At 66.0% G+C, this 57671-nt stretch carries 40 protein-coding genes and 2 pseudogenes (2 of these 42 cut by a window edge); 26 read left to right on the plus strand and 16 right to left on the minus strand.

The genetic code is table 11. The features are described from left to right. The 8 genes from MKCMC460_RS21370 to MKCMC460_RS21405 all read left to right on the plus strand — a co-directional run. On the plus strand, positions 1-383 hold the 3' portion of the coding sequence (locus MKCMC460_RS21370; RefSeq protein WP_236976893.1) for a hypothetical protein. 61 nt of this gene lie to the left of the window's left edge; only the last 383 of its 444 coding nucleotides appear in the window; its start codon lies off the left edge, out of view; the stop codon is at positions 381-383. 108 nt (positions 384-491) lie between these two features. Then, the gene (locus tag MKCMC460_RS21375) at positions 492-1487 is read left to right on the plus strand and encodes an alpha/beta fold hydrolase (protein ID WP_236976894.1); all 996 of its coding nucleotides are present in this window, start codon (positions 492-494) and stop codon (positions 1485-1487) included. A gap of 44 nt (positions 1488-1531) precedes the next feature. Continuing rightward, positions 1532-1837: an SdpI family protein gene (locus tag MKCMC460_RS21380; RefSeq protein ID WP_255731318.1), complete on the plus strand. Its 306-nt coding sequence runs from the start codon at positions 1532-1534 to the stop codon at positions 1835-1837. 205 nt (positions 1838-2042) lie between these two features. Continuing rightward, complete coding sequence (locus tag MKCMC460_RS21385) at positions 2043-3218, plus strand: SPFH domain-containing protein (RefSeq protein WP_236976896.1); 1176 nt, start codon at positions 2043-2045, stop codon at positions 3216-3218. Between the two features lie 200 nt (positions 3219-3418). Continuing rightward, positions 3419-4576: a hypothetical protein gene (locus tag MKCMC460_RS21390; protein WP_238304774.1), complete on the plus strand. Its 1158-nt coding sequence runs from the start codon at positions 3419-3421 to the stop codon at positions 4574-4576. A 3-nt stretch (positions 4577-4579) separates the two neighbouring features. Beyond that, positions 4580-5110, plus strand: a complete 531-nt coding sequence (locus MKCMC460_RS21395) for a hypothetical protein (RefSeq protein ID WP_236976899.1) — start codon at positions 4580-4582, stop codon at positions 5108-5110. A 137-nt stretch (positions 5111-5247) separates the two neighbouring features. Continuing rightward, positions 5248-5928, plus strand: coding sequence for a thioesterase II family protein (locus MKCMC460_RS21400; RefSeq protein ID WP_236976901.1), 681 nt, complete (start codon positions 5248-5250; stop codon positions 5926-5928). 111 nt (positions 5929-6039) lie between these two features. Beyond that, complete coding sequence (locus tag MKCMC460_RS21405; RefSeq protein WP_236984302.1) at positions 6040-6504, plus strand: M15 family metallopeptidase; 465 nt, start codon at positions 6040-6042, stop codon at positions 6502-6504. A gap of 91 nt (positions 6505-6595) precedes the next feature. On the opposite strand, the gene MKCMC460_RS21410 is transcribed toward MKCMC460_RS21405, so the two are convergent. Continuing rightward, entirely contained in the window at positions 6596-6988 is a 393-nt protein-coding gene (locus MKCMC460_RS21410; protein ID WP_238304775.1) for an alpha/beta fold hydrolase, read from the minus strand. Between the two features lie 208 nt (positions 6989-7196). Here MKCMC460_RS21410 and MKCMC460_RS21415 point away from each other — a divergent pair, with 208 nt between their 5' ends. Further along, complete coding sequence (locus tag MKCMC460_RS21415) at positions 7197-7538, plus strand: DUF732 domain-containing protein (protein WP_236976903.1); 342 nt, start codon at positions 7197-7199, stop codon at positions 7536-7538. A gap of 71 nt (positions 7539-7609) precedes the next feature. On the opposite strand, the gene MKCMC460_RS21420 is transcribed toward MKCMC460_RS21415, so the two are convergent. Continuing rightward, complete coding sequence (locus tag MKCMC460_RS21420; protein ID WP_236976905.1) at positions 7610-8095, minus strand: hypothetical protein; 486 nt, start codon at positions 8093-8095, stop codon at positions 7610-7612. A 52-nt stretch (positions 8096-8147) separates the two neighbouring features. Next, on the minus strand, positions 8148-8639 hold the full coding sequence (locus MKCMC460_RS21425; protein WP_236984304.1) for an NUDIX hydrolase: 492 nt from the start codon (positions 8637-8639) through the stop codon (positions 8148-8150). A gap of 301 nt (positions 8640-8940) precedes the next feature. On the opposite strand from MKCMC460_RS21425, the gene MKCMC460_RS21430 reads away from it, so the two are divergent. Then, positions 8941-10680, plus strand: a complete 1740-nt coding sequence (locus MKCMC460_RS21430) for an NAD-binding protein (RefSeq protein WP_236976907.1) — start codon at positions 8941-8943, stop codon at positions 10678-10680. A gap of 1 nt (position 10681) precedes the next feature. Here the strand turns inward: MKCMC460_RS21430 and MKCMC460_RS21435 are convergent, their stop codons facing one another. Further along, complete coding sequence (locus MKCMC460_RS21435) at positions 10682-11569, minus strand: LLM class flavin-dependent oxidoreductase (RefSeq protein ID WP_236984306.1); 888 nt, start codon at positions 11567-11569, stop codon at positions 10682-10684. 38 nt (positions 11570-11607) lie between these two features. On the opposite strand from MKCMC460_RS21435, the gene MKCMC460_RS21440 reads away from it, so the two are divergent. Next, the gene (locus MKCMC460_RS21440) at positions 11608-12021 is read left to right on the plus strand and encodes a VOC family protein (protein ID WP_236976909.1); all 414 of its coding nucleotides are present in this window, start codon (positions 11608-11610) and stop codon (positions 12019-12021) included. Between the two features lie 48 nt (positions 12022-12069). Here the strand turns inward: MKCMC460_RS21440 and MKCMC460_RS21445 are convergent, their stop codons facing one another. From MKCMC460_RS21445 to cysD, 3 genes and pseudogenes are all read right to left on the minus strand, one after another. After that, positions 12070-12537, minus strand: a complete 468-nt coding sequence (locus MKCMC460_RS21445; protein ID WP_236976911.1) for an RrF2 family transcriptional regulator — start codon at positions 12535-12537, stop codon at positions 12070-12072. Between the two features lie 99 nt (positions 12538-12636). After that, positions 12637-14478 (minus strand): adenylyl-sulfate kinase, encoded by a 1842-nt coding sequence (gene cysC, locus MKCMC460_RS21450; protein ID WP_236976912.1) that lies wholly within the window; start codon positions 14476-14478, stop codon positions 12637-12639. Continuing rightward, a pseudogene (gene cysD, locus MKCMC460_RS21455) lies at positions 14478-15471 on the minus strand (sulfate adenylyltransferase subunit CysD). Before cysD ends, cysC begins: the two are co-directional and overlap by 1 nt. A gap of 122 nt (positions 15472-15593) precedes the next feature. Between cysD and MKCMC460_RS21460 the strand changes: the two are divergent. From MKCMC460_RS21460 to MKCMC460_RS21500, 9 genes and pseudogenes are all read left to right on the plus strand, one after another. Then, complete coding sequence (locus MKCMC460_RS21460) at positions 15594-18215, plus strand: LuxR C-terminal-related transcriptional regulator (protein WP_370652936.1); 2622 nt, start codon at positions 15594-15596, stop codon at positions 18213-18215. 165 nt (positions 18216-18380) lie between these two features. Beyond that, complete coding sequence (locus tag MKCMC460_RS21465; protein ID WP_236976916.1) at positions 18381-19307, plus strand: class I SAM-dependent methyltransferase; 927 nt, start codon at positions 18381-18383, stop codon at positions 19305-19307. Between the two features lie 3 nt (positions 19308-19310). Then, positions 19311-21851: pseudogene (locus MKCMC460_RS31875) on the plus strand (type I polyketide synthase); the annotation flags it as partial. 24 nt (positions 21852-21875) lie between these two features. Further along, positions 21876-26819 carry an SDR family NAD(P)-dependent oxidoreductase gene (locus tag MKCMC460_RS21475; protein WP_238304778.1) on the plus strand — a complete coding sequence of 1648 codons (4944 nt, stop codon included), beginning with the start codon at positions 21876-21878 and terminating at the stop codon, positions 26817-26819. Positions 26820-26838: 19 nt separating this feature from the next. Then, the gene (locus tag MKCMC460_RS31880; protein ID WP_370652938.1) at positions 26839-27864 is read left to right on the plus strand and encodes an AMP-binding protein; all 1026 of its coding nucleotides are present in this window, start codon (positions 26839-26841) and stop codon (positions 27862-27864) included. Beyond that, the gene (locus MKCMC460_RS31885) at positions 27861-34151 is read left to right on the plus strand and encodes an amino acid adenylation domain-containing protein (protein WP_370652939.1); all 6291 of its coding nucleotides are present in this window, start codon (positions 27861-27863) and stop codon (positions 34149-34151) included. Before MKCMC460_RS31880 ends, MKCMC460_RS31885 begins: the two co-directional genes overlap by 4 nt. Beyond that, positions 34148-35308 (plus strand): NAD(P)/FAD-dependent oxidoreductase, encoded by a 1161-nt coding sequence (locus MKCMC460_RS21490; RefSeq protein WP_238304779.1) that lies wholly within the window; start codon positions 34148-34150, stop codon positions 35306-35308. Before MKCMC460_RS31885 ends, MKCMC460_RS21490 begins: the two co-directional genes overlap by 4 nt. Before the next feature lie 11 nt (positions 35309-35319). Beyond that, positions 35320-37683 (plus strand): cytochrome P450, encoded by a 2364-nt coding sequence (locus MKCMC460_RS21495; RefSeq protein ID WP_236976922.1) that lies wholly within the window; start codon positions 35320-35322, stop codon positions 37681-37683. 28 nt (positions 37684-37711) lie between these two features. Beyond that, positions 37712-38515: a phthiotriol/phenolphthiotriol dimycocerosates methyltransferase gene (locus MKCMC460_RS21500; protein ID WP_236976923.1), complete on the plus strand. Its 804-nt coding sequence runs from the start codon at positions 37712-37714 to the stop codon at positions 38513-38515. Positions 38516-38521: 6 nt separating this feature from the next. On the opposite strand, the gene MKCMC460_RS21505 is transcribed toward MKCMC460_RS21500, so the two are convergent. The 4 genes from MKCMC460_RS21505 to MKCMC460_RS21520 form a co-directional block, all read right to left on the minus strand. Next, positions 38522-39004 carry a pyridoxamine 5'-phosphate oxidase family protein gene (locus MKCMC460_RS21505; RefSeq protein ID WP_238304780.1) on the minus strand — a complete coding sequence of 161 codons (483 nt, stop codon included), beginning with the start codon at positions 39002-39004 and terminating at the stop codon, positions 38522-38524. Next, the gene (locus MKCMC460_RS21510; RefSeq protein ID WP_238304781.1) at positions 38994-39371 is read right to left on the minus strand and encodes a hypothetical protein; all 378 of its coding nucleotides are present in this window, start codon (positions 39369-39371) and stop codon (positions 38994-38996) included. Before MKCMC460_RS21510 ends, MKCMC460_RS21505 begins: the two co-directional genes overlap by 11 nt. 164 nt (positions 39372-39535) lie before the next feature. Further along, positions 39536-42697, minus strand: coding sequence for an adenylate/guanylate cyclase domain-containing protein (locus MKCMC460_RS21515; protein ID WP_236976925.1), 3162 nt, complete (start codon positions 42695-42697; stop codon positions 39536-39538). Between the two features lie 116 nt (positions 42698-42813). Continuing rightward, the gene (locus MKCMC460_RS21520) at positions 42814-43305 is read right to left on the minus strand and encodes a carbonic anhydrase (protein ID WP_236976926.1); all 492 of its coding nucleotides are present in this window, start codon (positions 43303-43305) and stop codon (positions 42814-42816) included. A 170-nt stretch (positions 43306-43475) separates the two neighbouring features. Between MKCMC460_RS21520 and MKCMC460_RS21525 the strand changes: the two genes are divergently transcribed. Genes MKCMC460_RS21525 through MKCMC460_RS21540 form a run of 4 tightly spaced genes read left to right on the plus strand, consistent with a single transcriptional unit; the run spans position 43476 to position 48862 of the window. Beyond that, positions 43476-44450, plus strand: coding sequence for an ABC transporter permease (locus tag MKCMC460_RS21525; RefSeq protein WP_238304782.1), 975 nt, complete (start codon positions 43476-43478; stop codon positions 44448-44450). After that, a complete protein-coding gene (locus MKCMC460_RS21530; protein ID WP_238304783.1) occupies positions 44450-45334 on the plus strand; it encodes an ABC transporter permease in 885 nt (294 codons plus the stop codon). Before MKCMC460_RS21525 ends, MKCMC460_RS21530 begins: the two co-directional genes overlap by 1 nt. Then, positions 45331-47160 carry an ABC transporter ATP-binding protein gene (locus tag MKCMC460_RS21535; RefSeq protein ID WP_236976928.1) on the plus strand — a complete coding sequence of 610 codons (1830 nt, stop codon included), beginning with the start codon at positions 45331-45333 and terminating at the stop codon, positions 47158-47160. The genes MKCMC460_RS21530 and MKCMC460_RS21535 overlap by 4 nt, the downstream gene beginning before the upstream one ends. A gap of 55 nt (positions 47161-47215) precedes the next feature. Then, positions 47216-48862, plus strand: coding sequence for an ABC transporter family substrate-binding protein (locus tag MKCMC460_RS21540; RefSeq protein WP_236976929.1), 1647 nt, complete (start codon positions 47216-47218; stop codon positions 48860-48862). Between the two features lie 14 nt (positions 48863-48876). Here the strand turns inward: MKCMC460_RS21540 and MKCMC460_RS21545 are convergent, their stop codons facing one another. The 3 genes from MKCMC460_RS21545 to MKCMC460_RS21555 are packed head-to-tail and all read right to left on the minus strand — an operon-like array spanning position 48877 to position 54275. Beyond that, on the minus strand, positions 48877-50463 hold the full coding sequence (locus MKCMC460_RS21545) for a GMC family oxidoreductase (RefSeq protein WP_236976931.1): 1587 nt from the start codon (positions 50461-50463) through the stop codon (positions 48877-48879). Between the two features lie 36 nt (positions 50464-50499). After that, positions 50500-53127: an AAA family ATPase gene (locus MKCMC460_RS21550; protein WP_236976933.1), complete on the minus strand. Its 2628-nt coding sequence runs from the start codon at positions 53125-53127 to the stop codon at positions 50500-50502. Beyond that, positions 53124-54275 carry an exonuclease SbcCD subunit D gene (locus MKCMC460_RS21555; protein WP_236976935.1) on the minus strand — a complete coding sequence of 384 codons (1152 nt, stop codon included), beginning with the start codon at positions 54273-54275 and terminating at the stop codon, positions 53124-53126. The genes MKCMC460_RS21550 and MKCMC460_RS21555 overlap by 4 nt, the downstream gene beginning before the upstream one ends. Before the next feature lie 366 nt (positions 54276-54641). On the opposite strand from MKCMC460_RS21555, the gene MKCMC460_RS21560 reads away from it, so the two are divergent. Further along, positions 54642-55157, plus strand: a complete 516-nt coding sequence (locus MKCMC460_RS21560) for a histidine phosphatase family protein (RefSeq protein WP_236976936.1) — start codon at positions 54642-54644, stop codon at positions 55155-55157. On the opposite strand, the gene MKCMC460_RS21565 is transcribed toward MKCMC460_RS21560, so the two are convergent. Together MKCMC460_RS21565 and MKCMC460_RS21570 are read right to left on the minus strand one after the other, a co-directional pair. Continuing rightward, positions 55154-55696 carry a DUF3558 domain-containing protein gene (locus tag MKCMC460_RS21565; protein WP_236976937.1) on the minus strand — a complete coding sequence of 181 codons (543 nt, stop codon included), beginning with the start codon at positions 55694-55696 and terminating at the stop codon, positions 55154-55156. The two genes, MKCMC460_RS21560 and MKCMC460_RS21565, sit on opposite strands and share 4 nt — an antisense overlap. An 8-nt stretch (positions 55697-55704) precedes the next feature. Then, entirely contained in the window at positions 55705-56214 is a 510-nt protein-coding gene (locus tag MKCMC460_RS21570; protein ID WP_236984314.1) for a DUF3558 domain-containing protein, read from the minus strand. 192 nt (positions 56215-56406) lie between these two features. Between MKCMC460_RS21570 and MKCMC460_RS21575 the strand changes: the two genes are divergently transcribed. After that, on the plus strand, positions 56407-57671 hold the 5' portion of the coding sequence (locus MKCMC460_RS21575; protein ID WP_236976938.1) for an ABC transporter ATP-binding protein. 463 nt of this gene lie beyond the right edge of the window; only the first 1265 of its 1728 coding nucleotides appear in the window; its start codon is at positions 56407-56409; its stop codon lies off the right edge, out of view.

The following is a 57671-nucleotide window of genomic DNA, read 5'->3' on the forward strand; positions in this document are numbered from 1 at the left end:
AAGCGCCCCCGGCCAGGGCAGATGGCCCCACCACCGAAGGTGTCTACGCCTACCAGGAACAGGACGGCGCCGCCGCGACGTGGACCATCAACACCACCTGCGCCCCGAACTGCATCGCGAATGTCACGACGTCACCCGGGCATGGTTTTGCCGCGCCGCTGGTCAACGGCCGTCCTACCGTCACCCGACTCGTGCCGGACGGGGTGAGCTGCCCCACCTACCAACTCGGGGTAGACATCATGGGTGGCGGCAACTGGCCGGTCACCGTGCGTCAGTCGTGGGACCCGCGTCGCCTCGTCGGCCAAGTGGACTTCCTCGACACCCCGGCACCGTGCGGCATTGCCGACCCCCACCAGAGCTTCACGCTCACGAAGATCGGCTGACGACCGCCCCCGGGCGGGCTGCGCCAAGAATTCTCCAAGCCCTCCCCCGCAAGCTTCTTCCCAATACCCCGCTTCGGCGGTGGAAGCGCACCAGGGAGGAACAGCACCATGTCGAACCGATCGCACCGCCACCTGCGGCCCGTCCGGGACGTGACCGCGCCGTCGCTGCAATTCCGCACCATCCACGGCCATCGGCGCGCCTTCCGGATCGCCGGCTCCGGCCCCGTCGTCGTGCTGCTGCACGGTGTCGGTGACAGCTCCACGACCTGGGAGCCGGTGCACGCCAAACTCGCCCAACGATTCACCGTGATCGCCCCCGACCTGTTGGGCCACGGCGAGTCGGACAAGCCACGCGCCGACTACTCGCTGGCGTCGTTCGCCAACGGCCTGCGCGACCTGCTCACCGCACTCGACATCGACCGGGTCACCCTCGTCGGTCATTCCCTGGGGGGTGGCATCGCCGCCCAGTTCGCCTACCAGTACCCACAATTCGTCGAACGCATCGTACTGGTCAGCGCCGGCGGCGTAACGAAGGACGTGAGCGCCGCATTGCGCTTCGCGGCCATGCCGCTGGGCGCCGAGGCGCTTGCCATACTGCGCGTACCCGGCGCCGTTCCGGCGCTGCAGCTCGCCAGCCGCGCGGTTGCAAACGTCGTAGGCTCAACGAGATTCACCCGTGACGTGACCAGCCTGCCGCGCCTGGTCAACGGCTTGCGCAAACCCGGTGCCGTGGAGGCTTTCGCCCGGACCCTGCGAGGGGTCGTCGACACGCGCGGCCAGTACGTCACGATGCTGGACCGCACCTACCTGATGCACGGCCTTCCGGTGCAGATCGTCTGGGGTGAGGACGATTTGATCATCCCGGTGAGCCACGCCCGGCTGGCCCATCAGCAGATTCCCGGGTCGCGCCTGGAGATCTTCGAGAAGTCCGGCCACATGCCGCACGGCGACCATCCGGACCGTTTCGTGCAGATCGTGCAGAAGTTCATCGACTCGACCGAAGCGTTCGACTCCGACCCCGAGTTGATCCGGCAGGCACTCAAGACCGGCGAACGTCAGTACGCCGACTACGAGCCCGCCGACAGCGCGTCGGACCTGGCGTAATGACCGCCATGTACCTTCAATTCGCTGCGCTGTGGCTGGTCCCGATGCTATCGATAACCGTAATCCACTGTGCCGCTTCAGGATTGCTTCCGCGTAACCAGATCGCAGGGATTCGCATCCCGAGTGTGATGGCATCCGACACGGCTTGGCGCGCCGGTCATCGGGCTGCCATTCCCGTCATCTGGCTGACCGCACCGGTGGCCCTGGCCGGCACCGTGGTGGCCGCCATGATCCCCAACCCCGGCCTGGCCGGCCTGCCCGTCCTGGCCTCGTGCGCGCTGTCCATCGCAATTCTGATCCGATCCGCCGTCGTGGCCAACAGGGCCGCCCGACGGGCCGGCGGTGCGTGAGGACGCGCCACCGAAACGACAGAGCCGCACCAGAGAGGAAACATCGTTGCCAGCACACCGACGACGTGTCATCCGACAGCGTCAAAGCCACATCGCGGGCACCCGCGCCGCGTATTATTCGCCGAGAAATCCGCAGATCGAGCTCGCTGAGCGATGCCCGACATTTTGGCAGAGCTCTGCCGGGGAGGGGACGTAAAGCATGGGCATGCGAGACATGATCCGGGGCGAGTTCGTCGACATCATCGAATGGCTCGACGACACCAACACGACGTTGGCGTGGCGGTTCCCGCGCTATGACAACGAGATCAAGAACGGCGCGCAGCTGATCGTCCGCGAGGGCCAGCGGGCCATGTTCGTCTATCGGGGGCAGCTGGCCGACCAATTCACCCCCGGTCACTACCGGCTGACCACCGAGAACATGCCGATCCTGGGCACGCTGCAGGGCTGGAGGTACGGGTTCAACAGCCCGTTCCGGTCCGAGGTCTATTACGTCAATACCCGCCCCTACCCCGATTTGCGTTGGGGCACACCGCAACCGGTGACCGTACGGGACCCTGACTTCAAGATGGTGCAGGTGCGCGCCAACGGCACCACAGTCGTGCGGGTCACCGATCCGACGGTCTTCTTGCGCCAGGTGCTCGGCACCCAGAGCGTGGTCGACATGGAGCAGATCACCGAGTTGATCCGTCGCAACATCGCGCTTGCGTTCAACGACATGGTGATGGGCAGCGGCCTGGGCGCCATCGACTTGCAGGGCCGCCAGGTGGAGTTGTCGGACAAGCTTCGCGAGTTCGTCGCTCAGCGTGTCCAGGCGTTCGGCCTGGGCATCGACGCCGTCACCATGACCATCTCGTTGCCGGAAGAGATTCAGCAGGCGATGACCCGCGGTGTAGCGCGCGGGCTCGAGGAGAGCAGCTTCTTGAACAACGTCGGCGACCTTGACCGCTACACCCAGGCCCGCCGCGCCGACGCGATGTTGGCAGCCGCACAGAACGAGGGCGGAGGCGCCGCCGGAGCCGCGATCCAGGCCGGACTCGGTGTCGCCCTGGGCAGCCAGATGGCTGGCGCGGCCCAAGGCGGATACGCCCAGCCGCAGCAGCCGCAACACTTCATGCCGCAGGGCGGCGCGGCGCAAGGTGCGCCGCCACCGCTGCCGACCCAGCAACAGTTCCACTTCGAACAGGCGGGCCAGCCGGCCGGCCCGTACCCGCTGAGCGCGCTACGGCCGTTCGTCGCCAGCGGTCAGCTCACCCGCGACACCGTGGTGTGGACTGAGGGCATGGCCGGCTGGGCGCCGGCCTCGACAGTGCCGGCGCTGGCCCCCCTGTTCAGCACACCGCCGCCGTTGCCCGGCACTCCACCGCCACTTCCGCAGCAATGACCTACCCACCAAGCGATCCCGGTCGGTACCAGGGTCCGCCGCCCGTGCAGCCGCCGCCGCTGCCACGGCGCCCCGCGGGCCCGCCCCCGCTGCCTCGCCCGCCGAGCGGGCCGCCGCCGCTGCCGCGACAGCCCGGCCCCCAACCCCCGTCGCCGCCGCCCACCGTCCACACGTTCGCAGGGCCACCGGCCGGTCCGGCGATGTTCCACCAGACCGAGCGCACTCGCACCTATCCCTGCGCAGCGTGCGGCGGACAACTCAACTTCGACATCGCCAGCCAGAAGCTGCGTTGTCCCAACTGCGGCAACTATTCGGAAATCGCCGCGCCCAACACGCCGGTCAGATCACGCGAATTGCGCACCGCGATGCAGCAACTCAGGGAGGTGCAGCAGCGCCAGCAGGGCCCCAACGTTTCCGGAATGCGTGAAGTTGCTTGCCAAAATTGCGGCGGTACAACGGAATTCGCGGGCAGCTTGACCGCCACGAAGTGTCCGTACTGCGCGACCCCGATTCAGCGCGACGACGTGCACAATGCCCCGGCCCGGCTGCCGGTGGACGGACTGCTGCCGTTCCGGGTCGACGAGAAACAGGCGCGCCAGCTCATCGAGAGGTGGGTTACCAAACGCTGGTTCGCACCAAGCGATTTCAAGAAATATCGGGAGATCGGCGCCTTCTCCAGCCTGTACACCGCGTACTTCACCTACGACGCCGATACCGACACCCAATACGAGGGTGAACGCGGTGAGGATCACCAGGTTCGGGTCGGGACCGACAACGAGGGCAACGCGATCTACGAAACTCGGACGTACTGGTACCGCGTCTCCGGACAGGTCCACAACAACTTCGTCGACCTGCCCGTGCTGGCCAACGACGGCGAAACCCTCAACCGCAAACGGATCAAATCCCTAGAGCCGTGGCCACTCGAGCAGGCCAGGGCCTTCTTGCCGGAGTACGTCGCAGGCCATCTGTGCCGCACCTACGACAAGGACGCCGAACAGGCGCTCCCCGAGGCGAAGCAGGAGATGGAGAGCAGCGTCGAGCACACCGTGCGGTCCGCCATCGGCGGCGATCACCAGCGGATCCACGGACTCCGCACAACGTGGAACTATCTGGGGTTCAAACACATCCTGCTCCCGCTGTGGCTGTTGACAATCATGTACAGCGACAAGCCGTTTCAGGTGTGCATCAACGGGCTCACCGGCGAGGTGGCCGGCGATCGGCCCTGGAGCAAGGTCAAGCTGGCAATCGCGATCACCGTCGCGGTCCTGGTGGTGATCCTGGCGATCGCGATCTTTGCCTACCTCCGTTCCCACGGCCATCATTCGGGCTCGTCGCAGCGCATCAAGCACCGGAGGTAGCCGATGGACATCGCCCTACTGGTTATCGCAGCGCTGATCGTCGCTGTCATAGGTGCGACGGTTGCCGTCGTCGCCGTGGTCAACCGCAACCAACAACGAGCTATCACCCGCGACAGTCAGCTGATCCCCGGCCAGCCGACCGCGGCCCCCCGGTCCTGGGCGAGGTCGCATGACCCCGAAGCACGTCTGCATCGCCGACTGCGGGACGCGATGACGGCCCTGCACGCGGCTAACGCGTTCGACACCGGCTCCACAGTGGTGCTACGCGCCGACCTGGAACAGACGGCGCTTGCGGTCGACAATCAGCTCATCGCGGTGGCGGGGCTCGCACCGGCTCAGCGTGACGAGTTGCTGCAATCCATCGCCCGAACGGTCGAGTCCATCGAGGCCGCGGTCGGGCGCTATGCAGCGGCCGCGACGAAACCCGACACCGCCGCTCTGGAAGCAGATCTCGCCGCGGTCCAAGACCAGCTCGACGTCACCGTGCAGCTGCAGCGGCGGCCGCCGGAGAGCAGAAACGCCCAATTCGAGTGAGGGGTGCTGCGGCGGGGCCTTGACAGGGAATTGCCGCGGCCGGCGACAAGAATCCTTCAAGGATTCGTGCAGGATCCGACCAGCTCTCTGCGTGATCGTGAGTGTCACATTCCACGAAACGCGGAAAGGCGGTCACCATGAGAATGTTCTGCTTTCACCACGCCGGCGGCGGCGGGTTGGCGTTCAAGGCCTGGGTCAAGGCGCTGCAGCCCACCGTCGAGGTGGTTCCGGTCGAGATCCCCAACCGCGAACGCTTCGCCACCATGCGGGATCTGGTCGACGAGGTGATCGCGCAACTCGGCCCCCTGCTCGACGAACCGCACATGTTCTTCGGCCACAGCTTCGGCGCCCTGCTGGCCTACCGGGTGGCCAGCGCGCGCGCCGCAGCCGGCGCCGAGCAGCCGCGCGCGGTGTTCCTGTCGGCCTACGCCCCTCCCCACCTACAGCTGCCCCTGCACGTGGTTGACCAGCTCGACAACAAGCAACTCGCCGAATTCCTCGCCGAGATGGGTTTGATGCCCGCCGAGCTGACGCGGTGGCCGTCCCTGCACGCCCAGGCCCTCACGATCACCCGCCACGACCTGAAGCTGCTCATGACCGACGAGGAGAGCGACACCCCCGAGCTGTCTTGCCCGATCCACGTCTTCGGGGGCAGCGAGGACCCGATCGTCAAGGAGTCGGAGCTGCGCGAATGGCGGTCCCGGACCCGTGCCGAGTTCTCGTTGCAGATGTTGCGCGGCGGCCACTTCTACCTACGTGACCGCAAGCCCCTGTTCGAGTCGCTGCGGCCGCTGATGTCGACGCTCGCGGCCGCGTAACGGGTGGCGCGCCAGCTTTGCAAGACTGGGCGGATGGACAGTGCCGGCCGACGTGGACGTCGACGACAAGAAGCACCCGCTCGCAGGACCTGGCTGACGGCGACGGCAGCAATGCTGCTGCTCGGCGTCTGCACACCGGCGACGGCCACGGCCGCCCCCGGTGACGACCAGCGCCTGAGCCCGTTCGACCTGTCTTATCCCACGGTGAGCCGGCTCGACCCCGCACTGCTCGACGCGCTGCAGCGGGCCACCCGTGCCGCTGGCGCCGAGGGGATCACCGTCGGCCTCAACTCCGGCTGGCGCTCACCGGAATATCAGCAGCAGCTGTTCGACGACGCCGTCGCGACCTACGGCAGCGCCGAAATCGCCAGCCAGTACGTCGCCTCGCCGCAGACTTCCAAACACGTACTCGGCAAAGCGATCGACGTCGGCCCCGCCACCGCCGACAACTGGCTCATTGCCAACGGCCCGCGCTTCGGGTTGTGCCAGATCTACGCCAACGAGGTCTGGCATTTCGAGCTGGCTTCAGACTACGGCGGCGCCTGCCCGCCGCTGCGGCCCAACGCCGCCGGCTGACGCCGTTGCGTCGAGCGGGTGGAATGTTCGATTTCGTCCGTGACACCCATATTCGGCGAAATAACGCCGACACTGCATTCGAGCTGCGCTCCTAGAAGCGGTGCGTGGTGAGCCAGTTGTCGATCCGTTCGGCTACCGCCTGCCATCCGGTTTCCAGCATCATGTCGCGCCCCATATCCCGGAATAGTTCCGGCTCGACTCCGAAAAGCGTTGCTGTGTAGCCGATTTCGTGCGGCAAGAATGGTGTTGATTTCAGCGCCGAGGACCAGCGCGGGGACCCGATCAACCCGTTCGGGTTTGACCAAGTTGACGGCGAGCATGCGCCGTGCCCGCGCACGCTGAGGGCATGGCACGCGTACCCGCGGTCGGCGAGGTAGCCGAGGAAGTGCTCGTCCCAGCACCAAGCCCCGTGCCACGAGCCGTGTAACAGCAACGGAATCCGATGATGCTCGGTCGCCGATCCCCGGGCGATGAGTTCGAGCACGAGGAGTCTCCTTCTGCCCCCGGGCGAACCATAACGTGCCGACTAACGCTTGCGCAGCGACATAGCCGGCGGTACGCGCAAGGACGGGGTCCCAGCAGGTCTCGATCACGCCAAGAATTCGTCAAGAATCCAGACAGTGCCGGTGCCGAATATTTGGTTCAACGCACCCAGCGTCCACCACCACAACCAATACAACAGGAGTTCTGAAATGTTCACTCGCCGCTTTACCGCTTCGCTGGCCGGCACCACCCTGACCGCCGCGACCCTCGGCCTGGCCGCTCTCGGTTTCGCCGGCAGCGCCGGCGCGACCTCAGTCGACGACGCGTTCCTAGCCCAGATCGAGGCCGACGGGATCAAGCCGCCCAGCGCGGCCCGCGCCATCAGCGAGGCCCAGACCGTCTGCAGCGAGCTCAATGCCGGCAAGACCAGCAAGCAGGTCATCAGCGGGGTGGCCACCCGGACCGGCCTGAGCAACAGCGGCGCCAACACCTTCGCCGTCGACGCCGCGAAGGCCTACTGCCCGCAATACGTCAGGACCACCAACGCCTGATTCGACCGCCCAATCATCATCCGAAAAATGCGGGGATCCAGCCGGATCCCCGCATTTGCGCGTGCCGGCCGTCAGCGCCGAAACGCGGCAACCGGCATTTCGACGCTGCCCCGGCAGGGACCACCGGCGATGTCGGTGTGCCAGGTGCCGCGCAGCGAACCGTCCGGCTGGGGTGTGTAGAACGCCCACGACTTCGCGGGCGCCCATACCTTCGGAACCCCTTCTCCCATATAGCAATCCCACTGGAAGTCGAATCGTTCCACCCATCTGTTGCCGTCCCAGGTGTAGTGCGACGGCACCGAGATCGTGGGATTGTTCGGCTTGGGCCCGTTGTTGGCGGTGGCGACACAGGAGGCCGCCGAGCACACGGTGGAGAACACGTAATCGGCGCTGAAGGTGGCTTCGGACTGGCCGGCGGCCACACTGGTGCCGGTCTTGTCGACGGCATATCGCACCAGCGAGTACGGGCCGTTCCAGGCCGGCGTCGCCGCCTGGGCCGCGGGGGCACTGCACACCGCGATCCCGAGGGCAACGAACGTGGCGAGTACCGGACGCATCCGATCCATGTTGGCTCATCGATGACGCGACGAGGTTTCGCCGCGGACACGATCAACGACGAGTTTCCCGCATCAGCAACAGTCCGTACGCCGCGATGGACTGCGCATCGGTGATGACGCCGTCGCGGATCATCTCCTCGAATCGTGTTCGTGAGAACCAGGCGCTGCGCATGTCCTGCTCCTCGTGCTCCCGCTCGGCGGCTCCCGGCGTTATTCCGGTGGCCAAGAACACCCAGCCGCGCTGACTGCTCATGCCCGGCGCGACGTCCAGCTGACCCAACGCCTCGAAAGTGGCTGCACGCAAGCCGGTTTCCTCGCGCAACTCACGCTCGGCGAGAGCCGCGGGCTCGAGGTCGGCCAGATCCGGAGCGGTGCCCTGGGGGAACTCCCAGCGGCGCGCCCCCACCGGATAGCGAAACTGTTCGACCAGCCGGAAACGCGCGCCGTCATAGGGCATCACGAGCGCGTAGGTCGGCTTGTCCACCACCGCATAGACGCCGGGACTGCCGTCCGGCCGGCGGATGTCGTCCTCGCGCAACACCATCCACGGGTTGCGGTAGACCTCACGGGACGCGACGGTTTCGATGAAGGGCACCTGTCCAGTATCCCGGCCGGACAACCTCGCACGCGTGCGCTGGGCCGGTGACCAGCTCGCGTCGAGCGCGATTGTGCTGCTCGCCGCGGCGGTGCGCCTCATCGGGCGCCCTGGACGCGACGAGCGGGATGACGGGCAACCCGCTGCGGCCGGGCCCCCTAGCGGCCCGCCGGACGGCCCAGGCTTCCGACCCGGATTCGGCGGCCCTATCATCGCGCCGAGTAAAGCCGGTGCCACCAGAGGGGATTTGATGACCGACAGTTCACGCCACGGCGGCCGACATGTGGTACGTCACATCATTGTCAGCGGCGACAACGCACTGGCGACGACCATCATCGAGGAACTGAACAAGGTCGGCGCCAATGTGGCCATGCTGCCCGACGACAACGTCGCCGACATCGGGCCCGCCGATGCGGTGGTGTGTGTCGGCGACGACGACGCTCGAAACCTCGAAATCGCCTTGCTGGCAAGGAAAGTCAACCCTCGTGTGCGGGTGGTGGCACGGTTGGCCAACGACGTGCTGCGCGAAGCCGTCGCCGCCGGCAACGGTCCCGGGGCCATTCTCGACGTTGCCGACCTCGCCGCGCCCTCGGTGGTCGAGGCCTGCCTGGCGCACACGGCGCACCCGTTCGGAGCGGCCGGCATCGAATTCGTCGTGTCGGGATCCGAGGCGCCGCGCGAGGCGACGCTGCGCGAAATCTACGGCGACCTGGCACCGGTGGCGGTGATCCACGGCAAGAACTCCCCCAGCCCCGGCCAGGTGGTGGCCTGCCCCGGACGCGACCATCGGGTGCACGCCGGTGACTGGACGGCGATGATCGGCAGCACCGACGAGCTGGCCGAGCGCGGCATGAAGGTCCGGGAAGCGACGGTGACGCGGGTCCGACGTTCCCGCATCAGCCGAATCGCCGACGCGGCAAGGGCTTTGCGCAACGATGTGCACCCGATGTTCTACCGCGCGCTGATCGCTCTGCTGTTCTTGCTGATTGGTTCGACGGTCCTGTTGCGCTACGCCTATCGGCTCCCACCGGGCATGACGTGGGTCGACGCGCTGTACTTCAGCACCGAGACCGTCGCGACCGTGGGCTACGGTGACTTCAGCTTCATCAACCAGCCCACCTGGCTGCGGCTGTTCAGCATCCTGTTGATGTTCGCCGGGGTGATCAGTACCGCCGTGCTGGTCGCGTTCCTCGCCGAGCTGATGATCAGCCGTCGCCTGCTGAACTCGGCCGGCCAGCGCAAGGCACGCATTCTGCGCAACCACGTGATCGTCGTCGGCCTGGGCTCTTTCGGTATCCGGGTAGCCACCGACCTGACCGCCGCCGGGTACGACGTCGCGGTGATCGAGCGTGACGAGAACAACCGGTACCTGTCGACCGCCGCCGAACTGGACGTGCCGGTGATTCTCGGGGACTGCACGTTGCGTCAGACCCTGAAGTCGGCCGGTATCGACCGGGCCCGGGCAGTGGCGTTGCTCACCGAGAACGACATGGTCAATATCGAGACCGGCATCATCCTGCGCGAGATGCTGGGTGCTGGCGCGCGACCGGAGCGCAACCGGCCCCACGTTCCGTTGGTACTGCGGGTCTACGACCGAGCGCTGGGAGCGGCGGTGGCGCAACGGTTCGGCTTCGACAACGTCCGCTCCACCGTCGACCTGGCGGCGCCATGGTTCATCGGCGCCGCGATGGGGCTGCAGGTGCTCGGGACGTTCTCGGTGGGACAACATTCGTTCATGGTGGGCGGTATGCACGTCGCGACGGGCAGTGAACTCGACGGCATGCCCATGCTGCAGCTGTCCACTCAGACCCGCGTCATCGCCATCACCGAGCCGGACGGACAGGTGAAGCTGCATCCGCGGCGCGATGCGCGACTGCAGGGCGGCGACACGGTTTATCTGGTCGGCCCGTACCGTGAGCTGCTGGCCACGCTGAGCAAGGGTGAGGTTTCGGCAGCGTCCGACCACACTCCGGAGGCGGCCGCGGGCTGAGTCACAGCGCGGCAACGACGTCGGCCGCGCGCCGAAGCTGCCCGATGTCCGAGCTGGTGGGGATCAGTTGCACCTCGTCGGTGCCGGCGTCGGCGAACCGGCGCAGCACAACGAGCAGATCGTCCTCGGTACCCGCCCAGCCGGTGGCCGGCGCCATGGCGTCGACGTACTCGGCCGGAATCCAGTTCATGTATCGCCGCAGATGGCGGTGGACCTGCGTGCGTGCCGCCCCGGGCTCCGAGTCCGCTCCGAACGCGAACCAGAACGAGGTCGCCAGGTGAGGTGCGGGCTTGCCCGCCTGCGCCCAGGCCCTTCGCGCTACGTCGAACAGTTCGCTCTGCTTGCCGACGTCGAGATCGAGGGTGATTCCGGCGACTCCGTCAGCCCAGGCTGCGGCATTGCGGATGGTCTTGGGACCGATGGTGCCGACGTGCAGCGGCGGCCCGCCGGACTGAACGGGCAGCGGCCCCACCGGACGTACCGAATCGGTGGTCTTTTCACCGGCCCACACCCGCTTCATCACCGCCACCCGCTCGGCCATGCCGCGCATCGTCTGCGTCTTCGGGTCGGCGCCCACCGCGTTGTAGTCCTCGCGCCGACCGCCGACGCCGATGCCGACGGTGAGCCGACCGCCGCTGAGCATGTCGCCGGTCGCCAATCCCTTGGCCAGCATCACCGGGTCGTGCAGCTGCGGCACGATCACGGTCGTCACCAGCCGAACCCGGTCGGTCCAGGCCGAAAGCGCCCCGAGCAAGGTCAGGCTGTCTGGATTGTCGAACGCGATGCGTTCCCCCCAACACAGTGACGAGAACGGGCCGGCGTCGACCGCGCGCGCCCAATCCCTGAGCAGGCCGGCGTCGAGGTCGGGTTCCATCACCGGCATGGTCATACCTACGTGCACACAGCGATTCTGGCAGCATGGGTCGGATGGCCTTAACCAGCACGTCGATTGCGCATGTCCGGCTCACCGTGACCGACATCGAACGATCCCGGCAGTTCTACGAGAGCGTGTTCGGCTGGCCGGTTCTCGTCGAGATACCCGACAACGCCGACGAAGCGACCCGGCGCCGGCTGGACTTCCTGTTCGGCGGGGTCATCTACGACATGGGCGGCGCTTTGTTGGGGCTGCGGCCAGTGGCCGACGACCGGTTCGACGAGAACCGCACCGGCCTGGACCACATCGCGTTCCGGCTCAGCAGCAAAGACGAAATCGATTCTGCTGCAGAGCATTTGGATGAACTCGGGATCGGCCACGAGCCGATCAAGGATATCGGGCCGTCCTTCATCCTGGAGTTCCGCGACCCCGACAACATCGCGCTGGAGCTCACCGCACCGAAGTAGCGCAACACAAGATAACCGTCCCGCCCGTACGATTCCGGTGCTTGAGGGTCAGCCGTGCCGTTTGCTCTCCTGATCGCGGTAGTCGTCGGCCATTCTCGCGACGTGGTCGGGCAGCGTGCCGGTGGCCACGTCGGCCAACGTCGTCTCCTCCAGCACCGAACGCATGGCGGCGCGCAATGCTCGCCATACGTCGGTCAGCGGTAGCGTCGGACCAGAGTAAGGAAGATCACCCAGCCCGATGTCGCGGACGCTGGCCAGCGGACCGTCGATGCAACGCAGCACGTCGGCGATGCTGATTTCGCTGCCGGGACGCGCCAACTCGTAACCGCCGTCGCGCCCCCGCTGGCTTCGCACCAGCCGATCGGTGCGCAGGTTGGTCAAGATGTCCACCAGAAACTGTGCCGGAATGCCTTGGGCCTGCGCTAAATCCTCGGTCTTGACCAGGGTCCCGCTGGGGACCGTGGCGAGTTGGACCATCGCCCGCACCGCGTATTCCGCTTTGGCCGACATCCGCATGGTTCAGGATTGTCTCATCCGGCCCGGGTTCCGGCGCGCGAGCGTAACGCACCGCGAGTTCGCGCGCCTATCATCGCGGGCTGGTCCCACTCGCGGGGGTCAGGACAGCTGCAGCATCTGGATGACACTTTCGGCCTGCTCCTCGATGCTGCGATCGGCGGACAGCCGCAGATCCGGTTTCTTCGGCCGCTGGTAGGGGCTGTCGATACCGGTGAAGTGGGTGATCTCCCCGGCGCGCGCTTTGGCGTACAGTCCCTTGGGATCGCGCCGCTCGCACTCTTGCAACGGGGTGTCACAGAACACCTCGAAGAACTGGAACCCCGCGTCGGCGTGCACTTTTCGGGCCATCTCCCGATGCTCGGCCAGCGGACTGATCGCCGGCACCAGCACGATCTGGCCGGAATCGGCCAGCAGCGTGGCCACGTGCGCCAGGCGGCGCAGGTTCTCGGCCCGGTCGGCCATGGAGAAGCCGAGGTCGGCGTTCAGCCCGTGCCGCAGGTTGTCGCCGTCCAGAACGTATGCGGGAACGCCTCTTTCGAGCAATTTCTGCTCGACCAGCATGGCCACCGACGACTTACCGGCCCCCGACAGACCGGTGAGCCACACCGTCTTGCCGTGGATCGCCCGGTCGGAGGCGGTGACCAACGACTTGTGCCGCACCGTGTTCGGGCTGGCTTTCTGCGCCGTGACATCGCGCAGCACCATGCCGGCGGCCACCGTGCCGTTGGTGTCGGGGTCGATCAGGATGAAGGACCCGGTGCTGGCGTTGCGGGTGTATTCGTCGAGTAGCAGCGGCACCTGGGTGCGTAGCGAGATGCGGCCGAGTTCGTTGAGCTTCAACGCCGTCGCCGTCTTGTCTCGGTGCAGGGTGTTGACGTCGAGCCGGTAGTCCAGTGCGGTCACCCGCGCGCGGGTGGTGCGGGTGGTGTGTTTGATGACGTAGTCCCGGCCGGGTTCGAGCGCCGCCGTGTCCGCCATCCAGCAGACGGTCGCGTCGAACTCCTGCGAGATCCGGGGCTGGTTGTTGGTGCGGGCGAGCATGTCGCCGCGGGAGATGTCGATGTCGTCGGCCAGGCTGATCGACACCGCCATCGGCGGAAAGGCTTCTGTCACAGGCCCGTTGGGGCCGTCGATCGTGGTGATCTGGGTGGTCTTGCCGATGGGCAGCACCACCACCTCGTCCCCGGGACGCATCACGCCGCTGGCCACCGTGCCCGCGTAACTACGGTGATCCTGGTGCTCGCGGGTGTGCGGCCGGATGACGTACTGGACCGGGAACCGCACGTCGACCAGGTTGCGGTCGCCGGCGATGTAGACCTCTTCGAGGTGCGAAAGCAGCGCGGGTCCCTCATACCACGGCGCCTGGTCGGATTTGGTCACCACGTTGTCGCCGTGCAGCGCCGACATCGGGATGGTGGCGACGTCCTGAACGTCCAGGCGCGCGGCGAAGGCGTGGAAGTCGTCCCGGATCGCCTCGAATTTCTCCTTGTCCCAGCCGATCAGGTCCATCTTGTTCACGGCGAGCACGATGTGCTGGATGCCCAGCAGGGAGGCCAGGAAGGCGTGCCGGCGGGATTGTTCGAGCAGGCCGTGGCGCGCGTCGACGAGCACGATCACCAACTGCGCGGTGGACGCGCCGGTCACCATGTTGCGGGTGTACTGGATGTGGCCGGGGGTGTCGGCGATGATGAATTTCCGCTTGGGGGTCGCGAAGTAGCGGTAGGCGACGTCGATCGTGATGCCCTGCTCGCGCTCGGCGCGCAGACCGTCGGTGACCAGGGCCAGGTCGGTGTACTCGTGGCCGCGGTCCTTGGACGTCTGCTCGACGGCGGCCCACTGGTCCTCCATCACGGCTTTGGAGTCGTACAGCAGGCGCCCGATCAGCGTGGACTTTCCGTCGTCGACCGAACCGGCGGTCGCGAGTCGCAACAGTGTAGTCATCAGAAGTACCCCTGCCGCTTGCGGTCTTCCATCCCGGCCTCGGAGATCCGGTCGTCCGCGCGGGTCGCGCCGCGCTCGGTGAGCCGCGACACCGCGGTCTCGGCGATGACCTCCGAGACCGTGGCCGCCTTGGATTCCACGCAGCCGGTGCAGGTGACGTCGCCGACGGTACGGAACCGCACCGAGGCTTCGAACACCCGCTCGTCGGCCCGGGGCTGCAGGTGGCGGTCCACCGCCAGCAGCATGCCGTCGCGCTGAAACACCTTGCGGCGGTGGGCGAAATAGATCGACGGCAACTTGACCTTCTCGGCGCCGATGTAGGACCAGATGTCGAACTCGGTCCAGTTGGACAGCGGGAACACCCGGATGTGCTCGCCCTTGTGGTGGCGCCCGTTGTAGAGATTCCACAGCTCCGGCCGCTGCGCCTTGGGGTCCCATTGGCCGAACTCGTCGCGAAAGCTGAACACCCGTTCCTTGGCGCGCGCCTTCTCCTCGTCGCGCCGGGCGCCGCCGAATGCCGCGTCGAACTTGTTCTCGCGGATCGCGCGCAACAACGTGACCGTCTGCAACGGGTTGCGCGAGGGGATGGTCTCCACGACGCGGCCCGCGTCGATGTCGTCCTGAACCGAGGCCACCACCAGACGCACCCCCGCCTCGGCGACCAGCTCGTCACGGGTGGCGATGACCTCCTCGAAGTTGTGGCCGGTGTCGACGTGCATCACCGGAAACGGCAGCCGTCCGGGGCGAAATGCCTTGAGCGCCAGATGCAGCATCACGATGGAGTCCTTGCCGCCGGAGAACAGCAGCACCGGCCTCTCGAACTCGGCGGCGACCTCGCGAATGATATGGATCGCTTCGGCTTCCAGCGAGCGCAGATGGCTCAATTCATATTGCCCGGGAACCGGGCGGTGGTCGTTTGGGCCTGCCGCGGGGCCGGCCTGGACATCGGTGGTCATCGTCATCATTCCCGGTAAAGTTGGTCGAATTGACCATATTAATGATTATTACCTGGCATGTAACCAGCCGTGCGCCCCGGTGTCAATACCGCCTCGGTGTCAATACATGGTGCTGGCGCAAGCTATTGCTCGCGCTCCACAGGCACGTACGCTCCTTTGGTGCGCTTGTCGTGGCCACTGGTAGGTCGCTCGCAGGAGATGCGAACCATCGAGGTTGCCATCGGAGCCCCGGATAGTTGCGGCATCGTGGTCCGGGGCGCGGCTGGGGTAGGCAAGAGCCGCATCGCCCGCGAGGCATTGTCGGCCGCCGCGTCAAAGGGATTCGACGGCCGGTGGTCGGTCGGCACATCGGCGGCGCGGGCAATTCCCCTGGGGGCCTTTACCGCGTGGGCGCAGTCAGGTGTCGTCGACACCGTTCAATTGCTGCGGGGCGTGATCGAGTCGCTGACTTCCGCATCCCCCGGCACCACGGTGGTGGTGTGTGTCGACGACGCGCATCTACTCGACGATCTTTCGACATTCGTCGTGCATCAAATCGTTCAGCGTGGCGCGGCGAAAGTGATCCTGACGGTTCTCGACGGTGAACCCACTCCCGCCGCAGTGCAGGAGTTATGGAGGGTAAACCAGTTCGACCGGCTCGACCTGCAGCCGCTGTCGCTCACCGACAGCACCTCGCTGCTGACGGCGACCCTCGACGGAATAGTCGACCCGGACGCCGCGCAGCGGCTATGGAAGCTGACCGGCGGCAACGTTCTCTACCTACGCAACATCGTCGAGCAGGAGGCCGCCGACGGTCGACTCGTGCGTCAAGACGGATACTGGCGCTGGCTCGGTGACCCCGTCGTGCCGCCCGGGCTGGTCGAGCTGATCGAATGCCGCTTCGGCGCCCTGCCCGCCCCGGTCAGCGACGTGCTCGACACGGTAGCCGTCGGGCAGCCCATCGACCTGGCGTGCCTGAGGCGCATCGCCGACCCGGCGGCGATCGAAGAGGCCGACACCCGCGGCCTGATCGCGCTCGCGCCCGTGGCCGGCGGCGTCGAGGTGCGAGCGGCACACCCGCTCTATGGCGAGGTGCGACGCAGGACCGCGGCACCGAGCCGGCTGCGGCGGTTACGAGGGCTTATCGCGACCGGGTTCGCCGCAGCCGATAACCGCGACGACATCCCGGTCGTGGTGCGCCGGGCGGCGTTGAGTCTCGACTCCGACCTCGCGCCCGACACCGACCTACTCATGCGGGCAGCCCACGGGACCGTCTGGCTGGCGGACCTGGCCCTTGCCGATCGGCTCGCCGAGGCGGCAGCCCGCGCGGGAGCGGGTCCGGAGCCGAATTTTGTTCGTGCGCATGCGCTTTCGTGGTCAGGCCGGGGCGAGGATGCCGACGGGGTGCTGGCCGGAATCCGCACCGATGAGTTGACGGACATCCAGCGTGCCAGACTCGCGTTTCTGCGCGCCAGCAATATGCTGTGGGCTCTTGGGGAGCCGGCTCGCGCGAAAGAAATCATCGACAATGCCGAGCGCACCGAGTCACCCGAAACCTGCAGTTACATCGACGCCTTCCTCACGGTGTATTGGTTTGCGACGGACGAGCCGGTCGCGGCGCGGCGCGCATCGAAAAGCCTCGCTTTGGACGAGCTGCCCGGCGTCGTCGGCGCCGAAATCGCCTGGGTGCTGGCAACCATATTCGCGGATGCGGGGCGCGCCACCGAAGCCGTCGCCTCCGCCGAGGCGGGATATCGCGCGATGGCACGCTCCTTCGATGCGCCGCACATGAGGTTCAACATCGCGGACTCACATGCCAGCGCACTGTTGTTGGCCGGCCGGGTAGCGGAAGCCCTTGATGTGGTCGAGCGGGTGCGCCGCCAGTCGGCCGACATGCCGGGTGCCGCTCATTTGCTCGGTGCCGCGGTTGCGGGTCGGGCCGCCGTCGGTGCCGGACAGCTTCAGTCCGCGGTTGCATTGCTCGACCACGCAACGGTGGGACTCTCCGCCACTCATGCATTGGGCTGGGGATATCGGTATCGCATTTCCCGCGTAACCGCGCTCGCGATCAGCGGTTCCATTGGGGAGGCCGCCAATGCGCTGGCCGCCCTTGACGAACAGCGACGCCCTTTTCGGTCGCTGGACTACGAGCGTAGTCTGGCACGCGCGTGGGTTGCCGCGGGCCAAGGCGCCGTCAGTGAAGCGATCACTGTTTTGTTGGCGGCGGGCGAAAGGGCCGGGGCCAAAGGTCAATTCGCCGCTGAAGTGCTTTGCCTGCAGGTCGCCGCGCAGTTCGGTGACCACTCCGGGACACCGAGATTGCGCGAACTGGAAGCGATTGTGGAGGGGCCGCGCGTTGGTATCGCGGCGCGGTTCTCGGCCGCCCTGGCTAACGGGGACGCCGCGGAATTGGCCGCGTTGTCAGAGGAATTCGAGCGAATGGGTGACCTCGTGGCCGCGGTCGATGCGGCCGCCCATGCCGCCGTTACCTATCGCGACAAGGGCCTGCGGGGATCGGCGCTGGGATGCGCGGCCCGCGCAGATGCGCTGGCCGAACAATGCGGCGGCGCATGGACTCCGGCCCGTCGTCAAGCCAGCGAGCCTTTGCCGTTCACCGACCGCGAACGGGAGATCGTGCAACTGATAGGTGCGGGGTTGTCGAACCGTGCAGTCGCCGAGCGATTGACCCTGTCGGTGCGCACCGTCGAAAGCCACATCTACCGGGCGATGGCCAAAACCGGAACCAGCAGCCGCGACGAACTCGCCGCGCTGCTACCCGGCCGCGGGGCGCAGACAGAGTGATGTCGCCGCGCGTGACTCGGTAGCCCCGCGCCCATGCCGGGCGAGATTGCAGTAGCGCACTACTGCGCTCGTCGCGCCGCAGTCGAGTGACGATTTTCATCGCGAAGCGCGACACCCTAACGGTGCTCGTCAGCTTCGCGCGCGGACGCGGGCGGAGGCACGACGATGACTACCGCAAAATTCGGCGGTCGCGGTGACACGATGACGAGAACCGCGCCGCCCGCGACCGCCCACGCACGGGTCGACCAAGATGATCCGTTGGCAGAGCGTGCGACCGACCTCTATCGCCGGGAATTCGTCACGGATTTCGCGGACAAGTGGGACGAACTGATCGATTGGGATGCTCGGGCGAAATCCGAAGGTCAATTTTTCATCGAAATCCTCCGCACCCACCGGAAGATGAGCATCCTTGACGTCGCCACGGGCACCGGCTTTCATTCCATTCGTCTGCTGGAATCGGGTTTCGACGTGACCAGTGTCGACGGCTCAGCACCCATGCTCGGCAAGGCTTTTGAAAACGGCCAGAAACGTGGACTCATCCTCAAGACCGCCCAAGCCGACTGGCGCGAACTCAACCGAACCATCCGTGGCAAATATGACGCCATCATCTGCCTCGGCAACTCGTTCACACACCTACACAGCGAGCACGATCGCCGGAAAACGCTGGCCGAGTTCTACGCGGCGCTGCACCACGACGGGATTCTGATCCTCGACCACAGAAACTACGACGAAATGCTCGACCACGGCTTCACATCGACGCACAGGTACTACTACTGCGGCGATCAGGTCACGGCGGAGCCGGAATACCTCGACGAAGGCCTCGCACGCTTCAGATACGCGTTTCCCGACGGGTGCGAATACACGCTCAACATGTTCCCGTTACGCAAAGCCTATGTCCGGCGCCTCATCCATGAAGCGGCTTTCGAGCTTGTGCGCACCTACGGCGACTTCCAGGAAACCTACCGGGAAAACACGGCCGAGTTCTTTGTCCACGTGGCGCACAAGTCCATGACCTCGAACCGCCCGCTCCGTGACCGCCGCTCCCCTGGCTTCGGCGCGGCGCACAGTGCACCAGAAACAAAAGGCCGATGAGAAATGGCCACTGAGCGCAGGCCGTCCGCTGCAGACAGCAGGCGGTCGAACGAGCCGATCGCGATCTTGGGTATGGGATGTCGATTCCCGGGCGGCGTCGAATCGCCAGATGATCTGTGGCAGTTACTATCCGAGGAACGCGACACGACCTCGGAGTTTCCGACCGACCGCGGTTGGAATCTGGAGGCGCTCTTACGTCCCGAGCCCGACGCACGCGGTGCGACCTACGTGCGCGGAGGTTCTTTCCTGGACAACGCGGGTGATTTCGACGCGGCATTCTTCGGGATCAGTCCGCGTGAAGGCCGAGCCATGGACCCGCAGCAACGACTGCTGCTCGAGGTGACCTGGGAGGCACTGGAGCGGGCAACGATCGATCCGATTTCGCTGCACGGCAGCAACACCGGCGTGTTCATCGGCGCGGCCGCTCAGGAGTACGGCCCGCGCCTATATCAGGAGACGGACGGATTTGCCGGCTATCTGGCTACCGGTGTCCCCGCTTGCATCGCCTCGGGCCGAATTGCTTACACACTCGGGCTGCAAGGTCCGGCACTGACGATCGACACCGGCTGCTCGTCATCTCTGGCTGCGGTGCACCTTGGCACGCGGTCGCTGCGTTCTGGTGAATGTGACTTGGCGGTAGTCGGTGGCGCCACCGTGATGTGCTCACCCAGCGTCTACATCGGCCTCGGCCGGCAGGGCGCGCTGTCTGCGGACGGCCGATCCAAGCCGTTTGCTGCCGCAGCGGACGGGTTCGGCGCTGCCGAAGGGGTCGGCGTGCTGGTACTAGCCAGACTTTCGCACGCCCGAACCGCGGGTTACCCGTTGCTCGCCCTGATCCGCGGCAGCGCCCTCGGACAGGACGGGGCTACCGAGGTACTGTCCGCACCCAGCAATTCGGCTCAGCAGCAGGTGATTTGGCAGGCGCTATGGGATGCGGGCCTGAGTGCAGGTGACGTCGACGTGGTCGAGGCGCACGGCACGGGCACGAGGATCGGTGACCCGGTCGAAGCAAAAGCCTTGCACGCAACGTACGGCAAGGCCCACTCGCCGGAACGCCCACTACTGGTCGGCTCGGTCAAGTCGAACATCGGCCACACCCAGTACGCCGCCGGCGCCGCCGGCCTGATCAAGACCGTACAGTCGATTCGAAACGGGGTGGTGTCCGCGACGCTGCACCTGGATTCGCCTACACCACAGGTGGATTGGTCGTCTGGAACAGTCGAGGTGGTCGCCAGTGCACGTCCCTGGCCCGAGTCACCGGACCAGACCGAACGACCGCGGCGAGCCGGGATATCGTCGTTCGGCCTCAGCGGAACCAACGCTCACGTGATTCTCGAGCAGGCGCCGCCAGAGTCTGTGAGGGCGACGTCAACTCGTAAGCCTCTGCCGGTGACACCGTGGGTGCTGTCCGCAAAGTCGGCGCCTGCGTTGGCTGAGCAGGCGGCGCGGTTGCGGCGGTTCGTCGAGCAGCGCCCAGACGCCGATGCGATCGATATTGCCTACTCGTTGAGCGCGACTCGGTCGCTGTTCGACTATCGCGCGGTTGCGGTAGGAGCCGAACGCGACGAGTTGTTGAGCGGATTGGCCGCGATCGCCTCCTGCGCCCCCGCACCCAATGTGGCAGCTGGAAAGGCCACTACCGCAGGCGGAACGGTCTTCGTCTTTCCAGGCCAAGGAACGCAATGGGCCGGCATGGCCGCCGAACTTCTGGACACGGCAACGGCGTTCGCCGACCAGATGCGGCTCTGCGAAGCCGCTTTCGCCGAATTTGTCGACTGGTCGCTACTCGAGGCCGTACGGACCGCCGTTGGGTCTGCGAGCCTCGATCGTGTCGATGTGGTTCAGCCGGTGCTGTTTGCGGTGATGGTCTCGCTGGCCGCGCAGTGGCGAGCGGTGGGAATTCAGCCCGACGCCGTCCTCGGCCATTCACAGGGTGAGATTGCAGCGGCCTACGTCGCTGGTGCGCTGTCGTTGGGGGACGCGGCGAGGGTCGTCACGTCGCGGAGCAAGGCAATCAAGGCAATCGCGGGAACCGGCGGCATGGTTTCGATCTCCCGGCCTGTCGAACTGGTTCACGCACTCATCGGACCATGGGCTCCATCGATTTCCGTTGCCGCACAAAATGGTCCGTCATCGACGGTCGTGACCGGGAACGCGGCGGCGTTGGACGAGCTGATGGTCAGGTGCGAGCGCGACGAGGTGCCGGCCACCCGGATTCCTGTCGACTACGCTTCGCACTCGGCCCAGGTGGAGACGCTGCGTGACTCATTGCGCGAGTCGCTTTTCGGGCTGCAGCCACAAACCACCGAGATCACGTTCATCTCAACGGTCACCGGCGCCGGACTCGACACCAAGATCCTCGACGCCGACTACTGGTTCGCCAATCTGCGGCAACCGGTGCTCTTCGAACAGGCTGCGCGTTGGTCATACGAACATGGCTTTCGCACGTTCCTGGAATCCAGTCCGCATCCGGTGTTGATTGCCGGTATCCAGGAATCGCTGGAAGACGGTGGTGACCTCAATGTGGTTGGGACGCTGCGCCGCAACGAAGGTGGCATGCGGCGGTTCTTGCTGTCGGCCGCCGAGGTACACGTGCACGGGAAATCACCCAACTGGGAGGGCATGTTCCATGCCACCGGCACGCGTCGGGTCGACTTACCCACGTATGCGTTTCAACGCAAGCGCTACTGGATGGGCCCCGGGACCGATTTGGTCGACCCGAGCGGTCTCGGTGTCAGCGCCGCCGAACACCCCCTGCTCGGTGCCGTTGTGGACCACGCTGATTCAGCAGAGACCATTTTCACCGGTCGCCTCTCGCTCACGTCCCACCCGTGGCTCGCCGACCACAAAGTACACGGGGCAGTGCTCGTCCCGGGTGCGGCCATGGTGGAGCTGGTGCTATACGCCGGTGATCGTGCGGGGTGCCCGCGGGTAGACCAGCTCGTTTTGCAGGCCCCCTTGATCGTCGGCGAACGCGGTGGTGTCGCAGTGCAAGTCGTCGTCGGCGCGCAGGATGCGTCGGGTGAACGCGCGGTGCGGATCTACTCCCGGATCGACGGCGATGGTGCGGAACGAACTTGGACGCGTCATGCCGAAGGCATCCTTTCCCCAACCCCGGATGCCAGCTCCGGACAGGACTGCCACCGTTGGCCGCCGGAGGGGGCAATACCGATCGATATTTCGCAGGCCTACCCGAAGCTGGCCGCAGCTGGATACGACTACGGTCCCGCATTCCGCGGCCTGCGGTCGGTGTGGCGCCGTGGCACGGAGGTGTTCGTGGAGGCGGCGTTGCCGGAACAGGCAATGGCCGAAGCGAGCCGTTTTTGTCTGCACCCGGTACTGCTTGACACGATCCTGCACGGCATCGGCGCCGGCGGCATCCTTGCCGAATCGGAGTTGACCAGGCTGCCGTTCGAATGGGAAGGCCTGTCGCTGCATTCTGTTGGCGCGTCTCGGGTCCGCGCCCGAATCAGTCTAGTGGGCGACGATACGGTCGCCGTCAATCTGATGGACAGTCATGGGGACCTGGTTGGTCGCATCGATTCCCTTGCCCTGCGTGGTGTTTCGCCCAATAAGCTGCTGATGAGCACTGTCACCGACGATGCTGTGTACGGACTCGATTGGGTCGATTGTGCGCCAGGTGACGCTGGCGCGGGCCACGACCCGATGCGGAACGTCACGGTACTACGCTGCCCACCGACCATTTCGGATAGCGCAGCGTTTACCGATGGCGTCCGGCGAACGCTGGTGTATGTGCTGGCGCGAGTACAGAACTGGTTGTCGAGCGATCGTCGCGACGATGCGTGCCTGGTGGTGCTCACCCGCGGGGCGGTCGCGGTGGACTCGTCCGAAGACGTCACGGATCTCGGTCAGGCGGCCGTGTGGGGACTGCTGCGAAGCGCGCAGACCGAGCATCCGGGCCTGATCTTCTTGGCCGACGTCGATGACTGGGACCGTGCCGACGTCGCGGTCGCCGAACTGGCCAGCCGTAACGAATCCCAACTCGCAATCCGTCACGGCGGGAGCTTTGCCCCACGGCTGGTACGCACCGAGCGAATCGATGGCGCCGAATACACCGAGATGGGCAATTGGCGCCTTGCCACCCTCGGCACCGGCACCCTGGACTCCGGTAACTTCGCACTGCGGGCGTGGCCCGAAGCCACGCGTCCCCTTGCGCCCGGCCAGGTACGTCTGGGTTTGCGCTGCAGCGGCGTGAATTTCCATGATGTCCTGACGGCACTGGGTCACCCGTCGGACTACGACGTCGGCCTCGAAGGATCCGGCGTTGTTCTCCAGGTCGCCGACGATGTGCTCGATTTTGCGCCAGGCGACCGCGTGATGGGTCAGTTCTTCGGCGCTGGACCCGTTGTCATCGTGGATCACCGGAGGATCGTCTGCATCCCGCCCGGGTGGTCGTACGGACAAGCGGCGACGGTGCCGGCGGTTTTCCTGACCGCGTACTACGCGTTGGCGCATGCCGCGCGCAGCTGTGCGGGCGAGCGGTTGTTGGTGCACGCCGCCACCGGCGGTGTCGGCATGGCTGCGGTACAGCTGGCCAGACACTGGGGACTCGATGTGTACGCGACGGCAAGCCCAGGCAAATGGGAAGTGTTGCGCAGCATGGGGTTCGACGCCAGTCACATGGCGAATTCCCGCACGCTCGAGTTCGAGCAGCATTTTTTCGCGGCGACCGGCGGCGCCGGTATGGACGTCGTAATCGACTGCCTGAAAGGCGAATTCGTCGATGCATCGCTGCGGCTCTTGTCGCGCGGCGGGCGTTTTGTCGAGCTGGGCAAAGCGGACATCCGAGATGCGGCCGAGGTGGCGACGCGGTACCCGCATGTTCAGTATCGAGCGTTCGATCTCGTCGACGACGTTTCTCCCGAGCTGATGAGCGGGATGCTCGGTGAACTGGTGAAGCTCTTCGAGACGGGTGAACTGAGTCCGCTTCCGCTCCGTTCGTGGGATATCAGGCAGGCATCGGATGCGTTCCGCTTCTTAAGCCGCGCACGTCACGTCGGCAAGCTGGTGCTCACCGTGCCCACACCACTCGATCCTGAAGGCACGGTACTGATCACGGGCGGTACGGGAGTGCTGGGGGCGCTGCTCGCCCGGCACCTGGTGACACGTCACGGTGTGCGAAACCTGCTGCTTATCAGCCGAAAAGGTCGCGCCGCCGAAAACGCTGCCAGGATCGAATCGGACCTGCTGGAACTCGGCGCCAGGGTGCGGATCGAATCGTGCGACGCGGCGCACCGACCTTCGTTGCAGGAGGTCTTGGCCGGGATATCAGCCGAACATCCGCTGACGGCGGTCATCCATGCCGCCGGAGTGCTCGACGACGCCGTGTTCGCGGCTCAGACCCCGCAGCACCTGGACGCGGTGCTGCGCCCGAAAATCGATGCGTCGTGGAATCTGCACGACCTAACCGCGTCTACCGAACTCGCGCTTTTTGTGCTGTTTTCGTCGGCGGCGGGTGTCCTCGGTTCCCCCGGGCAGGCCAACTATGCGGCCGCCAACGCATTTCTCGACGGGCTCGCGCAGCATCGCCGCCAGCTTGGGCTGCCGGCTGTGTCCGTGGCGTGGGGATGGTGGGCCCAGGAGACCGGGATGACCGGTCATCTCGACGAACGCGATCGGACGCGCATGAGCCGCAGCGGCTATATCCCGATGTCTTCGGCCGAGGGCCTCGCGCTTTTCGATGCGGCGCTGTTGCAGCCGCGCTCGTTCGTCGTGCCGGCACAGTTCAATCTCGCCACCATCCGTTCGCACTCGACGGTCGGCGGGCCGCCACCCATTTTCCGCGGGCTGGTCCGTGCGCCACGGCGCACCGCCGAGTCTGCCGCGACCGAGCCGCCTGCCGACTTTCGACGGCGGTTCGCGGCGATGAGTACCTCGGAACGGGAACAAGAGCTGCTCGCCGTCGTCCTCACCAACGTTGCCGCGGTGCTTGGGCACGAGGCCGGCTATGCGGTGGACGCGAGCCAGGAGTTCAAGGAGCTGGGCTTCGATTCGCTTGGTGCGGTGGAGCTTCGGAATCGGCTCAAATCGGCGACCGGTTTGAAGTTGCCCACCACCGCCGTCTTCGATCATCCGACATCGACAGCGCTGGCCCGGTATCTGGCGAGTGCGCTCGATACCGCGGGGTCCCGAGCGGAAGAAGAAAGCGAATCGGCCGAACCGGATTGCTGGCCGTTGACGGCTTATCAACGCGACATCGTCGTGCTCGGTGCACGCTATCCGGATCTTCCGATCGCACAGGTAGTTGCCCACACCCGCCTGGACGGCAGCGTGAATCCGCAGCGCATGCGCGGGTGCGTGCGGCGCGCAGGTCTGCGAAACGACGCACTGCGATTGCGTTTTGAACTTCGCGGTGGCGAGTTCGTCCAGGTCGTCGGGGCCGAGCTGCCCGAGCTCGAGGTCATCGATTTCACCGGTGACGCGGACCCGGCGGCGGCGTGCCGGCGCTGGATCGAGGAGGCGACCGAACGCGTGCTTCCGCTCGAGGGGCCGCTGATCCGCGCCGCGGTGCTCATTGATCGGACTGATTCGTTTCTGGTGTACGCGTGTCTCCATCACGCCGTAGGCGATGCGTGGGGCATCAATCTCGCGCTGAGCCAGGTGTTGAAAGAGTATGTGTCGCGGACCGACACGAGCAGCGACAGCGACGTCGAGATGCCGAGGTACGTGGACTTCGTACGCACGGAACGCGAATACCGCGCTTCTCCGGAGTGGGCGGCCGATCGAGAATTCTTTCTTCAGAAGTACCGCGACATTGAGCCGGCGCTGTTCGCCCGCAACGGATCTCTATGCAGCCGCCGTCGATGCCACCACTCCCTGCGGGTGGATCCGGAGACAGTCCAACGTGTTCGAGACACAGGTTGCACGATCTTTGCTTTCACCGCGGCCGCCGTCGGTGAGTACCTGGGCCGGATACATCGCGGCCGGGACGTCGTCATCGGGGTCCCGTTCCTCAACCGGTCATCGGATGCCGAACTGCGCATGGTCGGCTGCATGACGAACATGCTGCCGCTGCGAATTCCGGGTGACGGCAAGTCGTCGATGGTCGAACTGGCCGGACGGATTAGCGCGCAGGTATGGGAACTGCAGGCCCGGCAGCGCTTCGCGTATGGAGACATCGTCGCGGCGGTGCAGAACGGGTCTGAGAACCCGTTGTTCGACGTCACCTACTCGTACATCTCGATACCTGACACCGGACATGAGTGGATCTGGAAAGACGTCAGCGTGCTCGCGTCCGGGTATTCACTCGATGCGGTCAATATCGTGGTTCGTGACCATGAGCGGGATGGATCGCTCGAGGTGGACCTGTTCTACGCCGACGATGTCTTCGACGCGAACTATCCGTTCGCAGACGCCGTGCGTCACGTAGTGACTTTGATCAGGCGGGCACTGGACGCACCCGAGATGCCGCTCAGCGGAATCGACATGCTGTCGGTCGCCGATCGAGTCGCGCTCGACGAGTTCGCGTGCGGAGGGCCGACTCATGCTTGATATCGATCCTGGGAAGATCATGACGCTGGACCGGTTTGCCGCCGACGTTCCGGGTGGGCGGTCCGCGGTGGTGTCGACCGGCGGAACGCTCAGTTACGCGGAGTTCGACGGCGCCGTCAATCACGTCGCGGAAGTGTTGCGCGGCAAGGGGGTCGAGCGCGACGAATGCGTCGGGGTCATCATGCCGCGTTCACCCGAATTGCTCGTTGCGATCCATGGGATCTTGCGTGCGGGCGCCGCGTACGTGCCGATCGACCCGGCATATCCGAAGTTACGTATTCGTTCGATCGTTGCGGAGTGTGGGGCTCGAGTACTGATAACCGGAACCGAATTCGCGCAAATGGCCCATGAACTCAGAGTTGACCGCGTGGCGCCGAGCATGGTGGCGGCGGCTCCGGTCGAGCCAATCGCCTCGCCGGAGGACTTGGCTTACGTGATCTACACGTCCGGATCAACCGGCCGCCCCAAGGGCGTGATGATCGAGCACCGCTCGGTGGTCAACCGACTGCGCTGGATGCAGCAACGGTATCCCCTCGGTGCCGACGACGTCATTCTTCATAAGACGCCGGTGACTTTCGACGTGTCGGTGTGGGAGTTGATGTGGTGGGCGATCGCGGGTGCCAGCGTCGCGCTGCTCGAGCCGGGCGGCGAACGCGATCCGCGCAAGATGATCGCGGCGATCGAGCGCCATCGGGTTACGGTCATACATTTCGTGCCGTCGATGCTCGGCCCGTTCTTGGATCAACTGGAAGACCAGCCTGATTCGATACGCGGGCTCACGTCATTGCACACGGTGTTCTGCAGTGGGGAAGCGCTAAGGCCCGCGCTGGTTGAGCGGTTCAACCAGGTATTCGGCTCCATCGGTGTGCCGCGGCTGGTGAATCTCTACGGACCGACCGAAGCGACGGTGGACGTGAGTTACTTCGACTGCCCGTCCTGCGGGCCAGTCGACGCCGTTCCGATCGGAAAGCCAATCTCCAACACGACATTGGTGGTTCTCGACGAGCGCGGCAACCGCTGTCCGATGGGAGTGGCGGGGAATTGAACATCGCCGGTGTGGGTCTGGCCCGCGGCTACCGCGGCCGCCCAGACTTGACGGCGGCGGCATTCCTCGCCGATGATCGCGTACCGGGGGGCCGGCGCTACCGTACCGGCGATCTGGCCCGTTGGCGAGCGGACGGCAACCTGGAGTTTCTCGGCCGCATCGACGACGAGGTCAAAGTCCGGGGCAATCGGGTAAGCCTGGGCGAAGTGCAGACCGTGGCGCAGGCATGCCCGGGCGTGCGATCGGTGGTGGTGATCGCCGAGCCGTCAGACACCCACGGAACTAATCTGATCGGTTATTTCGTCGGCGAGTTCGTCTCCGTTGATCAACTCCGAGAGCACCTGGCGCGGCGGCTGCCCGCCTATATGGTTCCCACCGCCTTCGTCGAGTTGAACGCGTTGCCCCGCACGGCCAGCGGCAAGGTGGATCGTCGGGCGCTGCCCCCGCCCGGCGGGGCGGATCACTGCGCCGCGACACCCCGTACCCCGACCGAGGCGGCTCTAGCCGCCGCCTTCGCGTCGGTTCTCAAGGTCGAATCCGTTGGTATTTACGACAATTTCTTTGCCGGTGGCGGTGACTCGATTCTTGCGCTCGCGGTACGCAGCGACGCGGAGAAGCGCGGAATCGCCTTCGATGTCGACGACCTCTTCGCCCGGCCCACGGTCGCCGAACTGGCCGAGTCAACTTGGCCGACGGCGCCGGAGCCAGACGGCGTCACGGCTGCATTCGCGTTGGTTCCGCTGATCGATCGTGCTGCGCTGCGTGACGCCGAGGATGCGTTTCCCGCTACCGCGTTGCAACTCGGCATGCTCTTCCACAGCCTCAACCGCGCCGAATCGACGATGTATAAGGATGTCTTTCGCTATCGCGTGGTGATGCCTTGGCAAGAACGAGAGTTCACCGAGGCGTTTGACCGGTTGGTTGCCCGGCATCCCGCCCTGCGGTCCTCGTTCGACCTCGGCCTGCATTCGGTGCCGCTGCAGGTTGTCTGGTCACGGGTGCCGCGTGCGTTCGACTCCGTGACCGGAGCCGACGATGTGCTTGTCTGGGACTACCTGGCTGCCCGCCACGCGTACCGCTACGACGTGGAGCGAGCTCCGCTGTACAGCCTGCACGCGTTCGTACGGGACGAAGGCGTGGATCTCGTCTTCGCGTTCCATCACGCCATCCTGGACGGCTGGAGCGTCGCGAATCTGATGCGGGAGTTGTTGCAGGACTATTTGTTTCACGTTGGGATCGATGTCGCGCCGATCAACACCGAGGTGCACGCGGCGACCATGCTCGCCGAATATGCCCGTCTGGAAAGAGAGGCGCTCGAAGAACCTGCCGCGCGGGACTTCTGGCGAAATACTCTGGATGGAGCGCAGGCCACGTCGCTGTCAACCTGTGTCGCCGGTGAAGCGGCGGTGACGGTCGATCCGGTTGTGACGGCTCCGATTCCGCCGCGGCTGCAGGATGCCGTTGGACTATTGGCAAAGTCTCGTGGGCTGCCGTTGAAGTCGCTGCTGCTGGCCGCGCATTGCGTCACCCTGCAAAGACTCTCGGGCCAGCGGGACGTCACCACGGGACTCGTCACGCACGGGCGGCCCGGTCGTGCCGGAGCCGAGATGGCCGCCGGACTGTTTCTCAACACGATACCGGTCCGGCTTGACGACACACCGGCGACCTGGCTCGACGTCGTCGGCCAGATTGCACGTACGGAGCGCGCGAGCTATCGCTACCGACGTTATCCTTTGCAGGCCATGCAATCCGATGCCGGCCGCCCACTCTTCAACGTGGTGTTCAACTACGTCAACTACCACCCCCTTGCCGAACTGGCCGGAACCACCGACATCGAACTGCTCGACTTTGAAGTACACGAACAAACGAACTTCTCGCTACTCGCGACCGTCGGCATCGATCCGCGCACCGGGCAGCTGGTGTTGCGCGTCACAGGTGATCCGAAAGGCGTCACCTTTGCGCAAGCCAACGAATTTGCAACCACATTCATGCGTGTGTTGGCCACAATCGCACGCGAACCCGAGCAGACCGTCGATAGTGTCGCCGACGTGCCGCTCGCTCAATGCGTCACACAACGGGTCGCCGAACAGCCCGAAACGGCCGCGGATGGATCGCCGGTGGCTCCTCGCAACCGGGTCGAGGCGGCGCTGGTCGATGTGTTCGCCTCGGTGCTCGGCGTGAAATCCGTGGGTGTACACGACAATTTCTTCACCGTGGGCGGAGACTCGATCCTTGCCCTCGTCGTGCGCAGTAAGGCCGAAAAGCGGGGCATTGCTTTCGATATCGAGGAATTATATGCGCGGCCCACGGTCGCCGAACTGGCTGAATCCGGTTCAGCGCCGCCGCCGCAGGGTGTCACGGACGCGTTCGCATTGCTTCCGCTGATCGATCGTGCTGCGCTGCACGACGCCGAGGACGCATTTCCCGTCAACGCGTTGCAACTCGGAATGCTCTTCCACAGCGCCGAGCGGGTCGATTCGACGATGTACAAGGACGTCTTCCGTTACCGCCTGGCGATGCCGTGGCGCGAAGAGCAGTTCACCTACGCGTTCGATCACTTGGTGGCAAGGCATCCCGCGCTACGTTCGTCGTTTGAACTGAGCCGGTATTCCGCACCGGTGCAGATTGTCAGGTCGCGGGTGTCGCGTGCGTTCGACGTCGTGACCGGAGCCGCGGACATCGAAGGCTACATCACCGCCCGACAGAGCCAACGGTACGACGTCAACCACGCACCGCTCTACAGCTTGCGCGCGTTCGTCTGCGAGGACAGCGTGGATCTGGTATTCGCCTTCCATCACGCAGTGCTGGATGGCTGGAGCGCCGCCAACCTGGTACGCGAATTGTTGCAGGACTATCTATTCCACGTCGGCGTCGTTGGCGTCCCTCCGATCGACGCCACGGTTGAATCGGCAACCATGCTCGCTGAGCATGTCCGGCTAGAAAGGGAGGCGCTGCATAACCCTGAGGTGAAAAAGTTCTGGCAGCATGCGATGGACGGCTCCCGTCCGACGACGCCGCAATCCTACGTCGCCCACCAGCCACCGGCGACCGCCGATCCGGTTGCGACGGTGCTGATTCCCGAGTGGCTGCAGGATGCTGCGGGACAACTTGCCAAGTCTCGTGGGTGGCCGATGAAGTCGGTGCTGCTGGCCGCGCATTGTGTGACCCTACAAAGACTCTCGGGCGAAGCGGATGTTACGACGGGGCTGGTCACGCACGGGCGCCCCGGTCGTGTCGGCGCCGAAGTGGCCGCCGGGTTGTTTCTCAACACGATCCCGGTCCGACTCGATGACAAAGCGCAGACCTGGCTCGGTGCCGTCGAACATCTAGCGCGATTTGAGCGCGCAAGCCATCCCTATCGGCGTTATCCGTTGCAGGCCATGCAATCTGATGCAAATCGTCCCCTGTTTGAGGTGGTGTTCGACTACGTGAACTATCACCTGTCCGGGCAGTGGACCGGTGGCGCCGGGATCGAACTGCTCGACTTCGAGGTGCACGAACAAACAAATTTCGCACTGTGGGTCACCGCCGCGACGGATCCACGGACCGGCCGGCTGTCGCTGCGGGTGACTGGCGATCGCGCGGTGCTGACCGGTATGCAGGCACGCGAATATGCAAATTGCCTTGTTCGCGTGCTGACGGCAATGGTGCGCTCACCCGAGCAGGTCATCGATCCTGTTGCCGCTGAGCTGGATGCCCGCGACGTCATACAACTCGTCTCCGAGCAGGCCGCGGCAATCCCGGATACAGCCGCGATCATCACCGACACCGAAAGCTGGTCCTACAGCGAATTAGACTGTGGTGCTGTACGAATCGCGGCAGGGTTGCTTGCGGCGGGTATGCCGCCGGGAGCACGCGTGGGCGTGATGCTGGAACGGTCGCCGGAACTGATCGCGGCCATGATTGGCGTCCTCAAGGCCGGCGCCGCGATTGTCCCGTTGGACGTCAGCTACCCGCGCGCGCGGATCGACTTGATGATCGAGCGTGCCCGGCCCTTCCGCGTCATCTCCGACATCGCAGAAATCCGGGCGCTGATGGAAACACCGGCGACAATGCCGTTGCCGGCCATCGACCCGGAAAGCGCGGCCTACGTGTTGTTCACCTCTGGTTCGACCGGCGAACCCAAGGGTGTCACGATGCCACACCGGGCCCTGCACAATGTCATCACCTGGCAGAACCGCCGCCCGTCCGGCTGCGTCGGCGGTTCCACGCTGCAGTTCTTCCCGTTGTCCTTCGACGTAGCGTTTCAGGAAATCTTTTCGACACTGTGCGGCGGCGGCACCCTGCGATTGGTTTCCGACACGCGGCGAAAAGATTTCGCGGCGCTGCTGCAACTCGTGGCAAGCGAGAAGATCGAACGCGTTTTTTTGAGCTGCGTTGCCCTGCAGGCATTCGCCGAGGCGGCGCACGTCACCCAAACAGGGCTGCAGTCGTTGCGCATCGTGATCAATGTGGGCGAGCAGCTACGGGTGACGCCGGAGATCCGTCAGCTGTGCGCGGCGAATACCGGCCTTGTGCTGGAGAACCATTACGGCCCAACCGAGACGCACGAGGTAGCCAGCTACACCATGAGTGGCTCACCCGACGACTTTCCCGCTTTGCCACCCATCGGCAGGGCGATCGACGGCGCCACCATCCGTCTCCTCGGCGCCGACCGTCGTCCGGTGCCGCCAGGAACGAAGGGCGAGATCTACATCGGAGGACGTTGTCTCGCAATCGGTTACGAGGGGCGCCCCGACCTCACAGCGGAGCGGTTCGTGATGATCAGCGGTGAGCGAATGTATCGCACCGGCGATCTGGCGGTCCAACTACCCAGCGGCGACCTCGCCTATCTCGGACGGACGGATACCCAGGTGAAAGTGCGCGGCTTCCGCATCGAATGCGCGGAGATAGAACTCGCCCTGATGAAACTCAACGACAAGGCGATCCGAGCGGTAGCGGTGGTGGCGCGAAACCTCGACTCGGTGGATTCGATGCTGGTGGCCTACCTCGTCGGGGACAGGGCAGCCGCCGACGTCAACGCGATCCGAGGCCGCCTGCGAGCGGCGCTACCGGCGTACATGATCCCGGCGCACTTCCGATGGCTTGACGAGTTTCCGCTCACGCCGAGCGGCAAGCGGGACGACAAGGTTTTGCGTGAGCTGCCACTAGCCACACCCGGTGCGCCATCAACCGGCACCGCTCCGGTCAACGCACACGAGCGCGCGGTCGCCGACATCATGGCGGAGTTCGCGGGTGGCGCTGGGTTTGCCACCGATACCAATTTCTTCGACGCCGGCGGCACGTCGATCGGCGCCATGCGCGTGGTGATGGCGATCGCGCGAACATGGGACGTCGAGATTCCATTGGACGCGTTCCTCGCCACGCCCACGCCCGCGCACCTGGCCAGCCTGATCGCGGCTGGCGGACCGGTGCGCGCGTTCGATCCCGTTGTCGCGCTGCGTATCGCGGGCGATCGCCCGCCGCTGTTCTTGGTTCACCCGATTGGCGGGAATGTCCTGTGCTATCTCGATCTTGTCAAACACCTTCCCATCGATCAGTCGGTCTACGCGTTGCAAGCCCCGGGTGCCGAGCCGGGCGCTACGCCACTGCAAACGATGAGCGACCTGGCCGCGTCCTACATAGCGGCGATTCGCCGGATTCGCCCCCACGGGCCGTACCACATCGGCGGGTGGTCCTTCGGCGGTTATGTCGCTGTCGAGATGGCGCGGCAGCTGGGTGAGGAGGAACTGGCGCGGCTGATCCTGCTCGATACGACCGCACTCGGCGACGGACCTCATCCCGTAGTCGCTGAAAGCGAATTGATCACATGGTTTTTCGGAGAGCTGCTGTTGGAGGCGTATGGCATGAAGGCCGCGCAGCTGAGGTTCGAGCCCGACGTGTCGAATCGTGACGCTTTGTTCGACTCGACCTTCCGTTACGCGGTCGAGGCGGGAATCGTTCCCGCCGAGAGCTCGCCACACTTGATCCGGCGGCTCTACGAGATATTCCGCGCCAACTATGTCGCCACGCTGAACTATCGCCACGAACCATTGGATCGTGACATCACCCTGCTGAGGTCGACCGAAGGCCTTCCGGCCGGACTCGCGGGACCCCACCGCCTGGTGGGCAGCATGTTCGCCAGTCCCACAAACGGTTGGGAGATACTGTCGCCGCGCAGCCTGACGGTGATCGACGTTGCGGGCGATCACTTGTCGATGATGTCGGAGCCGCACGTCGCGGACGTCGCGACCAAACTGTCCGCGGAGCTCGTCGTCAGGGACCTTGTCGGCGGGGGTCGGCGATGAGCGCGCCGACAGTGGCGGTGGTCGGTGCCGGAATCGGCGGTCTGACCGCCGCCGTCGCCCTGCGGGCCAAGGGGATCGACGTCGAAATCTACGAGGCCGCACCCGAACCGCGGGTCACCGGCACGGCATTGGGGCTGGCCAGCAACGCCACGAAAGTGCTGCTCTCGCTGGGCGTCGACTTGGTCACGGACGCCTCCTGCCGCGCACTGGAGCGCTTTGAATTTCGAACGGCCCGAGGGAGACTCATTCGGGGGTTGCCGGGCGCGGCCATCACCGCCGAACTAGGCCATCCGTTCGTCAGCATTCACCGCAACGAGTTGATCCGCGCGCTGCGCAATGCGGCCGACGCACCCATCCATTACGGCGCCGAGGTCGCCGCCGTCGGAATCGACCGAGGTGGGGCACGTGCCGCACTCGTCGACGGCACCGACGTGCGCGCTAGCGTGCTGGTCGGCGCCGACGGCATCCGATCGGTCGTCCGGTCGACGGTCGCCGGTGAGCGGCCGCCCAGCGAGTACGGCTATGTCTGCTGGCTTGCCACCGTGCCCTTTAGCCACCCACGCATGACCCCCGGATACACCGGCCATTACTGGGGCAGAGGGCAGCGGTTCGGCCTCGTCGACATCGGCGGCGGGATGGCCTATTGGTGGGGAACAAAGAACATGCCCGCCGCCCAGGCACGTGACTGGCGTGGAGGTAAGGCGGACGTCCTCTCCGCATTCCACGGTTGGGCTCCCGAAGTAATCGAGGTGATTGAGCAAACACCGGCGCAGGCCATCGTCAGTGTGCCCGGACAGGATCGGCCGGTCCTCAAGCGTTGGGGCAGGGGTCCGATCACCCTGCTGGGTGATGCCGCGCATCCGATGCTGACCAGCAGGTCCCAAGGGGCCAGCTCCGCCGTGGAGGACGGTTATGTGTTGGCGGAGGCGATTGCCCGCATACCCGACGCGGTCGAGGCCCTGCGCGCCTACGAGGACCGGCGCCGCAACCGCGCAGGAATGCTGGTGCGGAGTTCGCGGCGGCTGAACAGCCTGGAGCAGGCGCAGAATCCCCTCGCTTGTGCGGTGCGGAACTTGGGCGTGCGTTGTGTGCCGATGCGATCACTGACCCGGAACACGATCCGCCCCATGCGATTCGACTTGGGGTGGACAGCGTGAGGGCGTTGCCGGTGACGCCGGCACGGTCGAAGTCGGTCGTCATCACCGGCGCATCGAGCGGGCTCGGCAAAGCCGCGGCCATCCACCTCAGCGCACTCGGCTATCGCGTGTTCGCCGGGGTGCGTTCCGAGTCGAGCGTGGCTGAACTTTCCGGGTTGTCAACGTCGCCGGGCGAACTCATCCCGGTGCTGCTGGACGTCACCAGTGCAGCCTCGATCGCGCAAGCCGGTGAAATCCTCGAACACGCATGCCTCGACACCGGGTTGTGGGCGGTGGTTAACAACGCGGGCCTGTGCATCAGCGCGCCGCTCGAATGCGTCCCGATGGACCTGGTGCGCAGCCAGCTGGAGACGAATCTTGTTGGCGCACTTGCAGTCACCCAGCGCTTCCTGCCACTGCTGCGCGCATCCGGCGGCCGCATCGTCAACGTCAGCTCTGGCATCGCCAACCACGTGCCACCGTACGCGGGGGCGTATGCAGCAGCCAAGTTCGGCATGGAGGGGCTCAGCGATGCGTTGCGGCGCGAGCTGCACCCTCTCGGGGTAAGCGTCTCGGTTGTCCAGCCAGGTGTGGTCTGTACACCAATCTGGGGCAAGATCCGCGAATCCGCGGACGACATTCTTGCCGCGGCCCCCGTCGACGTCGTCGACGTGTACCGCTCGCGATTTGTCACGATCCTGAGCACGAGTGAGGCTGTCGCACAGGTGAGCAAGACCACGACCACGGACTTCGCCGATGCCGTCGCCGCCGCCCTGGCAGCCAAGCGCCCGAAGATCCGATATCGAGTCGGTCTCGATTCGCGCGGCGCCGCCCTTGCTCGCCGTGCGCTGCCGGACCGGATGATGGACACCCTGATCAGTTTCGAATTCAAGGCCGTCAAGGGCCTGCTTGATGCAAACGGGCAATCGATGGTGGGGATCACGGCCGCCGCCAAGCACGCGGAAAATATCCGTCGTCGCACGAAAAGGCTTGTCCTCAAGGGCGGTACGGTGCTCGCCCGCCGACAGTTGCACCGAAAACCGGTCCGGCCCGGCCCTTTCCCGACACCGAAAGAAAGTGAATTGCAACCGATTCCGGGCGACAAGGGTCTGCCCATTCTCGGTCACGCCCTGGCCGCGGCGACGCTGCCCGTCGAATTTCTGGAAAGTCGGGCGACAACCTACGGTCCAGTGTCGTGGATGCGCGGCTTCGCGCTGCCGTTCGTGCTCGCGCTGGGGCCGGACGCCTCGCAGGAAGTGTTCGCCAACAGCGACCGTGTCTTCTCGCAGCAGGGCCAGGAATTCTTTTCCGGGCGCTTCTTCAATCGGGGACTGATGTTCCTGGACTTCGCGGAACACCACTTCCACCGTCGAATCATGCAAGCGGCGTTCACCCGAGAACGTCTGAGCGGCTATCTGCAATCGATGAACACGATCTGTCGCGCCGCCGCGGCGGAGGTGCCCGAGCACGAATTGCTGGTTTATCCATACCTGAAACGGACATTGCTCGACATCGCCACCGTCGCGTTCATGGGCGACGAGCCCGGACCGCAGAGCGACCTGATGAACCAGGCTTTCACCCAGTGTCTGCACGCCGCCACGGCCGTGGTTCGGGTTCCGGTTCCCGGCTTGCGCTGGTGGGCGGGTATCCGCGGTCGGCGCACGCTCGAGCAGCATTTCCGCACCAACATCGACGCGCGGCGCAGTTCCGACGGTGACGACCTCTTCGCGGCACTGTGCCGCGCCCGCGACGAGGACGGCAATCAGTTCACCGATGACGACGCGATCAACCACATGATCTTCTTGATGTCAGCCGCGACCGATACTAGCGCGGCCGCAGCGACCGCCACCCTGCATCAGCTGGCGCTGCATCCCGAGTGGCAGGACCGGGTGCGGGCAGAGGCTGCTGAGATTGCCGACGGGCCACTTGACCTGGACACGCTGGATCGCATGCAGTCGCTTGGGATGGTGATCAACGAGTCGATGCGGCTGTTTGCCCCGGTGCCGGTGATCTTCCGGAAAACACTGGCGGACACCTCGATTCAGGGTTACTTCGTGCCCGCAGACACCATGGTGGTCGTCGCTCCGTTACTCAACCACTACTGGCCGGGGCTGTGGAGCGACCCGCACACATTCGATCCCGAACGGTTCAGCGAGGCGCGTCGCGAGGACAGATCGCACCGGCTTGCCTTCGTGCCATTCGGCGCAGGTGCACACAAATGCATCGGTATGCATTTCGCGACAGTGGTCGTGAAGCTGGTGATCCACCATCTGCTTCGAGAACATCGCATCGAGCTGCGGTCCGGCTACACGCTGGAGTGGGACATGACGGCACTGCCGGCTCCTACCGACGGCTTCCCGGTGCTGATCCGGCGCATCGACGACGCGAAAACATAACTGCGGCTACGTGAATTGGAGTTCTCTGATGGACGTTACCTATTTCTTGGCATTCAACCGATTTGTCTCAAAGTACTTCTACCGCATCCAAACCCGGTTGTTCGCCACCGATGACGTGGTATTCCTCAACATCGGCTACGAGGAAGAACCGCCGATGGCACTCTCCCTCTCGGAAGGCGACGAGCCCGACCGGTTCTACATCCAGCTCTACCACCGCATGACGGCCCAGGCCGACCTCGGGGGCCAACGGGTGCTCGAAGTCGGGTGCGGGCACGGCGGCGGAGCCTCTTACCTGACGCGCACCTTGCACCCGGCCTCCTTCACCGGGCTGGATCTCAACCCGGCAGCCATCGCCTTTTGCCGGAAACGGCACAAGTTGCCCGGCGTGGACTTCGTGCACGGCGACGCGGAGCGGCTGCCCTTTCCCGACCAATCCTTCGACACTGTAATCAATCTCGAATCCTCCGCTGCCTACCCGCACTTTTCCCGGTTCCTCGCCGAAGTCGCGCGGGTGCTTCGCCCGGGAGGACATTTCCTCTACGCCGATCTCCGCCCCCGCGACGGCATCGCCGAGTGGGATGCTGCGCTGGACGAGGCTCCACTGAGGATGCTTTCGCAGCAGCTCATCAATGCGCAGGTGCTCTGCGCGCTGCAACAGAATTCGCCGCGGATCTCCGACCTGCTCAGCCGTTTGCCGGCGGGCCTGCGCGGCATTGGCCGCGAATACTCCGGCATGGAAGGCACTCGGTTCTATCGTGCGATGCAACGCGAGAAGTATCTGTACCGGATGTACTGCTTCACCAAAGCCGAGGCGGTGTCTGAGTCCGCCTAGTCCCGGTTACTCCTGCGTTGCAATCTGTTTGGGCGCACCCAGAAGTTCTGCCGCCTCCGGCCGGATCTCGAGCACGCACTCCACTCCTTTTTCGCCCGACGTGACGAAGCGACGCACTGCCGGGAGAAGCCGAGCGTGCGCGAACGAGTTCCTCAATCCCCGCCGGCTCAGGATGTACTTGCGCAAGTCGCGGCGTACGTACCATCGGCACAATCCGGGGTCGGTGCGCACCGTCGCATCCCCCTGAATCCTCAGGATTCTCCGATCGTCGGGTTCGCTCTCGATGTCGAACAGGATGGTGACCCGCGGGTTGGCCTTGACATTCAGCGCTGCCAAGGTTCGGTCCGTTGTGCCAAGGTAGATTTTCCCGTTCCCACACACGAAGTAGAGGGGGTTGACATGGGGTCGTCCGTTGCGCGACACGGTCGCAATCCGCGCTACCATCGCGCGACGGAGGAAGTCCATCACCACCGGGTCGTCAGCAACCATCGTCGACTTCCCTGATGCGGGCATAATCCCAGGCAACGGCTCGCGTCGGCTCGATTGCGAACCAGAAGAAGTCGCCCGCCAAACCCGCCAACCCACCCAGCGGCCGGACTTGGCCGCGCAGGTAAATCGCACGGAGATCAAAGAACTGGACACCGTCGTCGACGAGCAGCACCACTTCGTCGTGAACAGCCGGCCGATGTGCGCCGCTCGAGGGCATCCCGACCAGGTAGCGATCATCCTCGAAGACAAGGGTGACGGGCTCAACCCGCGGACCCCCGTCGCCGATGAAGGCTACGCACGCGCGCGGCACCCGCTGCAGAAGATCGCGCGCTTCAATCAGAGCGACGTTCAACGTAATTCGCTTCACTCGGACACCTTCAAACGTCATTCCTGTCGCGCTGCCGCGGCGAATGACAGCCGCCGGACCAGTTGCTATTCTCGCTTCGGTGCGCTGCGTCGAACTCAGTAGCGGGCCACTGAATACCCCCGACACCGGCGCGCGGTACTACTTAGCGACCGATACGTCGGCCTTCACGTCATCGCCTCGGCCCAGGCGATATGTCCTTCAAAGCCAAGCGATTTCGCCCTCTCGCGATAGCGCTGCACCATGTCCCGGTAGGCGACCTCGTCGCCGCGGGCGCGGGATTGCAGCGTGCGCAGGCGTAGCAGCAGGACGTCGAGGGCCGCCGAGCCTTGGGCTGCCGGCAGCTTCGCCAACCGATTAATCGCCTCCTGGGCTTCGACCACGTCACCCTCGGTGCCACGCTCCAGCAGCGTCTCTACCAAAACTCCAACACCCCAGATGCCATAGAAGACCTGGTCTTGCTGATGCAGCTGGTCGACAGCCTGGCGCAGCACTGGAATGGCACCATCGCGGTCGCCACGCCTGGCCCTTGCCCAACTGGCCCAGACATCAACCACGGGCAGCAGGAAGAGAACACCCTCGCGCAGCCAAAGTTCGCGGGCGCGAATCATCAGTTCCAGCCCACGATGACCATCGCCCGCGGCGTTGCGATTCAGCAGCGCGACGGCCAACACGTACTCGGCCAAGCACAGCGCGAGATCATTGCTGGCCGCCGCGGCGGCGTGCACCGCCTCCTCGCTCGCGCGCACCGCCGAGTTCTCAGCCCGGAGCACCCCGTATTGGATCGCGAAACCATACGTCCAGGCGACGATGCCGGCGCGGGCGGTCGGATCGCTGTGCCGGACCATCGCGAGGGCGTCGTGGATGTCTTGACGCCAGCCGGGACGGTCCAACCACCACCGAGCAGCGCCCCGAAATGCGATTGCGGCCGCCAGCGGTGATCCCATCCCGAACTCGGCGCCCTTGGCGGGGTCGCCGGCGGCAAGATCGATAATGGTCTGGGACCATCGCAACGTCTTGCCGAATTCACCAGCATCGAACCAGATGCAGAACGTTGAGAACGCCAACCCCACAGTCGGGCCGGGATCGCCGATTGACTCGAGCAGCGCCACTTGTTCGGATGCCAGGCGCGACGCTTCACGCGTGTGCCCACCGTAGAGGAACTTGGCAAGCAGTCCGCTCATGCCGATGGCCAGCGAGATCGTGTCGCCGGCCGCGTTGCACAACTCGCGTAGCTCCGAGTAGCGGGCCGCGCTTTCCTCGAGTTCTCGCCCTCGCCATGCGATGGCACACAGCATGGTGCGAGGGGCGATGCGCATGGGCAACTTGCTGGGGTCGTCGGCGGGCAGTCCGTCGGCGATGCGGCGGGCCCGTTCCCAGCTGCCTGCGGCGGCGTTGAGATCTCGGTTCATTGACCAGGCGCCGGCGCGCATGTGCCAGCCACAGGCTGCGTGCGGCGCGTCGGCGGCCTCCCAATGTTCGGCGATCAGCGTTGCGTTCTCTTCAATCGATCCCGGTTCACCCTCTTCGATCGCGGCGGCCAGACGCCGATGCCATTGGGCGCGATCGGATTTCAGCTGCGATTCGTAGGCCACCGCGTGGATTAGCGGATGGTGAAAGGCGTACTCCGCGCTCGGGGTGAATCGCACCTGATCGATCAGCTCCGCGGCCAGCAGCTCATCGAACACCGGATCGATTCCCAGCGCAGTCAGCAACCACGTCTCGAAGCGCGCCCCGATCACCGACGCCGCCTGCAACGTCTGCCTGGCCGGGCCGCTCAGCCGGTCGACGCGCGCCGCGATGGCCGCCTGCACCGTGGCCGGCACACTCAGTTCGGCGACACCCGCGGAACAGACGTAGCCACCGCGTTCGCCGGCGAGCACGCCGCGCTGGGCCATCTCGCGCACCATCTCCTCGGCGAAAAACGGATTACCGGCACTCCGCTCGGCGATGATCGCCGCCAGCTCGGCAACCGAGGGATCCGCACCCAGCAGCTCGCGTACTAACGCCGCGGTAGCCGAATCATCCAGTGGGGCAAGCGCTATCGTCTGCGCTGCGGGCACCCTGCTAAGCGCTCCCTGATATTCGGGACGATAGGTGATCAGCGCCATCGACGGACTGCGCGGGAAGACTTTGAGGAAGTCGGCGATCATCGACTCGCTGGTCGCATCGATCCAGTGCGCATCTTCGATGATGTACAACGCCGGCTTGATGCGCGCCGACGCCACCGTATTGATCAGCGCGGTCAACCGGCGCCGCCGCGCATCCGGGTCGATCTGCGGCAGCGCCACCTCGGGGTCGCCGATAGCGAGCAGATCCTCGAGTAGCAGCAGATCTTGCGGGTCGGCATCCGGGACGTGGTCCCGGATCCGGGCGCGGGCGGTGTGGCCGTCCAGCTCGGCCACACCCATGGCCGCCCGCAACAGTCCGGTCACCACTGCGAAGGGGATGTCGCTGGCATGCGACTCGCAGAAGCCCCAGAACACCTCCACCCCTCGATTGGCGGCCTGTGCCGCAACCTCGCGGGCCGCCCGGCTCTTGCCGATCCCCGGCGGACCCACCACACCAACGACACCACCGCGGCCAGCAATTGCGCGCTCGACCATGGCCTCGAGTGCCGCCATTTCCCAACGTCGACCGACCAGGATCGCCTCGTCGCGCCCGGCCACCCTCTGCCGCGGGCGAATCGCCACCAGCCGGCGCCCGCCCACCGGTTCGTCGCCCCCCTTGATGCGCACCCACTCCAGTTCGCCCAGCAGCGCGGCGTGTTCAATGAGCCGGGCGGTGGACTCCGACAACATCACCCCGCCGGGTGGTGCCGCCGATTCCATTCGCTGGGCAAACCCGACCGCCTCCCCGGTCGCGGCATACCGTGGCGTCCTCGAACCGATGTCACCGGCGATCACCCGACCCGAATTCAGACCCACCCGCAATTGCAACGCCACGCCGTCCCGGCGACCCACCTCGGCCGCCAACCGGCTGGCCTCCTCCTGGATCGCCAACGCAGCTAAACAAGCACGAAAAGCATGATCCTCCAACGCAACCGGGGCACCGAACAGCGCCATCACCCCGTCGCCGTTGTATTCGACCGTCCCGCCGTAACGCTGCACCACCCCCGCCGAACGCTCCACGACGTCGGTCATGATCTCGCGCAACCGCTCGATATCCACGGCGGCAGCGAGGTCCATCGACCGCACCACGTCGGCGAACAACACGGTGACCTGCTTGTACTCCGGCGTGTCACCCGATACCGACGTGGGCGCACCGCACTCGTCACAGAACTTGGCATCTCGCCGCAGGCCAGTGCCGCACGACCCGCACGCAGTCATCCGAGCACCGCCGATCTAGGGTCCCGAACCCTCTGTTTGCCCAAGGATAGGGTGCGAGCAGACGCAAACGCACCCGTTTCGGCACGAAATGGGGAGAGCTTTTGCGTCTGCTCGCGCTAGAGGGTGACCTCTTCGAGTTTGCCGGTCGCCACGTCGAAGACGAATCCGCGCAGCGAGACATGCTTGGTGACGAACGGGCTGTTCTCGATGCGGCGCAACGACTGCCGGACGTCTTCGGCCACATCGGGGAAGGCCTCGGCCGCCCACGGCGGTTTGACCCCGATCTCGTCTTGGATGCCGCGCTTGAAGTCGTCGTCGGTGAAGGTGAGCATGCCGCAGTCGGTGTGGTGGATCAGGATGATCTCCTGCGTGCCGAGCAGCCGCTGGCTGATGGCCAGCGACCGGATCGCGTCGTCGGTGGCCACCCCGCCGGCGTTGCGGATGACGTGCGACTCCCCCTCGTTGATGCCCAGCACCCGGTAGACGTCGATCCGGGCATCCATGCAGGCCAGCACCGCGATGTGTTTGCTGGGCGGCAACGGCAGCGGCCCTTTGAAGGAGCTCGCGTATTGAGCGTTGTTAGCCAGGTAGTCGTCGGTAACCGTCACGCAAGTCTCCCTCGGGTTTGCCAGGCGGATCGCTGCCGGGCTGGAGGCTAACAATTGGGGGCCCGAAATTCACTAGTGCGGCTCAGTGGGATCGCAATGTCGTAAGGCGCCGTTACCGCCACGCCGCGCCCGCATCGCTACCCTGTCCCAATGCGACACGGTGCTACGGCATGACGCGGTTCCTGCTGCGCCGGGTGCTGAAGTACCTCGTGCTGCTGGCGCTGGCGTCCTTCCTGACGTTCTGCCTCACCTCGGTCGCGTTCTCGCCCTTGGAAAGTCTGATGCAGCGCAACCCGAGGCCACCGAAGGCCGTCATCGACGCCAAGGTCCACGACCTCGGGCTGGATCGCCCCATCCCGATCCGCTACGTGAACTGGGTCTCGCACGCGGCCCACGGCGACTTCGGCAAGACGGTCACCGGCCAGCCCGTGGCGACCGAGCTGTGGCGCCGCATCGCCGTCACGCTGCGGCTGCTGGTCATCGGCTCGGTACTGGGCACCCTGCTGGGCGTGACGCTCGGCGCGTGGGGCGCCATCCGGCAGTACCGGGCCAGCGACCGCCTGGTCACCGTATTCGCGCTACTGCTGCTGAGCACGCCGACGTTCGTGCTGGCCAACCTGCTGATCATGGGCGCGTTGCGGACCAACTGGGCGTTGGGTTTCCAGCTGTTCGACTACACCGGGGAGACCTCCCCCGGTGTGGCCGAGGGGTCGTGGGCCGCCGTGGCCGACCGGTTGAAACACCTGGTGCTGCCCACGCTCACGCTGCTGTTGTTCAGCGCCGCCGGCTACAGCCGCTACCAGCGCAACGCGATGCTTGACGTGCTGGGACAGGATTTCATCCGCACCGCCCGCGCCAAGGGGCTGACCCGGCGCCGGGCATTGGTCAAGCACGGGTTGCGGACGGCGTTGATTCCGATGGCGACGTTGTTCGCCTACAGCGTGGCCGGCCTGTTCGGCGGCGCCGTCTTCGTCGAGAAGATCTTCGGCTGGCACGGCATGGGGGAATGGACGATCCGGGGGGTGGCCACCCAGGACACCAACATCATCGCCGCCATCACGCTGTTCTCGGCGACCGTCACCTTGTTGGCCGGCCTGCTCTCCGACATCTTCTACGCGGCACTGGATCCCCGGGTGCGGGTGTGATGGCGGCCACCGTGCAATTCACCTCCCGCCGCACCCTGGTGCTGCGCCGATTCCTGCGCAACCGGTCTGCGGTCGTGGCACTGACCCTGCTGGTGTTGTTGTTCATCGGCTGTTACGCACTGCCGCCACTGCTGCCCTACTCCTATCGCGACCTCGACTTCAACGCTTTGTTGCAGCCGCCCAACACCCGGCATTGGTGGGGCACCAACGCGATCGGCCAGGACGTGTTGGCCCAGACGTTGCGGGGCATGCAGAAGTCAATGCTGATCGGCGTCTGCGTCGCGGTGATCTCGACCGGCATTGCCGCCACCGTGGGGTCGATCGCCGGCTACTTCCGGGACTGGCGCGACGGGATGCTGATGTTCGTGGTCGACCTGATGCTGGTGGTGCCCAGCTTCATCCTGATCGCCATCGTCTCACCGCGAACCAAGAACTCGGCCAACATCTTTGCCCTCGTGCTGCTGCTGGCCGCCTTCAGCTGGATGGTCAGCTCCCGCATGGTGCGCGGCCTGACCATGAGCTTGCGGGAGCGCGAATTCATCCGCGCGGCAAGGTATATGGGCGTATCCAGCCGGCGGATCATCACCAACCACATTCTGCCGAACGTGGCGTCCATCCTGATCATCGACGCCACGTTGAACGTCGGATTCGCCATTCTGGCCGAAACCGGATTGAGCTTCCTCGGTTTCGGTGTGCAGCCTCCCGACGTGTCGCTGGGCACCCTGATCGCCGACGGCACCCAGGCGGCCACCACCTTCCCGTGGGTGTTCCTGTTTCCCGCCGGGGTGTTGGTGTCGATCGTGTTGTGCGCCAACCTGACCGGCGACGGGCTGCGAGACGCGCTCGATCCGGGCGCGAGAACCCTGCGGCGCGGTACGCAATGAGTCCGCTGCTCGAGGTGACCGACCTGGCCGTCACTTTCCCCACCGACGGCGCACCCGTGACCGCGGTCCGGGGTATCAGCTACCACGTCAGTCCCGGCGAAGTGGTCGCCATGGTCGGCGAATCGGGGTCGGGTAAATCCGCTGCGGCGATGGCTGTGGTTGGCCTGCTTCCCGAGTACGCCAGAGTCGGCGGCTCGGTGCGGCTGCACGGAAACGAGCTGCTGGGCCTGGGCGATGAGGCGATGTCGCGCTTTCGCGGCAGGTCGATCGGCACGGTGTTCCAGGACCCGATGTCGGCCCTGACGCCGGTCTACACAGTGGGCGATCAGATCGCCGAGGCAATCCGGGTGCACCAGCCCACCGTCGGGAAGAAAGCCGCTCGCGCGCGGGCCGTGGAACTACTCGAGCTGGTCGGTATCGCCCGGCCCGACGAGCGCGCCCGCGCATTTCCGCACGAGCTTTCCGGCGGTGAACGCCAACGAGTGGTGATCGCCATCGCGATCGCCAACGACCCCGACCTGTTGATCTGTGACGAGCCCACCACCGCGCTGGACGTGACCGTGCAGGCCCAGGTCCTCGACGTCCTGAAGAAGGCCCGCGACGTCACCGGTGCCGGGGTGTTGATCATCACCCACGACCTGGGCGTGGTCGCCGAGTTCGCCGACCGGGCGCTGGTCATGTACGCGGGCCGGGTGATCGAGTCGGCCGGTGTCGACGACCTTTATCGCGACCGTCAAATGCCTTACACCATCGGCTTGTTGGGTTCCGTTCCGCGCCTGGACGCCCCACAGGGCACCCGGCTGGTGCCGATACCGGGTGCTCCCCCGTCGCTGGCCGGGCTGGACCCGGGGTGCCCGTTCGCGCCGCGCTGCCCACTGGTCATCGACGATTGCCGTAGCGCCGAACCGGTGCTGGTGGAGGTCGCACCCGATCACCGAGCCGCCTGCATTCGCACCGATGCGGCCGCCGGGCGCAGCGCCGCGCAGATCTACGGCGTCGAAACCGCCAAAGGCGAGGCGGTGTCCGATCATTCGACCGTGGTGGTGCGGGTGCGTGATCTGGTCAAGACCTACCCGCTGACCAAAGGCGTGCTGTTGCGCCGCACCGTCGGCGAGGTCCGCGCCGTCGACGGCGTCAGCTTCGAGCTGCAACAAGGCCGCACGCTGGGCATCGTCGGCGAGTCCGGGTCGGGCAAATCGACCACGCTGCAACAGATCATGGAGCTCGCCGCGCCACAGTCGGGTTCGATCGAGGTGCTCGGCACCGATGTCACAACTCTTGGTGCAGCGGGCCGGCGGTCATTGCGGCGCGACATCCAGATCGTGTTCCAGGACCCGGTGGCCTCGCTGGATCCGCGGCTTCCGGTCTTCGAGCTGCTAGCGGAACCGTTGCGGGCCAACGGTTCCGACAAGGGCAGCACCAACGCCCGGGTCGGGGAGCTGCTCGACATCGTGGGCCTGCGCCGCGCCGACGCCAACCGCTATCCCGCCGAGTTCTCCGGCGGCCAGAAGCAACGTATCGGCATCGCGCGGGCCTTGGCCCTGCAGCCCAAGATCCTCGCCCTCGACGAGCCGGTGTCCGCACTCGACGTCTCCATCCAGGCCGGCATCATCAACCTGCTACTGGACCTCCAAGACCAGTTCGGATTGTCCTATCTTTTTGTCTCCCACGACCTTTCGGTGGTCAAACACCTCGCCCACCAGGTGGTGGTGATGCTGCGGGGCGCCGTCGTCGAGCAGGGCGACAGCCAGCAGGTGTTCGGCAATCCGCGACACGAATACACCAAACGACTGCTGGGCGCCGTGCCGGGAGCAAGCCATGGGTAGCCGCGCAGGTGCGCCGCCCGGGACGCCGGGCCGCCGAAGCACGCCGCTCCTGAAAATGTTGTGCGCTCTGCTGGCCGGCGCCTTGCTGCTGTCCGGATGCGCGACCGGCGGCCAACTGACGCCGGCCGGTCACGGCGCCATCGGCACCGCCAGCGACGTCAACCCGCAGGATCCCGCCACCCTGCGCGAGGGTGGAAACCTGCGGCTCGCGCTCATCGACTTCCCGCCGAATTTCAACATCCTGCATATCGACGGCAACTCGTCGGAAGTCTCCGGGATGATGAAGGCCACTCTGCCCAGCGCGTTCATCATCGGAGCCGACGGCTCCACGCGAGTCAACACCGACTACTTCACCAGCGTCGAACTCACCGGAACCGACCCGCAGGTGATCACCTACACCATCAACCCCAAAGCGGTGTGGTCCGACGGGAGTCCGATCACCTGGCAGGACATCGCCAGTCAGATACACGCCACCAGCGGATCCGATGAGGCATTCGCCATCGCGACCACCAACGGCGCCGAGCGAGTCGCGTCGGTGACCCGCGGGGTGGACGATCGGCAGGCGATCATGACCTTCGCCAAGCCCTACGCCGAATGGCGGGGCATGTTCGCCGGCAACGGCATGCTGTTGCCGGCCACCCTCACCTCGACTCCCGACGCTTTCAACAAGGGCTGGCTCGACGCGCCGGGCCTGTCTGCCGGCCCGTTCATCATCTCGACACTGGATCGGGCCAAACAGCGAATCGTGTTGACCCGCAACCCGAGATGGTGGGGCCGGACGCCGCGCCTGGATTCCATCACCTATCTGGTGCTCGACGACACGGCGCGGCTGCCGGCGCTGCAGAACAACACGATCGACGCGACCGGACTCGCCTCGCTCGACCAGCTGATCATCGCCGAACGCACCAAGGGCATCGCCATCCGGCAGGCACCCGCGCCGGTCTGGACACACTTCACCATGAACGGCGCCAACGGATCGATCCTGCAGGACCCGGCGCTGCGCCTGGCCGTCTGCAAGGGCATCGACCGCAAGACCATCGCCACCGTCGCGTTGCACGGCCTCACCGCCGAACCGGTGCCGTTGAACAATCACGTGTTCGTCGCCGGCCAGGAAGGCTATCAGGACAACAGCCTGCCCTATGACCCCGAACAGGCCAAACGAGATCTCGACGCGCTGGGCTGGCGACTGAATCCCGATACGGGCATCCGGGAGAAGGACGGTCGGCAGCTGGTGGTGCGGATGCTGTTCTACGAGGCGCAGAGCACCAAGGTGTTCACCCAGATCGCCCAGCACAGCCTCGGTGAGATCGGCGTGAAGCTGGACCTGCAATCCCGTTCCGGCAGTGGGTTTTTCCGTGACTACGTCAATGTCGGGGCGTTCGATATCGCGCTGTTCGGCTGGGTGGGCGACGCGTTCCCGTTGTCCGGGCTCACCCAGATCTACGCATCCCACGGCGAGAGCAACTTCGGCAAGATCGGCAGCCGGGAGATCGACGACGCAATAGAACAGACGCTCGGTGAGCTCGATCCCGGTAAGGCGCGCGCGCTGGCCAATAAGGTCGACCAGCTGATCTGGGCCGAGGGGTTCAGCCTGCCGCTGACCCAATCGCCGGGCCCGGTGGCCGTGCGCAGCGACCTGGCGAATTTCGGTGCCCGCGGCCTGGCCGACCCGGACTTCACCGCGATCGGCTTCACGCGCTGACGCGCCTGCGCCCGTCAGCCCCGGATCAGGTCGGCGGCCTTCTCCCCGATCAGCACCGACGGGGCGTGCGTGTGCCCGCGGATCGTGCTCGGCATCACCGACGCGTCGGCGATGCGCAGCCCGTCGACTCCGCGGACCCGCAGTTGCGGATCGACCACGCTGGCGTCGTCGCTGCCCATCCGGCAGGTGCCCATCGGGTGATAGAGGGTGTGCGAGCAGGTGTTGAGGGCCAATTCGAGGGTGGCGTCATCGAGTTCGGTGCTGTTGCGTGGTCGCACGACGGACCCGAGGACGTCTCGCAGCGACGGGGCCTGCGCAATCTCGGCGCATATCCGCAGCCCAGCCATCATCGCCGCCCGGTCCACGCCGCCCGGATCCGACAGGTAGCGCGGGTCGATGACGGGCTTGTCGTGGGGGTCGGCGGAGCGCAGCGTGATCTGGCCCCGGCTCTGCGGTGCCACCAGAATCGGGCCGAACGCCACACCGTGCCCGGCCGGCGGCACCAGCGCCTCGTCGTAGAACGGCGCCGGGGCGAAGATCAATTCCAGGTCGGGCAGGTCCAGGTCGGCGCGGCTCCGGACGAATCCATATGCCTCCCCGACGTTGGAGGTGAGCATCCCGCGCCGCCGCAGCAGATAGCTGATCAGCTGCCGGGGCTTTTCGGCGGCGAACAGGCTGCCGTCGGCGACGTCGAAGCCCAACGGCGTCACCAGGTGGTCGATCAGGTTCTGGCCGACTTCCGGTGCGTGCCGGACGATCTCGATGCCGTGCTCGTCGAGATGATCACGGTCGCCGATCCCGGACAGCATGAGCAGTTGCGGGGTGTTGACGGCACCGCCGCACAACACCACTTCGCGCCGGGCGCGGATTACCGACGTGTGACCGGCCCGCTGGTATTCCACGCCCACGGCGCGGTTGCCGTCGAACAGGATTCGCGTCGCGGCGGCTTCGGTGAGCAGGGTCAGATTCTTGCGGCTCATCGCCGGCTTGAGGTAGGCGTCGGCCGTGCTGCACCGGGCGCCCCGGTGCTGCGTGACGACTGTCTCGCAAAATCCTTCCGGTGCAATGGAATTCGGCTGGGCAGCCGGGTAGCCGCACTCACGGACGGCGGACAGCCAGGCCGCGGTCAGCGGTCGCGGGCTGCGTTGGCGGGAGATGTGCAGCGGGCCGATGACGCCGCTGTCCTCGCCGCTGACGAAGTGCCACGCCGCGCTGACGTTCTCGATGCGACGGTAGTACTCGAGCACCTGAGCCGCCGACCATTGCGGATCGGCGAGTCTGCCCCACTCGTCATAATCGGCGCCGAAGCCGCGCACCCACATCATCGCGTTCATCGACGAGCAGCCGCCGAGCACTTTGCCTCGCGGCCAATAGATTTCGCGTCCGTCCAACTCGGGCTGCGGCTCGGTGAGGTAGTCCCAGTCGACCTCGCTGCGGAACAGCTTGGAGAACGCCGCCGGGATCCCGATGAACCGGTTGGTGTTGCCGGGTCCGGCCTCCAGTGCCGCCACCTCGGTGGCCGGGTCGGAACTGAGCCGATCGATCAGCGCGGCACCGGCCGAGCCGGTGCCGACCACCACGTAGTCGCGCTGCATCTCCATCGCAGGGCCGAGTCTAGGCCGGTCAACCCCGAAGCACTATGCGCTGAGATCGATGCGATGCGCGCCCGTGACACCGGCGTACCGGGCGGGGCTGCAGGTCAGCACGATCACCTGCCCGTGCGCGCCCACGGTGTCGAAGACCTCACTCATCTTGGCCAGCCGGTCCGGGTCGGTGAAACCGAGCGCGTCATCGACCACCACTGGAACGGTGTCCTCCTTGGCGACCAGGGCCGCGCCGGCCAACCGCGCGAGGATGCCGAGTTGTTCCTTGGCCCCGCCGGACAATGACTCGTACGGCACGGTGACGCCGTTCAAGGTCCGGCTCTGGATGCGCAGCGCGCTGTCGACCTCAACCTCGAACGTCGGCCCGAACACTGGACGGCCGAGTCGTTGCAGTTCGGTGCGGTAGGGCTGTACATAACGCAGCCGGCTGGTGTCGCGGTGGCGCGTCATCACCGAGCGCAGCAGCTGAGCAGCCCGGGCGCGATCGCCGATCCGCGCGTGCTGCCCGGCGGCGTGCTCGAGTTCGATCTGTGCAGCGTCGAGCTTGCCTTTGCGTCCCTCGCTGCGCAGCACCGCAAGCTCGATGCCGATTTGGTTGAGCGCGGCGACGGACTCGCAGTGGCGCTGGTGCAGCGACTCGGCGGCCTCGGTCGCCGCGGCGAGCTCGGCGGCGATCGAGTCCGGTGCCGCAGCGGCCAGCGCCTGGTTCAGCTCGGCCACGCGTAACTCAGCGACCCGCGCCGCGTGGCCCTGCGCCTCGGCGGTGGCGGCGAGCGCATCGTCGGAGACCGCGGCCCGTTCGGCCGCCAACTTATCAGCGGCCGCCTCGAGCTCGGCGCGCCGGGTGGCCACGCTGCTGCTCAAAACCGTTGCACGGGTGGTTGTCTCGGCGTGCCGGCGAGCAGCTTCGGCGGCGAGCCGGCGCTGGGTCTCGCACGCCGCCTGCGCTGCGATCCGGTCCGCCTCGGCGGCGTCGCGTTCGGCACGAGCGGCGTTGGCATCGGTGGTGAACAGATCCGGTGCGGCCGGTTCGCGGGCGTGCAGCTGGCCCAGCCGGGCGCGCAGCGCGTCTGGTTGCTCGTCACCACACAACGCGGCCAGGGTCGCCGTCAGCCGGTCGCGCTCGCCCCGCAGTTCGTGGCGTCGTCGCTCGACCGCGCGTGCCGCGGTGAGGTCGGCGACCCCGGCCGCTGCCAGGGCTTCGGTCAAGTCACCTTGAGCAGCAACGTGTTCGGCATGGATATCGAGCGTGGTCGCGCCCGGTGTGACGCGGGCGCTGAGCACCCCGGGCACTTCGACGTCGGTGGGGCCGGTGGCAGTGATCTGCCACATCTGCCCCGCCGACAGCGTTACGTGCCGGCCGCCCACGGCAATCTCGATATCGGCGGCCGCAGTGAATTCGACGACGGCGGAGAGCAACTCCAGCTGGCCGCCGATCCGGTCGACGGCGGCTGCGGCCGCTTCTATCCGGCGGGACAACTCGTCGGTCAGCGCGATGCCGGACAGCTCGGTGCAGACCCCGTCGAGCTGGCGCTGCGCCTCGCCGATCCGGTTGAGCCGCCCACTCAGCCGGTCGGCCTCTTCGCGTTCGGCGATCTGGTCGAGAGTGCGCTGCGCGGCTTCCGCGCGTTGCTGCGCCGCCGCCAGGACGGCCGCGGCCTGCTTGGCCGCCTCGTCCTGGGCGTCGGCCTCGGCGGCCGCCACCGCCTGCTGCCGTGTCGCCTCCTGCGCTTCGACCGCCTCCGCGGAGACCGCCGTTGCGCGACTGTCGATTTCAGCGATCAGCGCCAGCCTCGCGGTGTGCGCATCGTGCGATGTGGCGCTGGTGGCCACCGCGGCCGCGGCAACCAGCCTGGCGTCCTTGAGCTGGTCGCGAAGTGCTGCTACCCGGTCCGCGGCAGCCTGCGCGGCGGCCAGGCGCGGGGCGGCGGCACTGCGCTGCCGCGCCAACTCCGCGCTCTGAGCGACCAACTGCGCATGCCGCGCCACCCGGTCATCCACCTCGGCCATCGCCTTGGTGCACTCGTCCACGGCGAGCTTGGCGGCGTCGAGCCGAGAGATCGCGGCGGCCCACTCCCCCGTCGGACGGCCGGTCGGGGTGAAGTAGCGCGCGAACTCGGCATCGATGCGCTCGATGAGCAGCGGCTCGGTACCGCACAGCGCCGCGTCGCCGGCCGAGTCGGCGGCGACGTCGAGTGCCCGCGACAGCGCGTCGCAGCCGGCGAGGTCGACCGCACACGTCGACGCGGCCTGCAAGACCCGTTGGGCGTGCCACAATTCGGTGTCGACCGTCTCGGCCAGCATCGCTCGGACCCGCTCGTGCGCTTCGTCGCCGGTCAGCTGCTCGCGGCGCGGCGCCAGCACCGTCAACTCGGTCTCGGGCCGCTTGTGGAACCGCTTGCGATAGACGAAACGGTAAGGGCCGCTGCTGATCTCGGCGCTGACCTCCGCTCCGACGTCGGCATTGGTCGGCTTGACCTGCTTGACGTCCTTCTTCGTCGAGCGGTCCTTGGACTCCAGCAGCAGGTCCAGCGCCTCGATCATCGACGATTTGCCGATCTCGTTGGCGCCGTGGATGATCACCACGCCCTGGTCTGGTAACTCGATCTCGCGGTGCGTGACGCCACGGTAGTTAGTCATGACCAGCCGGTGCAGCTTCATGCCGCACCCCGATCCGTCAGCCGCAGCAACAGCGCCAGCGCCGCTTGCGCATCGACGGCGTCCGGCGAGTCACCCGCGCGTGCGGTCTCGACCAGTTCGTCGACCGCCGCAGCGGCGAACCCGCCGATCCCGAGGTCGGCGAACTCTCCATCGGCGGGCACCACCGCCAGGTCGGTGTGGCTGTCCCACAGTCCCACCCACGCGAAAAGCCGGGCGTAACGGTCAAGGCACGCGTCAAGTTTCGCGCGATCGGTGACCGTCACCGAACCGGTGAGCGCCAGCCGCACCACGGTGCGTTCCTTGTCGCTCAGCAGATCCAAGTTCACGTCCAGGTCCGCGATGTCACGGTCGTTGTCGACGTGACTGTGCAGCGTGACGAACCGCCAGCGGCCGACATGACGGGCCTCGACCGTCACCGGGCGGCTCGGGTCGGTTTCGTCGATGTCGACGACCAGGACGTGACCGGGGTCGGACTCGACGTCGTCGTAATTGGTGACCTCCGGTGCGCCCGAATACCAGACCCGCCCGCTGGCGCCGACCTGGGTGAGCGAATGCTTGTCGCCCAACGCCACATAGTGGATCACGTTGTCGGACAGCGCTTTTTCTATGCAGTCGAGACGGATCAGCGACGGCTTGTCGCGATCGGGGTCCAACGCGTCGACGCCGCCGTGCGCGACCAGCACCCGGGTGACGTCGGCGCCGGAGAGTCCGTCGAGCGCCTCGGCGACCAAGTCTGTGGTGGGCGCTTTGGACCGCCACGGAGCCGCGACGATTTCCAATCCCGGCCGGACCTCGTGCACACCGGCGCGGTCCAGGACCACAACGTTGGCCGGGCATTCCGTGCTGAACAGCGGACCGCTGTAGACCGACGCCGCGTCCAGCGGATCGTGGTTCCCCGGTAGCAGGTAGACCGGAATCCCGATGGCGCGCATGGCTTCCAGGGATTGACCGATCACTTGCGGGGCCAGCTGGTTGTGCTCGAAGACGTCGCCGGCCACGACAACGAATTCCGCACCGACCTCGGCGGCCAGCGCTCCCAGCCCGGCCACCGCGTCGCGGCGGGCCGCCGAATATCGCGGCTGGGCGTCGCCGGCAAGAAAGTGCCGCGTCATGCCCAGTTGCCAGTCGGCGGTGTGCAGGAACCGCATGGCGTGGACCCCCTTCCGGAATGGTGAAAGCCGATGCCCGGGAGTGTAGGGCGGGGCGCCGACAAGTCCGGGGACGCCGATCGGAGGTTCGGTCCGCAGTCCCACGCGCGGTGAGGTCGCCGGTCACACCAACCTCGTGTGCCACTTTGGCCTCTGTCGTGTCACCCGATCGGCCGGTTCGGCGACCGAGACCGGCTGCACGTGGATGCTCGACGAACTGCCCTCGGACTACGGAGCGGGCCCCCCGCGGCCGCGGCATCGCAGCCCGCGCCGGCACGCCCGCCTGGCCAGGGTGACCGACCACGGACGGGACGCTCGGGCGGGGCGGACTGCGCGGTGACCATCGACAGTGGTTAACGTGAGCCCGTGAACGAGCGGCACACCCTGGTACTGATGCGGCACGCGAAGTCGGACTATCCCAGCGGGGTGGCCGACCACGATCGGCCGTTGGCCGCGCGGGGCCGCCGCGAGGCCGCGCTGGGCGGCGAATGGCTGTCCGCCAACGTGCCCGCCATCGACGCGGTGCTCTGCTCGACGGCCGCCCGCGCCCGGGAAACGTTGGCGCGCACCGGAATCGATGCACCGGTCAGCTACGTCGGGCGACTCTACGGCGCGACTCCCGGCGCGCTGATCGCGGAAGTCAACAAGGTCGACGACGGCATCGGCACCGTGCTGGTCGTCGGGCACGAACCGACGATCTCCTCGGTCGCACTCATCCTCGCCGACGGCCGCACGAATATCGCTGCGGCCGAGCGCATCTCACAGAAGTATCCGACATCGGGCATCGCGGTGCTACGCGTTCCCGATCGCTGGGCAGAGCTGGAACCGGGTAGCGCCGAATTGGTGGAATTCCACGTCCCGCGCCAAGGCACCCGAGGTTAGGCGTTGGTGGCCAGCGTCAGTTCCATCAATTTGATCGCCTGACCACAGGCATCGATGCCGGGCGCCTGGGGATTTACCCACCAGCCGACCACCCCGGCCGCGTCGCTGGCGACACCACAGGAGCCGTTGGGATCGTTGGGCCGCATCACGATCGAGTCGATGCCCTGGATCGAGCGGGTCTCGATCTGGTACTTCAAGCCCTCGGCAACCTTCCGCTCGTTGCTCAGGCTGCCCTGCTCGAACCAGAACCGGGTGATGTCGATCAGACCGGCCGGGTTCGCCGCCTGCCAGCGGCAGATCGCGCCCACGAACGTGCTCTGGATGTCCAACGGGTCGGCCCCCACCGTCTTCGCCAGGATGTCGGTGGTCAGGACTTCGCATTCCTTGAGCAGGTTCGGATACTGCTTCTCGGAGTTGTCGTTGCGCGGGACTCCGCCCCCGCCCGCCTTGACCGCCGCCCCGTTGACCGTCTTCGTACAACCGGTCAAGACCAGCAGAGCGGCAACAACGGCCACCGTCAGGGCTGCCAGGCTACGCATCCACCTGTTCATTTCGCATTCGCAATCGACTGCCGGGCCAATTCCTTGGCGATGTCACAGGGCGGCGGAAACGGCTTCTGGGCGAAACTGATCGACCATTCGATGAAGTCGTCCTGGAACTGGATGCCGACCTCACACAGCGACTCGCCGAGGTTGGCCTCGCTGTTGACCGCGATGAATCCGCTGTGACCGTTGATGTTGATGTCGTCGACGCTGGCGCGCGACACCTCCTCGGTCTTGCGTTCCCGCCCGATGGGGCTGCCGCGGTACCAGGAGAAAGAGAAGTGCGGGCCGGAGATACCACCGCCGGCCAGCCATTGGCAGCCCACGGAGTTCTTGGCGGTGTTGACCAGGCCGGTGATTCTGGTCAGCTGCGTGACCGTTTCGTCGCTGATGCCGCCGCACTGCGGGAAGAACGGCCCGTGCTTGCCCTCGGCGTTCCCAGGCGTCGACGGCACCGTCCCGCCGCTCGGCTTGTTGTCTCCGGAACCGCCGCAACCCGCAACCCCGAGCAGCATTGCCGCCAGGGTCAGCGCGGCCACGACCCGCGCCGCCAAATTACGCCGCACTGCAACCTCTTCTACTGCCCGTCACACGATGCACTGTAGCGGCACCGTTGCAGGTCAACCACCGACACGCCACCTGATCAGGCATTTCAGCCATGCAGGTCGGCGCGGTACCGGCGCGAGTGGGTGTGCGACAGTTACCCCATGCTCCTGGCACTGCTGCGCCAGTACATCCGGCCGTACCGCCGGCTGGTCGGGGCGTTGATGGCGCTGCAATCGATAAGCACGTTGGCGTCGCTGTACCTGCCGACGGTCAACGCCGCGATCATCGACGACGGCGTCGCCAAGGGCGACACGCTCACGATCGCGCGGTTGGGCGTAGTGATGCTGGTGGTCACCGGTCTGCAGGTGCTGTGTGCGGTGGGGGCGACCTTTTTCGGTTCGCGGATCGGGACGGGTTTCGGCCGCGACCTGCGGGCCGCGATGTTCGAGCACATCCTCACCTTCTCCGAGCACGAGACGGCCCGATTCGGCACACCGACGCTGCTGACCCGCAGCACCAACGACGTTCGCCAGATCGTGTTCCTGGTTCAGACCACGGCGACCGTGCTGGTCACCGCCCCGATCATGTGCATCGGCGGCGTCGTCATGGCCATCCACCAGGAGGCCGCGCTGACCTGGCTGCTGCTGGTCAGCGTCCCCGTCATGGCCGTCGCGAACTATTGGATCATCGGCCACATGCTGCCGATGTTCCGCAGCATGCAACGCCTGATCGACAACATCAACCGGGTGCTGCGCGACCAGCTGTCCGGGGTGCGGGTGGTCCGGGCTTTCACCCGCGAGGACTTCGAACGGGACAGGTTCGCGCACGCCAACCAGGCGCTGTCCGATGCCGCGCTGGGTGCGGGCAACTGGCAGGCGCTGATGCTGCCGGTCACCACCTTGACCATCAACCTGTCCAGCGTGGCACTGATCTGGTTCGGCGGCCTGCGCATCGACGCAGGGCGCATGCAGGTGGGTTCGCTGATCGCGTTCCTGTCCTACTTCGCCCAGATCCTGATGGCGGTGCTGATGGCGACGATGACGCTGGTGGTGCTGCCGCGTGCGTCGGTGTGCGCCGAACGCATCACCGAGGTGCTGGCCACCACCGCGGCCGTCGGCGACCCCGACCAACCACTGTTCCCGCCACACGGAATCACCGGGGCGGTCCGGCTGGACCAGGTCACCTTCACCTATCCCGGTGCGGACTGCCCGGTGCTGCAGGATATTTCGCTGACCGCGGCGCCGGGTTCCACGACCGCCATCATCGGCAGCACCGGCTCGGGCAAGTCGACGCTGGTGTCGCTGATCTGCCGGCTCTACGACGTCACCGCCGGCGCGGTGTCCATCGACGGCGTCGACGTCCGCGACTACCGCACCGAGCGGTTGTGGTCGGCGATCGGGCTGGTGCCGCAGCGCGGCTTCCTGTT

The organism is Mycobacterium sp. 20KCMC460 (assembly GCF_022179425.1).
GTDB classification, from domain to species: Bacteria; Actinomycetota; Actinomycetes; order Mycobacteriales; family Mycobacteriaceae; genus Mycobacterium; species Mycobacterium kiyosense.

Bases quoted from the DNA above. Each gene is read 5' to 3' on its own strand.
- MKCMC460_RS21555 (WP_236976935.1), bottom strand. From the start codon at position 54,275: ATGCGGTTCCTGCACACCGCCGACTGGCAACTGGGCATGACGCGGCAC.
- MKCMC460_RS21375 (WP_236976894.1), top strand. From the start codon at position 492: ATGTCGAACCGATCGCACCGCCACCTGCGGCCCGTCCGGGACGTGACC.
- MKCMC460_RS21550 (WP_236976933.1), bottom strand. From the start codon at position 53,127: ATGAAGCTGCACCGGCTGGTCATGACTAACTACCGTGGCGTCACGCAC.
- MKCMC460_RS21445 (WP_236976911.1), bottom strand. From the start codon at position 12,537: ATGCGGATGTCGGCCAAAGCGGAATACGCGGTGCGGGCGATGGTCCAA.
- MKCMC460_RS21440 (WP_236976909.1), top strand. From the start codon at position 11,608: ATGGCCTTAACCAGCACGTCGATTGCGCATGTCCGGCTCACCGTGACC.
- MKCMC460_RS21465 (WP_236976916.1), top strand. From the start codon at position 18,381: ATGACTACCGCAAAATTCGGCGGTCGCGGTGACACGATGACGAGAACC.
- MKCMC460_RS21545 (WP_236976931.1), bottom strand. From the start codon at position 50,463: ATGGAGATGCAGCGCGACTACGTGGTGGTCGGCACCGGCTCGGCCGGT.
- MKCMC460_RS21395 (WP_236976899.1), top strand. From the start codon at position 4,580: ATGGACATCGCCCTACTGGTTATCGCAGCGCTGATCGTCGCTGTCATA.
- MKCMC460_RS21530 (WP_238304783.1), top strand. From the start codon at position 44,450: ATGGCGGCCACCGTGCAATTCACCTCCCGCCGCACCCTGGTGCTGCGC.
- MKCMC460_RS21385 (WP_236976896.1), top strand. From the start codon at position 2,043: ATGCGAGACATGATCCGGGGCGAGTTCGTCGACATCATCGAATGGCTC.
- MKCMC460_RS21565 (WP_236976937.1), bottom strand. From the start codon at position 55,696: ATGCGTAGCCTGGCAGCCCTGACGGTGGCCGTTGTTGCCGCTCTGCTG.
- MKCMC460_RS31880 (WP_370652938.1), top strand. From the start codon at position 26,839: ATGACGCTGGACCGGTTTGCCGCCGACGTTCCGGGTGGGCGGTCCGCG.
- MKCMC460_RS21540 (WP_236976929.1), top strand. From the start codon at position 47,216: ATGTTGTGCGCTCTGCTGGCCGGCGCCTTGCTGCTGTCCGGATGCGCG.
- MKCMC460_RS21435 (WP_236984306.1), bottom strand. From the start codon at position 11,569: ATGACCATGCCGGTGATGGAACCCGACCTCGACGCCGGCCTGCTCAGG.
- cysC (WP_236976912.1), bottom strand. From the start codon at position 14,478: ATGACTACACTGTTGCGACTCGCGACCGCCGGTTCGGTCGACGACGGA.
- MKCMC460_RS21505 (WP_238304780.1), bottom strand. From the start codon at position 39,004: ATGGTTGCTGACGACCCGGTGGTGATGGACTTCCTCCGTCGCGCGATG.
- MKCMC460_RS21380 (WP_255731318.1), top strand. From the start codon at position 1,532: ATGCTATCGATAACCGTAATCCACTGTGCCGCTTCAGGATTGCTTCCG.
- MKCMC460_RS21490 (WP_238304779.1), top strand. From the start codon at position 34,148: ATGAGCGCGCCGACAGTGGCGGTGGTCGGTGCCGGAATCGGCGGTCTG.
- MKCMC460_RS21415 (WP_236976903.1), top strand. From the start codon at position 7,197: ATGTTCACTCGCCGCTTTACCGCTTCGCTGGCCGGCACCACCCTGACC.
- MKCMC460_RS21535 (WP_236976928.1), top strand. From the start codon at position 45,331: ATGAGTCCGCTGCTCGAGGTGACCGACCTGGCCGTCACTTTCCCCACC.
- MKCMC460_RS21500 (WP_236976923.1), top strand. From the start codon at position 37,712: ATGGACGTTACCTATTTCTTGGCATTCAACCGATTTGTCTCAAAGTAC.
- MKCMC460_RS21425 (WP_236984304.1), bottom strand. From the start codon at position 8,639: ATGGTGTTGCGCGAGGACGACATCCGCCGGCCGGACGGCAGTCCCGGC.
- MKCMC460_RS21400 (WP_236976901.1), top strand. From the start codon at position 5,248: ATGAGAATGTTCTGCTTTCACCACGCCGGCGGCGGCGGGTTGGCGTTC.
- MKCMC460_RS21570 (WP_236984314.1), bottom strand. From the start codon at position 56,214: ATGCTGCTCGGGGTTGCGGGTTGCGGCGGTTCCGGAGACAACAAGCCG.
- MKCMC460_RS21405 (WP_236984302.1), top strand. From the start codon at position 6,040: ATGCTGCTGCTCGGCGTCTGCACACCGGCGACGGCCACGGCCGCCCCC.
- MKCMC460_RS21420 (WP_236976905.1), bottom strand. From the start codon at position 8,095: ATGCGTCCGGTACTCGCCACGTTCGTTGCCCTCGGGATCGCGGTGTGC.
- MKCMC460_RS21390 (WP_238304774.1), top strand. From the start codon at position 3,419: ATGTTCCACCAGACCGAGCGCACTCGCACCTATCCCTGCGCAGCGTGC.
- MKCMC460_RS21515 (WP_236976925.1), bottom strand. From the start codon at position 42,697: ATGACTGCGTGCGGGTCGTGCGGCACTGGCCTGCGGCGAGATGCCAAG.
- MKCMC460_RS21430 (WP_236976907.1), top strand. From the start codon at position 8,941: ATGACCGACAGTTCACGCCACGGCGGCCGACATGTGGTACGTCACATC.
- MKCMC460_RS21525 (WP_238304782.1), top strand. From the start codon at position 43,476: ATGACGCGGTTCCTGCTGCGCCGGGTGCTGAAGTACCTCGTGCTGCTG.